Annotated in this window: 59 protein-coding genes, 1 pseudogene and 3 other annotated features; of the genes and pseudogenes, 46 read left to right on the forward strand and 14 right to left on the reverse strand. The window is 36.4% G+C overall.

All coding sequences use genetic code 11. From position 1 onward, the window contains the following. A pseudogene (locus BAQ44_RS01935) lies at positions 1 to 85 on the reverse strand (transposase); the annotation flags it as partial. 199 nt (positions 86 to 284) lie between these two features. On the opposite strand from BAQ44_RS01935, the gene BAQ44_RS01940 reads away from it, so the two are divergent. Both BAQ44_RS01940 and BAQ44_RS01945 read left to right on the forward strand, forming a co-directional pair. Beyond that, positions 285 to 659 carry a hypothetical protein gene (locus tag BAQ44_RS01940; RefSeq protein ID WP_071720467.1) on the forward strand — a complete coding sequence of 125 codons (375 nt, stop codon included), beginning with the start codon at positions 285 to 287 and terminating at the stop codon, positions 657 to 659. A gap of 20 nt (positions 660 to 679) precedes the next feature. Further along, the gene (locus BAQ44_RS01945) at positions 680 to 1,084 is read left to right on the forward strand and encodes a DUF3221 domain-containing protein (RefSeq protein ID WP_071720469.1); all 405 of its coding nucleotides are present in this window, start codon (positions 680 to 682) and stop codon (positions 1,082 to 1,084) included. Here the strand turns inward: BAQ44_RS01945 and pepQ are convergent. Continuing rightward, the gene (pepQ, locus tag BAQ44_RS01950) at positions 1,067 to 2,164 is read right to left on the reverse strand and encodes a Xaa-Pro dipeptidase (protein WP_000994028.1); all 1,098 of its coding nucleotides are present in this window, start codon (positions 2,162 to 2,164) and stop codon (positions 1,067 to 1,069) included. The genes BAQ44_RS01945 and pepQ overlap by 18 nt on opposite strands. Positions 2,165 to 2,313: 149 nt before the next feature. Here pepQ and BAQ44_RS01955 point away from each other — a divergent pair, with 149 nt between their 5' ends. Further along, on the forward strand, positions 2,314 to 2,997 hold the full coding sequence (locus BAQ44_RS01955; protein WP_071720476.1) for a metal-dependent hydrolase: 684 nt from the start codon (positions 2,314 to 2,316) through the stop codon (positions 2,995 to 2,997). Positions 2,998 to 3,037: 40 nt separating this feature from the next. Here the strand turns inward: BAQ44_RS01955 and BAQ44_RS30950 are convergent, their stop codons facing one another. Then, on the reverse strand, positions 3,038 to 3,199 hold the full coding sequence (locus tag BAQ44_RS30950; protein WP_071720478.1) for a hypothetical protein: 162 nt from the start codon (positions 3,197 to 3,199) through the stop codon (positions 3,038 to 3,040). Between the two features lie 244 nt (positions 3,200 to 3,443). Between BAQ44_RS30950 and BAQ44_RS01965 the strand changes: the two genes are divergently transcribed. From BAQ44_RS01965 to BAQ44_RS01980, 4 genes are all read left to right on the forward strand, one after another. Further along, entirely contained in the window at positions 3,444 to 4,757 is a 1,314-nt protein-coding gene (locus tag BAQ44_RS01965) for a CBS domain-containing protein (protein ID WP_071720480.1), read from the forward strand. Positions 4,758 to 4,903: 146 nt separating this feature from the next. Continuing rightward, entirely contained in the window at positions 4,904 to 5,227 is a 324-nt protein-coding gene (locus BAQ44_RS01970) for a hypothetical protein (RefSeq protein WP_063262643.1), read from the forward strand. Between the two features lie 126 nt (positions 5,228 to 5,353). After that, positions 5,354 to 6,295: a phosphotransferase enzyme family protein gene (locus tag BAQ44_RS01975; protein WP_071720482.1), complete on the forward strand. Its 942-nt coding sequence runs from the start codon at positions 5,354 to 5,356 to the stop codon at positions 6,293 to 6,295. Positions 6,296 to 6,382: 87 nt separating this feature from the next. Beyond that, positions 6,383 to 6,646 (forward strand): DUF3949 domain-containing protein, encoded by a 264-nt coding sequence (locus tag BAQ44_RS01980; RefSeq protein WP_061677033.1) that lies wholly within the window; start codon positions 6,383 to 6,385, stop codon positions 6,644 to 6,646. Between the two features lie 18 nt (positions 6,647 to 6,664). On the opposite strand, the gene BAQ44_RS01985 is transcribed toward BAQ44_RS01980, so the two are convergent. Beyond that, complete coding sequence (locus tag BAQ44_RS01985; RefSeq protein WP_001144772.1) at positions 6,665 to 6,961, reverse strand: YtpI family protein; 297 nt, start codon at positions 6,959 to 6,961, stop codon at positions 6,665 to 6,667. A gap of 159 nt (positions 6,962 to 7,120) precedes the next feature. On the opposite strand from BAQ44_RS01985, the gene BAQ44_RS01990 reads away from it, so the two are divergent. After that, complete coding sequence (locus tag BAQ44_RS01990; RefSeq protein ID WP_071720484.1) at positions 7,121 to 8,053, forward strand: DHH family phosphoesterase; 933 nt, start codon at positions 7,121 to 7,123, stop codon at positions 8,051 to 8,053. Between the two features lie 51 nt (positions 8,054 to 8,104). Here BAQ44_RS01990 and ytrI read toward each other — a convergent pair whose 3' ends face one another. Together ytrI and ytrH are read right to left on the reverse strand one after the other, a co-directional pair. Next, positions 8,105 to 8,608 carry a sporulation membrane protein YtrI gene (ytrI, locus tag BAQ44_RS01995; protein WP_061677035.1) on the reverse strand — a complete coding sequence of 168 codons (504 nt, stop codon included), beginning with the start codon at positions 8,606 to 8,608 and terminating at the stop codon, positions 8,105 to 8,107. Next, positions 8,605 to 9,018, reverse strand: a complete 414-nt coding sequence (gene ytrH, locus BAQ44_RS02000) for a sporulation membrane protein YtrH (protein ID WP_073516695.1) — start codon at positions 9,016 to 9,018, stop codon at positions 8,605 to 8,607. Before ytrH ends, ytrI begins: the two co-directional genes overlap by 4 nt. A gap of 42 nt (positions 9,019 to 9,060) precedes the next feature. On the opposite strand from ytrH, the gene dnaE reads away from it, so the two are divergent. The 8 genes from dnaE to BAQ44_RS02040 all read left to right on the forward strand — a co-directional run bounded on the left by dnaE (position 9,061) and on the right by BAQ44_RS02040 (position 19,891). Then, complete coding sequence (dnaE, locus tag BAQ44_RS02005) at positions 9,061 to 12,387, forward strand: DNA polymerase III subunit alpha (RefSeq protein ID WP_063262646.1); 3,327 nt, start codon at positions 9,061 to 9,063, stop codon at positions 12,385 to 12,387. A 133-nt stretch (positions 12,388 to 12,520) separates the two neighbouring features. Then, positions 12,521 to 13,729: an NADP-dependent malic enzyme gene (gene ystJ, locus BAQ44_RS02010; protein ID WP_168216092.1), complete on the forward strand. Its 1,209-nt coding sequence runs from the start codon at positions 12,521 to 12,523 to the stop codon at positions 13,727 to 13,729. Positions 13,730 to 13,743: 14 nt separating this feature from the next. Next, positions 13,744 to 14,388: a FadR/GntR family transcriptional regulator gene (locus BAQ44_RS02015; RefSeq protein WP_061677038.1), complete on the forward strand. Its 645-nt coding sequence runs from the start codon at positions 13,744 to 13,746 to the stop codon at positions 14,386 to 14,388. 185 nt (positions 14,389 to 14,573) lie between these two features. Next, positions 14,574 to 15,443, forward strand: a complete 870-nt coding sequence (gene accD, locus BAQ44_RS02020) for an acetyl-CoA carboxylase, carboxyltransferase subunit beta (RefSeq protein WP_000942872.1) — start codon at positions 14,574 to 14,576, stop codon at positions 15,441 to 15,443. After that, entirely contained in the window at positions 15,431 to 16,405 is a 975-nt protein-coding gene (gene accA, locus BAQ44_RS02025; RefSeq protein ID WP_000818786.1) for an acetyl-CoA carboxylase carboxyl transferase subunit alpha, read from the forward strand. The genes accD and accA overlap by 13 nt, the downstream gene beginning before the upstream one ends. 128 nt (positions 16,406 to 16,533) lie before the next feature. After that, the gene (gene pfkA, locus BAQ44_RS02030) at positions 16,534 to 17,493 is read left to right on the forward strand and encodes a 6-phosphofructokinase (protein WP_000821161.1); all 960 of its coding nucleotides are present in this window, start codon (positions 16,534 to 16,536) and stop codon (positions 17,491 to 17,493) included. 53 nt (positions 17,494 to 17,546) lie between these two features. After that, positions 17,547 to 19,304, forward strand: coding sequence for a pyruvate kinase (gene pyk / locus BAQ44_RS02035; RefSeq protein WP_063262648.1), 1,758 nt, complete (start codon positions 17,547 to 17,549; stop codon positions 19,302 to 19,304). 197 nt (positions 19,305 to 19,501) lie between these two features. Continuing rightward, complete coding sequence (locus BAQ44_RS02040) at positions 19,502 to 19,891, forward strand: FxsA family protein (RefSeq protein WP_061677040.1); 390 nt, start codon at positions 19,502 to 19,504, stop codon at positions 19,889 to 19,891. Between the two features lie 628 nt (positions 19,892 to 20,519). On the opposite strand, the gene ytvI is transcribed toward BAQ44_RS02040, so the two are convergent. Further along, positions 20,520 to 21,638, reverse strand: coding sequence for a sporulation integral membrane protein YtvI (ytvI, locus tag BAQ44_RS02045; protein WP_001081377.1), 1,119 nt, complete (start codon positions 21,636 to 21,638; stop codon positions 20,520 to 20,522). A 421-nt stretch (positions 21,639 to 22,059) separates the two neighbouring features. Between ytvI and BAQ44_RS02050 the strand changes: the two genes are divergently transcribed. The 5 genes from BAQ44_RS02050 to BAQ44_RS02075 all read left to right on the forward strand — a co-directional run bounded on the left by BAQ44_RS02050 (position 22,060) and on the right by BAQ44_RS02075 (position 27,157). Further along, the gene (locus BAQ44_RS02050) at positions 22,060 to 22,521 is read left to right on the forward strand and encodes a DUF441 domain-containing protein (RefSeq protein ID WP_000625507.1); all 462 of its coding nucleotides are present in this window, start codon (positions 22,060 to 22,062) and stop codon (positions 22,519 to 22,521) included. Positions 22,522 to 22,907: 386 nt separating this feature from the next. Then, positions 22,908 to 24,056, forward strand: a complete 1,149-nt coding sequence (gene citZ / locus BAQ44_RS02060; RefSeq protein ID WP_175562471.1) for a citrate synthase — start codon at positions 22,908 to 22,910, stop codon at positions 24,054 to 24,056. Between the two features lie 160 nt (positions 24,057 to 24,216). Next, positions 24,217 to 25,509: an NADP-dependent isocitrate dehydrogenase gene (icd, locus tag BAQ44_RS02065; RefSeq protein ID WP_000206899.1), complete on the forward strand. Its 1,293-nt coding sequence runs from the start codon at positions 24,217 to 24,219 to the stop codon at positions 25,507 to 25,509. A gap of 19 nt (positions 25,510 to 25,528) precedes the next feature. Next, the gene (gene mdh / locus BAQ44_RS02070) at positions 25,529 to 26,467 is read left to right on the forward strand and encodes a malate dehydrogenase (protein ID WP_063262650.1); all 939 of its coding nucleotides are present in this window, start codon (positions 25,529 to 25,531) and stop codon (positions 26,465 to 26,467) included. 216 nt (positions 26,468 to 26,683) lie between these two features. After that, a complete protein-coding gene (locus BAQ44_RS02075; RefSeq protein WP_000914190.1) occupies positions 26,684 to 27,157 on the forward strand; it encodes a MaoC family dehydratase in 474 nt (157 codons plus the stop codon). A gap of 56 nt (positions 27,158 to 27,213) precedes the next feature. Here BAQ44_RS02075 and BAQ44_RS31540 read toward each other — a convergent pair whose 3' ends face one another. Then, on the reverse strand, positions 27,214 to 27,345 hold the full coding sequence (locus tag BAQ44_RS31540; protein WP_081110167.1) for a hypothetical protein: 132 nt from the start codon (positions 27,343 to 27,345) through the stop codon (positions 27,214 to 27,216). 91 nt (positions 27,346 to 27,436) lie between these two features. On the opposite strand from BAQ44_RS31540, the gene BAQ44_RS02080 reads away from it, so the two are divergent. The 19 genes from BAQ44_RS02080 (at position 27,437) to BAQ44_RS02170 (ending at position 47,657) form a co-directional block, all read left to right on the forward strand. Next, complete coding sequence (locus tag BAQ44_RS02080) at positions 27,437 to 27,673, forward strand: hypothetical protein (RefSeq protein ID WP_071720488.1); 237 nt, start codon at positions 27,437 to 27,439, stop codon at positions 27,671 to 27,673. Positions 27,674 to 27,832: 159 nt separating this feature from the next. After that, complete coding sequence (gene phoP, locus BAQ44_RS02085) at positions 27,833 to 28,552, forward strand: two-component system response regulator PhoP (protein ID WP_061677044.1); 720 nt, start codon at positions 27,833 to 27,835, stop codon at positions 28,550 to 28,552. Further along, positions 28,545 to 30,308, forward strand: coding sequence for a sensory box histidine kinase PhoR (gene phoR, locus BAQ44_RS02090; protein ID WP_063262652.1), 1,764 nt, complete (start codon positions 28,545 to 28,547; stop codon positions 30,306 to 30,308). The genes phoP and phoR overlap by 8 nt, the downstream gene beginning before the upstream one ends. A gap of 283 nt (positions 30,309 to 30,591) precedes the next feature. Beyond that, complete coding sequence (gene polA, locus BAQ44_RS02095; protein WP_071720490.1) at positions 30,592 to 33,225, forward strand: DNA polymerase I; 2,634 nt, start codon at positions 30,592 to 30,594, stop codon at positions 33,223 to 33,225. A 12-nt stretch (positions 33,226 to 33,237) separates the two neighbouring features. Then, complete coding sequence (gene mutM / locus BAQ44_RS02100) at positions 33,238 to 34,068, forward strand: DNA-formamidopyrimidine glycosylase (protein WP_061677047.1); 831 nt, start codon at positions 33,238 to 33,240, stop codon at positions 34,066 to 34,068. Positions 34,069 to 34,140: 72 nt separating this feature from the next. After that, entirely contained in the window at positions 34,141 to 34,773 is a 633-nt protein-coding gene (ytaF, locus tag BAQ44_RS02105; RefSeq protein WP_061677048.1) for a sporulation membrane protein YtaF, read from the forward strand. 53 nt (positions 34,774 to 34,826) lie between these two features. Further along, complete coding sequence (gene coaE, locus BAQ44_RS02110) at positions 34,827 to 35,429, forward strand: dephospho-CoA kinase (protein ID WP_071720491.1); 603 nt, start codon at positions 34,827 to 34,829, stop codon at positions 35,427 to 35,429. A 109-nt stretch (positions 35,430 to 35,538) separates the two neighbouring features. Then, complete coding sequence (locus tag BAQ44_RS02115; protein WP_061677050.1) at positions 35,539 to 36,567, forward strand: glyceraldehyde-3-phosphate dehydrogenase; 1,029 nt, start codon at positions 35,539 to 35,541, stop codon at positions 36,565 to 36,567. Between the two features lie 387 nt (positions 36,568 to 36,954). Beyond that, on the forward strand, positions 36,955 to 37,338 hold the full coding sequence (gene speD / locus BAQ44_RS02120; protein WP_002003660.1) for an adenosylmethionine decarboxylase: 384 nt from the start codon (positions 36,955 to 36,957) through the stop codon (positions 37,336 to 37,338). Between the two features lie 285 nt (positions 37,339 to 37,623). Continuing rightward, positions 37,624 to 38,085, forward strand: coding sequence for a transcriptional regulator NrdR (gene nrdR, locus BAQ44_RS02125; protein WP_001203687.1), 462 nt, complete (start codon positions 37,624 to 37,626; stop codon positions 38,083 to 38,085). Positions 38,086 to 38,237: 152 nt separating this feature from the next. After that, positions 38,238 to 39,650, forward strand: a complete 1,413-nt coding sequence (locus tag BAQ44_RS02130) for a replication initiation and membrane attachment family protein (RefSeq protein ID WP_071720492.1) — start codon at positions 38,238 to 38,240, stop codon at positions 39,648 to 39,650. 33 nt (positions 39,651 to 39,683) lie between these two features. Next, positions 39,684 to 40,622 carry a primosomal protein DnaI gene (gene dnaI / locus BAQ44_RS02135; RefSeq protein ID WP_071720494.1) on the forward strand — a complete coding sequence of 313 codons (939 nt, stop codon included), beginning with the start codon at positions 39,684 to 39,686 and terminating at the stop codon, positions 40,620 to 40,622. Positions 40,623 to 40,899: 277 nt separating this feature from the next. Further along, complete coding sequence (gene ytxC / locus BAQ44_RS02140) at positions 40,900 to 41,781, forward strand: putative sporulation protein YtxC (RefSeq protein ID WP_063262656.1); 882 nt, start codon at positions 40,900 to 40,902, stop codon at positions 41,779 to 41,781. A gap of 31 nt (positions 41,782 to 41,812) precedes the next feature. Beyond that, positions 41,813 to 42,041 (forward strand) — a binding site (T-box leader). Positions 42,042 to 42,088: 47 nt separating this feature from the next. Beyond that, positions 42,089 to 44,026 carry a threonine--tRNA ligase gene (thrS, locus tag BAQ44_RS02145; protein ID WP_000786073.1) on the forward strand — a complete coding sequence of 646 codons (1,938 nt, stop codon included), beginning with the start codon at positions 42,089 to 42,091 and terminating at the stop codon, positions 44,024 to 44,026. A gap of 210 nt (positions 44,027 to 44,236) precedes the next feature. Then, positions 44,237 to 44,357, forward strand: a sequence feature (ribosomal protein L20 leader region). Positions 44,358 to 44,419: 62 nt separating this feature from the next. After that, positions 44,420 to 44,923, forward strand: coding sequence for a translation initiation factor IF-3 (infC, locus tag BAQ44_RS02150; RefSeq protein ID WP_000973214.1), 504 nt, complete (start codon positions 44,420 to 44,422; stop codon positions 44,921 to 44,923). Between the two features lie 21 nt (positions 44,924 to 44,944). Beyond that, complete coding sequence (gene rpmI / locus BAQ44_RS02155) at positions 44,945 to 45,145, forward strand: 50S ribosomal protein L35 (RefSeq protein ID WP_001125946.1); 201 nt, start codon at positions 44,945 to 44,947, stop codon at positions 45,143 to 45,145. Positions 45,146 to 45,182: 37 nt separating this feature from the next. Then, positions 45,183 to 45,539 (forward strand): 50S ribosomal protein L20, encoded by a 357-nt coding sequence (gene rplT, locus BAQ44_RS02160; protein ID WP_001138364.1) that lies wholly within the window; start codon positions 45,183 to 45,185, stop codon positions 45,537 to 45,539. Positions 45,540 to 46,010: 471 nt separating this feature from the next. Next, positions 46,011 to 46,502, forward strand: a complete 492-nt coding sequence (locus BAQ44_RS02165) for a dUTP diphosphatase (protein WP_061677053.1) — start codon at positions 46,011 to 46,013, stop codon at positions 46,500 to 46,502. Positions 46,503 to 46,571: 69 nt separating this feature from the next. After that, a complete protein-coding gene (locus BAQ44_RS02170; RefSeq protein WP_000163547.1) occupies positions 46,572 to 47,657 on the forward strand; it encodes a M42 family metallopeptidase in 1,086 nt (361 codons plus the stop codon). Between the two features lie 40 nt (positions 47,658 to 47,697). On the opposite strand, the gene BAQ44_RS02175 is transcribed toward BAQ44_RS02170, so the two are convergent. After that, complete coding sequence (locus BAQ44_RS02175) at positions 47,698 to 48,315, reverse strand: TetR/AcrR family transcriptional regulator (RefSeq protein WP_000023656.1); 618 nt, start codon at positions 48,313 to 48,315, stop codon at positions 47,698 to 47,700. A 297-nt stretch (positions 48,316 to 48,612) separates the two neighbouring features. Between BAQ44_RS02175 and BAQ44_RS02180 the strand changes: the two genes are divergently transcribed. Then, positions 48,613 to 49,266, forward strand: coding sequence for an HlyD family secretion protein (locus BAQ44_RS02180; protein WP_016080108.1), 654 nt, complete (start codon positions 48,613 to 48,615; stop codon positions 49,264 to 49,266). 12 nt (positions 49,267 to 49,278) lie between these two features. Then, positions 49,279 to 51,078, forward strand: coding sequence for a DHA2 family efflux MFS transporter permease subunit (locus BAQ44_RS02185; protein ID WP_063262657.1), 1,800 nt, complete (start codon positions 49,279 to 49,281; stop codon positions 51,076 to 51,078). 21 nt (positions 51,079 to 51,099) lie between these two features. Here the strand turns inward: BAQ44_RS02185 and BAQ44_RS02190 are convergent, their stop codons facing one another. Further along, positions 51,100 to 51,456: an ammonia permease gene (locus BAQ44_RS02190; RefSeq protein WP_071720496.1), complete on the reverse strand. Its 357-nt coding sequence runs from the start codon at positions 51,454 to 51,456 to the stop codon at positions 51,100 to 51,102. A 38-nt stretch (positions 51,457 to 51,494) separates the two neighbouring features. Next, positions 51,495 to 51,866 carry a DNA-binding protein gene (locus BAQ44_RS02195; protein ID WP_071720498.1) on the reverse strand — a complete coding sequence of 124 codons (372 nt, stop codon included), beginning with the start codon at positions 51,864 to 51,866 and terminating at the stop codon, positions 51,495 to 51,497. Positions 51,867 to 52,011: 145 nt separating this feature from the next. Here BAQ44_RS02195 and BAQ44_RS02200 point away from each other — a divergent pair, with 145 nt between their 5' ends. Both BAQ44_RS02200 and BAQ44_RS02205 read left to right on the forward strand, forming a co-directional pair. Then, the gene (locus BAQ44_RS02200; protein WP_071720500.1) at positions 52,012 to 52,554 is read left to right on the forward strand and encodes a sigma-70 family RNA polymerase sigma factor; all 543 of its coding nucleotides are present in this window, start codon (positions 52,012 to 52,014) and stop codon (positions 52,552 to 52,554) included. 21 nt (positions 52,555 to 52,575) lie between these two features. Then, positions 52,576 to 53,604: a DUF4179 domain-containing protein gene (locus tag BAQ44_RS02205; protein ID WP_071720502.1), complete on the forward strand. Its 1,029-nt coding sequence runs from the start codon at positions 52,576 to 52,578 to the stop codon at positions 53,602 to 53,604. A gap of 27 nt (positions 53,605 to 53,631) precedes the next feature. Here BAQ44_RS02205 and BAQ44_RS02210 read toward each other — a convergent pair whose 3' ends face one another. The 3 genes from BAQ44_RS02210 to sspI form a co-directional block, all read right to left on the reverse strand. Beyond that, on the reverse strand, positions 53,632 to 54,345 hold the full coding sequence (locus BAQ44_RS02210; RefSeq protein ID WP_071720504.1) for a CPBP family intramembrane glutamic endopeptidase: 714 nt from the start codon (positions 54,343 to 54,345) through the stop codon (positions 53,632 to 53,634). A gap of 139 nt (positions 54,346 to 54,484) precedes the next feature. Beyond that, positions 54,485 to 55,042, reverse strand: coding sequence for an HD domain-containing protein (locus BAQ44_RS02215; protein WP_061677062.1), 558 nt, complete (start codon positions 55,040 to 55,042; stop codon positions 54,485 to 54,487). Positions 55,043 to 55,219: 177 nt separating this feature from the next. Continuing rightward, the gene (sspI, locus tag BAQ44_RS02220; protein ID WP_000009509.1) at positions 55,220 to 55,429 is read right to left on the reverse strand and encodes a small acid-soluble spore protein SspI; all 210 of its coding nucleotides are present in this window, start codon (positions 55,427 to 55,429) and stop codon (positions 55,220 to 55,222) included. 82 nt (positions 55,430 to 55,511) lie between these two features. Between sspI and BAQ44_RS02225 the strand changes: the two genes are divergently transcribed. Both BAQ44_RS02225 and pheS read left to right on the forward strand, forming a co-directional pair. Continuing rightward, complete coding sequence (locus BAQ44_RS02225; RefSeq protein ID WP_071720506.1) at positions 55,512 to 56,309, forward strand: TrmH family RNA methyltransferase; 798 nt, start codon at positions 55,512 to 55,514, stop codon at positions 56,307 to 56,309. 48 nt (positions 56,310 to 56,357) lie between these two features. Beyond that, positions 56,358 to 56,586 (forward strand) — a binding site (T-box leader). Positions 56,587 to 56,629: 43 nt separating this feature from the next. Then, positions 56,630 to 57,664: a phenylalanine--tRNA ligase subunit alpha gene (gene pheS / locus BAQ44_RS02230; protein ID WP_000388217.1), complete on the forward strand. Its 1,035-nt coding sequence runs from the start codon at positions 56,630 to 56,632 to the stop codon at positions 57,662 to 57,664. The last annotated feature ends 7 nt before the right edge of the window (positions 57,665 to 57,671 follow it).

Consider the following 57,671-nt stretch of genomic DNA (forward strand, 5'->3'; position numbering starts at 1 on the left):
TTTCGAACGTACGGATCAAAGTAATTAAAGCTTCCGTTTGTTCTTTTGTAATAGAATTGATTTTACAACTACGTGTTGTTTTCATCCTTTTCCCCCTTTTCATCACCTGAAAATATTATAGGTTGAATTCTGTAAAATATAAAACCTGTAATTGTAAATTTTTATAGTTTTTTATAGATTCTTATTTACTGTTATTGCATCATATTTTAGAAAATTCTGTATTTTAATAGTATAATAAGAGGAAGAAATAGACAATAAATAAATGCTTTTGAATGGGGGGCATTATGAAGAGAGTGTTATTCTTTTTCATCAGTATTTTCTTTTTAGGAAGCTGTTCACTTTCGTATGTTACTTTTTCTAGCGAGAGCAAAAGTTGGACGGGGCAATATAAAGGGTATATTAAGGATGACAGTGAAGATGGAATGTTTACGTTTCAATATAAGGGCGGAGATGGAAATACAGAATTTAAAAATTTAGAGATTGCTATTACTGAAACCTTTCGTACAATGACACAAACTTCAGAAGTTCATAAAGGAGCAAGAATTGAAATGAAGTCTTCTTGCGTAAGTTGTTCACCTCTTTCTAAAGATGAACCGATAGAAATTGTGATTAAATGGGATGATAAGTATGAAGAGAAGATGGTGTTAAATTTGAAATAGCCTAGAATAAGGAGTTAAAAATGAATAGGCATATGAAAAAATTAATGTTTTTAAGTGTATTTCTAATCATATTATCAGCGTGCACTACAAAACAAGTAGAGGTAAAAAAAGTAACTGAAGAAGGGTATGTCATAGTAAGAAATGACACGGTATTTTTCGTCAATGATAAAAAGTATGAAACAAAAATAGAGTTACAAAATTATATAGAACAACAAATGAATAAAGAGTATCCATCACATATAGTTTTGAGCTTTAAAGATAAAGGTGCATATAAACAGTTAAAAACAGGGGATAAAATAAAAGTATGGACTTCTCAAACACTTGAAAGCTATCCAGCAAAAATGATTGTAGAGAAGTTTGAAATATTAGAGAAACAGAAAAAGGCAGCAATTATGCTGCCTTTTTTCTTATTTTACAAATTGTAATTCTTTCGGGAATTTCGTTAAAATTTCTGATCCGTCTTTTGTGATGTAAATATCATCTTCAATACGAACGCCACCTACGTTTGGTACGTAAATACCTGGCTCGATTGTGAAGACCATACCTTCTTTTAATGGAGACTCGTTACCAGCTTTCACATCTGGATATTCGTGTACGCTAATTCCAAGTCCGTGACCAAGGCGGTGCGGGAAGAAGTCGCCGTAACCTGCATCTGCGATCACAGAACGAGCAGCGTTGTCGATTGCGCCAAGTGTAACACCTGGTTTACATGCTTCAACTGCTTGTAGTTGTCCAGCAAGTACAGTGTTATAAATGCGAGTTTGTTCTTCAGAAATGTCACCGAATGCTACTGTACGTGTAATGTCAGAGCAATAACCTTCAATGATTACACCTAAATCAAATAGTACGAAATCGCCGCGTTTCATTTTGTTTGCACCTGGAATACCGTGTGGAAGAGCAGAATTTGCACCTGCTAATACCATCGTATCAAATGACATTTTATGTATGCCTTTTGTTTTTAATTCGTGTTCAATAATTGCTAGTACTTCTAGCTCGCTACGATCTTCTTTAATTGCATTTACACCAACTTCAACAGCGTAGTCCGCCATTTTAGCTGCTTCGCGTAAAATAGAAAGTTCTTTTTCATCTTTAATTAAACGAAGTTCACGAACTTTTTCTTCAGCTGATTTGAACGCTGCATTTGGGAATAGTTTTGTTAATTCTTCGTAACGTTCTACGTTTAAATGTTCTTTTTCAATCGCAACTGCGTTTGCATTGATACCACGGTCTTTAATTGCTTTTGCAATCATATCCCATGGTCTGTCAGTATCAGTAAATCCGATAATTTCATGTGCCCAGCCAGCGTTACGTGCTTGACCTTCTTCCATTTTAGGACAAATTAAAATAGGTTCTTTTTCTTGGAATACAAACATACCAAGCAGTCTTTCGTGTGGCTCACAGTGGAAGTTTGTCATGTAGAAAACGTTTGGTGTAGAAGTTAAGAACGCAGCTTCTACGTTTTTTTCTTTTAGCCATTGCATTAAATTTTCTAATCTAGCATTCATCGATTGGCACCCCCGAGATATTTAATTACAAATATAACTTTACATCGGAGGAAAGCGTTATGACAAGTAAATAGATGTTAGAAAAGACAGGGAATTGAAAAATCATGTAGAATAAAAAGTGAGAATGTGAATAGGGGAGGAATGTAATAATGAAAGTATCTTATCATGGACATTCAGTTGTAAAGATTGAAACGAATGGAAAAGTGATTTTAATTGACCCATTTTTAACTGGAAATCCGACAACGGATTTAAAGGCTGAAGATGTAAAAGTAGATGCGATTCTTTTATCGCATGGACATGGAGATCATGTTGGAGATACAGTAGAGCTTGCGAAGAAAAATAATGCGGTTGTTGTGGCACCATTTGAACTAGCGACCTTTTTAAGTTGGCAAGGTGTGAATACACATCCGATGCATATTGGTGGTTCGCATGAATTTGACTTCGGAAAAGTGAAGTTTACACAAGCATTCCACGGTTCTAGTTATATTGATGAAGAAAATAAGACGATTACATATACAGGTATGCCAGCAGGAATTTTATTTACAGCAGAAGAGAAAACTGTGTACCATGCAGGAGATACCGCTCTATTCTCTGATATGAAATTAATTGGGGAACTGAACAACGTTGATATAGCATTTTTACCAATTGGTGATAATTTCACAATGGGACCAGAAGATGCTGTTTTAGCAGCGAAATGGGTTCAAGCGAAAACTGTTGTACCGATGCATTACAATACGTTCCCAGTAATTGAACAAGACCCATATCAATTTGTAGAAAAGCTACAAAATTGTACAGGGGAAGTATTAGAAGCTGGAGAAAGTATTACACTATAGAAAAGAAACCCTTCATTTGAAAAGACAAGTGAAGGGTTTTTTACGTGTGTAGGACAGCTTTTAAAGTTTGTACTTGTTTTGGTGATTCTTTTCTTTTTGGAAGTGGCTGTTCAGGTGTTTCATTCAATGCCATTGCAACTTTTTTCCCGTCTACGAAAGCTAAAAATACAGCACCTACAACTTCTAATAATTTTTTCATCATGTATCCGCTCCTTTGTTTCATTTCTTGTCTTCATTGTATATTGAAGCAGCTGGACAAACTATCGAACGAGATGACAATACCATTACATTGTTGTAATAGAAGAAGTAGTATAATGTAAGGCGTATTTTGTTATAAAAAAAATAGTACAGACATACAAAGAGAGAGTGTAACAGTTTTGAAAATATAGTATACTGAAAATACAACACATGAAGAATTTAGGGAAAAGAAAGTATGGTGAAACCATTTGGCTACCAAGCATAACCAAATTTTAGAACATATTAATGGCCTGCCAGTAGGGCATAAAATTTCTGTAAGGCAAATTGCGAAAGATTTGAGTGTAAGTGAAGGGACAGCTTACCGTGCAATTAAAGATGCAGAAAATAAAGGATATGTTAGTACAATTGAACGTGTCGGAACAATTCGAATTGAACAAAAGAAGAAAGAGAATATTGAAAAGCTGACATATGCAGAAGTCGTTAACATTGTCGATGGTCAAGTACTTGGGGGCAGAGAAGGACTACATAAAACGTTAAATAAGTTCGTAATTGGGGCAATGAAATTAGAAGCGATGATGCGCTATACAGAAGCTGGGAACTTACTTATTATCGGTAACCGTACGAACGCACATCAATTAGCGTTAGAAGCCGGAGCTGCGGTATTGATTACGGGTGGATTTGATACGGAAGATCATGTGAAGAAATTAGCAGATGAATTAAAGCTGCCGATTATTTCAAGTAGTTACGATACATTTACAGTTGCGACGTTAATTAACCGCGCAATTTACGATCAGCTTATTAAGAAAGAAATAGTACTCGTTGAAGATATTTTAACACCAATTGAAGAGACGCTATATTTAAAACCAGGTGATACAGTACAGCAATGGCATGCGTATAACGAAGAGACGATGCACGGAAGATATCCAATTGTTGATGAAAATAAAAAGGTATTAGGTATTGTAACTTCAAAAGATATGATTGGTGTAGCGAAAGAAACACCAATTGATAAAGTGATGACAAAACATCCAATTACGGTAAATGGAAAAATGTCTGTCGCGGCTGCGGCACGTATGATGGTGTGGGAAGGTATTGAGTTACTTCCTGTTGTGGATGAAGGAAATAAACTGCAAGGTATTATTAGCCGTCAAGATGTACTTCAGGCGTTGCAAATGATTCAGCGTCAACCACAAGTCGGGGAAACAATCGATGATATTGTAACGAATCAATTCATGACACCGAAAGAAGCAAAAAATGAACATCTATATCAATTTTCAGTGACGCCGCAAATGACCAATTCAATCGGAACGTTATCTTACGGTGTATTCACAACGATTGTGACGGAAGCAACGAACCGTGTTATTCGTGCGCAAAAGAAAAGTGATTTAATTGTTGAGAACTTAACAATTTATTTCGTAAAACCAGTTCAAATTGACAATGTTGTATCGGTTCATCCGAAAGTATTAGAAATTGGACGTAAATTTGGTAAGGTGGATGTAGAAGTACATCATGAAGGTAATGTTGTCGGGAAAGCATTACTTATGGTGCAGTTGATCGATAAATAAAAAGATGGAGCAAGCCGCTTTGGTTTGTTCCATTTTTTTATTTAAAAGGATAGAAACAAAAATAAATAGCGTATCATTTCATATTTATAATAAAAGACTAAAAAATTTGAAGATGTGGAAATGGAATAGCGATAAGGAGGAAGCGAATGGACGGAATCATTTTCTTTTTAGTGGTCGTATGTTTCATCATTATGCATGTGTTAACGCATAGAAGAATGAATGCTATTAAAAAGAGGCTGTATTTTGTAAGTTTAACTCTTGCTAGTGTGGGCGCCTTTATTCCTATATCAGGAGAAAATGAGCCGGACTTTCTTTACTTTGGTATACCAGCTGAAACGTTTGTTTATTATGGTGGATGGGAAATTTCGTTTAATCCATTAGGCTTTTTCTTTAACTTTATTTTGTTTTATTGGGTTTTGAAGTTAATGCTTAAGCTATGTAAGAGTTCGGATAGAGAAGTGAAAAAATAGAAGGATATGTATCAATGTGGATAGAAAATTGGTTGTTAGTCGATTACGCTACTAATCGTTAAAAGATAACAATCGTGGAGTTGGATAGGGAAATGATTCTTCACTATATGAACTAGGGGGAAAAGAATGGATTTTCACACTAAAGAGCAGTTATGTAAGCAATATAATTTAAATAGTCTTACGGAAGTTTCATTGTTGCATGGGGGAGAAAATCAAACATATATATTCGAATCGGGCAAAAATAAATTTGTAGTTAGGCAGTATAGAGAAGGACGTTATATAGCAGAGCAAATAGAGGCTGAAATACATTGGTTATTAGCGATGCAAAAACAAATGCTAGTACCAGAAGTAGTTGCAAATAAAAATGGTGATTGGATCACATCTGTTATGAAAGATGAGGGAAGTATTCGGTATTTTGTTGTCTTTAGGTTTATAAACGGAAGTGAAATTTTAGAACCAAGGGATAAGGACTATGAAAAACTGGGGTCACTAATGCGAATGTTTCATGAAAAAACAAATGAAGTGCTCAAAAGAGTGCCGCAAACTTGGAGAGGTTACGAAAGGCCAATATATAGTGAGCAAAAGCTAATTCACGAGCCTTTACAGCGATTACTAAATGTTTCATTTCTATCGCATGCTGATAAGCATAAATGCATGAAAATTGCAGAAAGAATACAAGAGCTCACAAATTCAACTCAACTAGGAGAAAAACAATTTGTTCATGGTGATATGCATTTTGGTAATGTTCTTGTAGACAAAGAGGATTGGTATGTACTTGATTTTGATGAATGTGGATTTGGGTATAAAGAGTTTGATATTGGTGTTCCGAGATTACATTTAATTGCTTCGGGACAGTTAGAAGACGTATGGGGGAATTTCATGATGGGATATGGGGAAAATATTTCGGAAGCAGCCATTCGACTTGGGACTGCCTCAAGAATTTTTTATATGGCGGGAAAGATTCCGTTAAGGCTTGATATCGAGCCTATTAGAAAAGATCCCGGTGCTTTTACTCGGCGATATGTTCAGTATGCTGAAAAAGAGTTATGTGGAGAGACGGTTATATAAAGAAGACAGAATAGTGATTTAATTAGGCTATATATTATGTTATAATTGTATTGTAAGAAAATGGATTCCGGGAAGGTGGTATGCAATATGTCATCAGAAGTGCTCTTTTTTGGTGGAATCGCACTATTTTACTTTCTTGTGATGATCCCGTTTCAATATTTATACTTACAAGGATTGCATGAAAAGAAGAAACGAACGGGATTATCTCAGCGAGAACTGTATGAAAAAATGTCTTTTGAGGAAGAACAATTACATTTTCACGTACAAGGAAATCCCTTTAATATACCATCTGCGTTTGTCGCATATATGATTTTAAAAGTTAGGGGACGTAAAAAAGCATCACAATATTGATGCTTTTTTTACGTTGCTTCAGACAGATTCAGCTTCTTCAACGGCTAATGGTAAGAAATGTTTGTATTGGCGAAATCCATTAAATACACTTGCACTACCAAATAGAACAAATAAAACACCAACGATAATACGAGCGGTTGAAAGTTCTAAAAAGAATTGGTTTATCCCGAAGAATAAGACGAATGAACCGAGTGCCATTGCGGATTTTCCTGAGAGCCAACCTTTCTCCATTGGGCGGTTTGTACGAAAGTATTTTGTTTTGTAGAAGAGGTACAACATAAATGAGACGATAATACAGAAGACTAATACTGGCATAATGCACACTCCCATCGCTTTGTAAAAATAATAGTGGCGAAAAAAGAAATATCTAAACTTTCTAACTTTTATTATAAAGCAATTGTTCGCATGTATGAAATACTTTCCGTTATAATGGAAGATAAAGTGAAGAAGTTGAGTAAAAAGGAGATTATACATATGCATGAGCAAATTTTAGGAGCAATTAAAGAGTTTGATACAATTATTATTCATCGCCATGTGCGTCCAGATCCAGATGCGTTAGGTTCACAGGGCGGTCTTGGTACCATTCTACAAGAATCGTTTCCAGAGAAAAATATTTATACGGTTGGGTACAATGAACCGTCACTAGCATATTTACGAGTAATGGATGATATTGAAGATAGTGTATATGAAAATGCACTTGTTATCGTATGCGATACTGCGAACCAAGAACGTGTTGACGATCAACGCTATGCAAAAGGGAAGATGTTAATTAAAATTGACCATCATCCAAATGAAGATCCGTACGGAGATATTACGTGGGTAGATACGACAGCAAGTTCTACAAGTGAAATGATTTATGAGTTTTACAGTTATGGAAAAGATAAAGGATTACAGATAACAAAAGAAGCAGCGCGTCTTATTTTAGCGGGTATTGTTGGGGATACAGGTCGTTTCTTATTCCCGAATACAACAGCGAAAACACTTCGTTATGTAAGTGAGCTTGTTGATATGGATGTGAAATTCACAGATTTATACAATGAAATGTATAAGACGAAAGAAAAGATTGCTCGTTTAAACGGCTATATTTTACAAAACTTTACGATGGTAGAAGAAGGAGCAGCTTACATTAAATTAACGAAAGAAGTATTAGAAAAGTTTGATGTACTTCCTTCTGAGGCATCTGGCGTTGTTGGAGCACTTGGTAATATTGATGGATTAAAGTCGTGGGTTCTATTTTTAGAGGAAGACGATGTGATTCGTGTTCGTCTTCGTTCAAAAGGACCAGTGATAAATAAATTAGCAATGCAATATAATGGCGGAGGGCATCCGATGGCTTCCGGTGCAAAAGCATCTTCTTGGGAAGAAGCGGATCGTCTTTTTGCTGATTTACGTGAGCTGTGTAGATAAGAGATTATATATGAAAACGAAAAGAAGGAGCGGCGCTAAAGTCCTCCTTCTTTATTTTTCTTTCTCTATAGTAATGCTAATTTCAAGCACGGTATCAAAAGATATTGTATCGACTTTAAAGCGGTATAGACGATCGTAATGTTTATACGTTTTATTTTCGATTGCTTTTTTGAGCAGGTCTTTATTTTTTGCGATACTTTGTATGTTTTTCGTTAAAAGGTGCTGGAGGTCATTATGAATAGAAGTGGTCATATTTTCGAGTGTAAGATTGTCTAAATCGTATTTTTCTCGATTAATTATTTTTATTTTAATCTCTTGAATAGTTAAGAGTCGTTTATTTTCTGTATTCAATTTTTCTTGATCTTCGAGAAGGACGTGGAGCTTTGCTTCTTGTTTTTCTATAATTTCTCGTTGCTCTGCTATTTTACTAGCTTGTTCTTCTTGAAAAACACCGTATATGTACAAAAAAATAAACCAGCTCAACACGCCTCCAACAGCAGCACCAGCTAAAACTAAATACCATTTTTTTGCTGTATTGGCACTTGGTACTCTCATACATGTTCCTGCGTTAGCCATTTAATAATAGTAAGACCTGTTTGCATACCACCCGTTGCGAAAAAAATAAGGAGAATTTGTTTTACGATATCTTTCATATCTCCGCCAAAGAAACTTCTTTCAAAGCTGTAAAAAGTATCAAATGTTCCGCCAATTGCTGCAACGAGTGCCCAAATCCTTAAATTTTGGGCGAATTGATTAATGTAGGTTAGAGTTGGTTTTCCGATAAGAAATGCACCAAAGCCGCCAATTAATGAACCACCGAGTATAACTCCAAAGGCAATAAAATAACTAATAATAAGCAGAGAGAAAAAAGTGTGTTCTCTTACATCCATCGTCATTCCCCTTTCTTCTTCATATATATGGACAAAGTATAAGAAGTATGTTTTGATTTCCGCTTTCCTCATCACCTATAATAAAAGTAGTCAAATTGGTAAAGAGAGGGTACAACAGTGAAGTTTGTGCATTTACAATGTCAAACCGTTTTTAGTTTATTAAAAAGTGCTTGTAAAATTGATGAGCTAGTAGTCAGGGCAAAAGAACTTGGTTTTTCATCACTGGCTATTACGGATGAAAATGTTATGTATGGCGTTATTCCGTTTTATAAAGCATGTAAGAAACATGGTATACAGCCTATTATCGGCTTAACAGCTTCTATTTTTAGTGAAGAAGATGAAAAATCTTATCCGCTTGTTTTACTTGCTGAAAATGAAATAGGCTATCAAAATTTATTAAAGATTTCTAGTAGCATTATGACGAAGTCAAAAGAAGGTATTCCGAAAAAGTGGCTTGCCCATTATGCGAAAGGATTAATTGCAATTTCTCCAGGTAAAGATGGAGAAATTGAACAATTATTATTAGAAGACAAAGAGAGTGAAGCTGAAGAAGTAGCTCGCATGTACCAAAGTATGTTCGGTAATTTTTATATGAGTTTGCAGCATCATGCGATTCAAGATGAACTGCTTCTGCAAGAGAAATTACCTGCATTTATGAGTAGGATAAATGTTCCAGTTGTTGCAACAAACGATGTACGCTACATCAATCAAAGTGACGCACTTGTTCATGAGTGCTTATTATCTGTTGAAAGTGGATCGAAAATGACGGATCCAGATAGACCGAGGCTGAAAACAGATCAATATTATTTAAAATCATCAGATGAAATGGAAGCACTATTTTCTCACGTAGAAGAGGCGATTTACAATACAGTAGAAATTGCAGAACGTTGCAGAGTAGAAATACCGTTTCATGTAAATCAATTACCGAAATTTCCTGTTCCAGCTAACGAGACGAATGATATGTATTTACGCCGTGTTTGTGAAGAAGGGTTGCAGAAACGTTATGGTACGCCGAAGGAAGTACATATCCAGCGTTTAAATCATGAATTAAACGTTATTTCTAGTATGGGGTTTAGTGATTATTTCCTCATCGTATGGGATTTTATGAAGTATGCGCATGAAAATCATATTTTAACAGGACCAGGACGTGGATCGGCAGCTGGCTCACTCGTTTCTTACGTATTAGAAATTACAGATATCGATCCAATTGAATATGATCTATTATTTGAAAGGTTTTTAAACCCCGAACGTGTGACACTTCCAGATATTGATATCGATTTTCCAGATATAAGACGTGATGAGATGATTCGATATGTGAAAGATAAATATGGTCAGCTTCGTGTTGCACAAATCGTAACGTTTGGGACGCTTGCAGCAAAAGCAGCAATTAGAGATATTGCGCGTGTAATGGGGCTTCCGCCGCGAGATATTGACATATTCTCAAAGCTTATCCCATCAAAGCTTGGTATAACGTTAAAAGATGCATATGAGGAATCGCAATCACTCCGTGAGTTCATACAAGGGAATCTTCTTCATGAGCGTGTGTTTGAAATTGCAAAACGTGTAGAAGGCTTACCCCGTCATACGTCTATTCATGCAGCTGGCGTTATTATGAGCCAAGAGCCGTTAACAGGAAGTGTTGCAATTCAAGAAGGGCATAACGATGTGTATGTGACGCAATATCCAGCTGATGCATTAGAAGAACTTGGTTTGTTAAAGATGGACTTTTTAGGATTACGTAATTTAACGTTACTTGAAAATATTATAAAGTTTATCGTGAAAAAAACGGGGACACAAATTGATATAAGAAATTTACCACTTCAAGATGAAAAAACGTTCCAATTGTTAGGTAGAGGGGATACAACAGGTGTATTCCAGCTTGAATCAGGTGGTATGCGAAATGTACTTCGTGGGTTAAAACCGAATGAATTTGAAGATATTGTCGCTGTTAACTCGTTATATAGACCAGGCCCAATGGAACAAATTCCGACCTTTATTGAATCAAAGCATGGAAAAAGAAAAATTGAATATTTACATCCGGACTTAAAGCCAATTTTAGAAAGAACGTACGGTGTAATTGTATATCAAGAACAAATTATGCAAATTGCGTCGAAATTAGCAGGATTCTCGCTCGGAGAAGCAGATTTATTACGCCGTGCAGTGAGTAAAAAAAATCGTGATATTTTAGATCAGGAACGTAAGCATTTTGTGCAAGGTTGTTTACAAAATGGTTATGACGAGACATCTGCAGAGAAAATTTACGATTTAATTGTAAGATTTGCGAATTACGGTTTTAACAGAAGTCACGCAGTTGCCTACAGTATGATTGGATATCAGCTTGCCTACTTAAAAGCGAATTATACGCTGGAATTTATGACAGCACTATTATCAAGTGCAATTGGAAATGAAGATAAGATTGTGCAGTATATACGAGAAACGAAGCGGAAAGGTTTTCACGTTTTGCCGCCGTCTCTTCAGAGGAGTGGTTATAATTTCCAAATAGAAGGCAATGCGATACGTTACAGCTTACTTTCCATTCGAAACATCGGAATGGCTACAGTGACAGCATTACTCGAGGAACGAGAGAAAAAAATGTTTGAAGATTTATTTGAATTTTGTCTTCGCATGCCATCAAAGTTTGTAACAGAGCGAAATTTAGAGGCGTTTGTCTGGTCTGGATGTTTTGATGATTTTGGTGTTTCGAGAACGAATTTATCGAAAAGTCTTAAAGGAGCGTTAGAGTATGCAAATCTTGCACGTGATCTAGGAGATGCTGTTCCGAAATCGAAATACGTACAAGGAGAAGAGCTCTCTTTTATTGAACAGTTAAATAAAGAAAAGGAAGCATTAGGTTTTTATTTATCAAGCTATCCGACAGCGCAGTATGTAAAGTTAGCGAAAGAATTAGAAATTCCATCTCTCGCTCAAGCGATGCGGCATAAGAAAAAAGTACAAAGAGCGATCGTGTATATAACAAGCGTGAGAGTAATTCGTACGAAAAAGTTGCAAAAGATGGCGTTTATTACATTTTGTGATCAAAATGATGAAATGGAAGCAGTTCTTTTCCCAGAAACGTATATACATTTCTCAGATAAGTTACAAGAAGGCGCAATTGTATTAGTTGACGGCATGATTGAGCTTAGAAATCATAAGTTGCAATGGATTGTAAATGGGCTATATCCGTTAGAAGAAATGGATGTGTATGAAGAAAAGAAAGACGCATCTGTTTACGTGAAATTGCCGTCTCAGTATGAGAAAAAGTTGTTAAATCAGGTTACTAAAATATTGTTTGACTATTCGGGTTTTGCGAAAGTACTAATTTATTATGAAAAGGAACATAAAATGGTACAATTATCACGAAGTTTATCGATTCATCCAAGTGAAGAATGTTTAGGAGCACTTCGTGAAATTGTCGGGGAAGAAAATGTGGTTGTGAAAATATAATGGACAATTTCCCTACACTTCGATTATTATAGTAGTAGTGTTCGTGGTCAGACCACTTGGAGAAATTGATATCAGCTAGAATAATTTGAGGAGAGTGGATAGTTTGTCAACACTTCGTGAAGAAGCACTTCACATGCATAAAGTGCATCAAGGAAAATTAGAAACTGTATCAAAAGTAAAAGTAGAAAATGCAAAAGATTTAAGTCTTGCATATTCTCCAGGGGTTGCAGAGCCTTGTAAAGAAATTTATGACGATAAAAGTAAGGTATATGAATATACGATGAAGGGAAATATGGTAGCAGTTGTGACTGATGGAACGGCTGTACTTGGTCTTGGTAACATTGGACCTGAAGCATCTCTTCCAGTAATGGAAGGTAAAGCTGTATTATTCAAGAGCTTTGCTGGTGTAGATGCATTCCCGATTGCCTTAAATACAAACGATGTAGATAAAATTGTTGAAACTGTAAAATTAATGGAGCCAACTTTTGGCGGCGTTAACTTAGAGGATATCGCAGCACCAAACTGCTTCATTATTGAAGAACGTTTGAAAAAAGAAACAAATATTCCTATCTTCCATGATGATCAACACGGAACAGCTATCGTAACAGTAGCAGGTCTTGTGAACGCGCTAAAATTAGTTGGAAAGAAAATGTCTGACATTAAAGTTGTCGCAAATGGCGCAGGTGCAGCAGGTATTGCAATTATTAAACTTTTATATCGCTATGGTGTACGCGACATTATTATGTGTGACCGTAAAGGTGCGATCTATGAGGGTCGTCCTACAGGTATGAATCCTGTGAAGGATGAAGTTGCAAAATATACAAATAAGAATCGTATCGAAGGTTCTTTAGCTGATGTTGTACAAGGTGCGGACGTATTCATTGGTGTATCTGCAGAAGGTGCATTAACAGAAGAGATGGTTCGTACAATGAATGACGATGCAATTATTTTTGCAATGGCGAATCCAGTTCCAGAAATTATGCCAGAATTGGCAAAAGCAGCGGGCGCAGCTGTTGTTGGAACGGGTCGTTCTGACTTCGCAAACCAAGTAAATAATGTACTAGCGTTCCCTGGTATTTTCCGTGGTGCACTTGACGTACATGCGACACAAATTAACGAAGAAATGAAGATGGCAGCTGTACAGGCTATTGCTGAGCTTGTAGCAGAAGATGAGTTGAATGCAGACTATATCATTCCTGCACCGTTTGACGCGCGTGTAGCGCCTCAAGTGGCAGCTTACGTTGCGAAAGCTGCAATGGAGACAGGAGTAGCTCGCCGTCAAGTAGATCCAAATGAGATTGCTGAGAAAACAAAACAATTAGCGCTGATTGGTAAAGAATAAGCGAGGAATTTCCATTGACATCATCAAATACAAAAGTATATCTCGAAATTGTAAAAAAAATCCGTTCCATTATGGAAGAAGATGGATTGGTGGCGGGGGATCGTTTGCCGTCTGAACGTGAGTTAAGTTCACGTTTAAACGTAGGGCGTTCCTCTGTAAGAGAAGCATTGCGTGCTTTAGAACTGGTAGGATTGATTGAAACGAGACGTGGTGAAGGGACGTTTATTCGAAACTTTTACGATAACGGTCTTGTACAATTGATTGCGCCGTTCTTACTGCAAGATGAGAAAACAATTCGTGATTTATTACAAACAAAACGATTGCTTGAGAAAGATATGATTCGAATTGTATGTAATTTACCGAAAGAAACGTTTTCTAAAGTGCTAAGTAAATTACACAAAGTACTTGAAGAAAATGAAAACTCAATTCCAATGCTTCATCAAACGTTCTTTAAAACACTTATTGAACAAGTCGATAATTATTTACTTTATCGCATTTGGATGATCGTAAATGATTACGTATCAACTCTTTCTTGTAAAGTTTCAGGAGATTCTATCGATATGTATAGAAAGCTTTATGCTACTTTGGAAGAAAAGCAAGAAAATGATGCGCTAAAAATTTACGATGAATTAGTAGAGAATATACAGTTTCACTCGTAATGTATAAAATTTGTCGAAATGACCATGACACGTTATGACAAACATTCTATCGCGTAGCGGTTAAAGTTAAACGTAAAGAGTGAGGTTATTAGACAGATTGAGAAGATAAGGCTAACATCAAACTTTGGTGTTAGCCCAATTTTCTTCTTGCGCTAACCTTAGCTCTCAACGAAGGGGGTCAAATTGTGCTAAGAGATTTATTCGTGAAAAAGAAAAAGTACGCTGCAATACCTTCAGAACAAGTACGAAAAGATGTACCGGATGGCGTTATGACAAAATGTCCGAAATGTAAAAAAATCATGTATACGAAAGAGGTTCTAAAAAATTTAAAAGTATGTGTGAATTGTGGATATCATCATCCTATGAATGCATGGGAACGTCTTGATAGTATATTGGACGAAGGGTCATTCCGTGAGTATGACAAAGAAATGGTTTCATTAAATCCACTCGAGTTTCCAGGATACGAAGAGAAACTAGAGAGCGATCGTAAGAAGACTGAATTGAACGAAGCGGTTGTAACTGGTGAAGGAACAATTGATGACATGCTTGTTGTTGTTGCAGTAATGGATTCTCGTTTTCGAATGGGCAGCATGGGCTCTGTTGTAGGAGAGAAAATTGCCCGTGCAGTTGAAAAAGCATACGACTTACAAGTTCCATTTATTATCTTTACTGCGTCGGGTGGTGCCCGTATGCAAGAAGGGATATTAAGTTTAATGCAAATGGCAAAAACAAGCGTAGCTTTGAAAAAGCATAGTAATGCAGGAGGGTTATTTATTTCTGTTATGACTCACCCAACGACGGGCGGGGTTTCAGCGAGTTTCGCTTCACTTGGTGATTACAATCTTGCAGAGCCAGGTGCACTTATCGGATTTGCTGGTAGACGTGTAATTGAACAAACAGTGCGTGAGAAACTACCGGAAGATTTCCAAACGGCAGAATTTTTATTAGAGCACGGTCAATTAGATGCGGTGGTGCATCGTGATGATATGAGAGAATCGCTCCGTAAGATTTTAGAAGTTCATCAAGGAGGGGAAATGGCTGTATGGCAGAGCTAGAATTTGAGAAACCAGTTGTTGAGCTAAGAAATAAGATTCGTGAACTGAAAGACTATACGAAAAACAGCCAGATGGACTTCAGTGAGGAGATTCGTATTTTGGAAGACAAGTTAGAAAAATTAGAGGAAGATATATACGGCAATATGAAAGTATGGGACCGTGTTCAAATTGCTCGTCATGCAGAACGACCGACAACGCTCGATTATATTGAGCACTTATTTACTAATTTTTTTGAATGTCATGGAGATCGCCTATTTGGCGACGATGCAGCGATTGTCGGCGGCATTGCGAAATATAAGGGGATGCCAGTAACTGTAATTGGGCATCAACGCGGAAAAGATACGAAAGAAAATATTCGTCGTAATTTTGGGATGCCTCATCCAGAAGGATATCGAAAAGCACTGCGTCTAATGAAACAAGCGGAAAAGTTTAATCGTCCTATTATTTGTTTCATTGATACGAAGGGAGCTTATCCTGGTAAAGCAGCTGAAGAACGTGGACAAAGTGAAGCGATCGCCCGTAATTTATTTGAAATGGCGGGTTTAACTGTACCTGTTATTTGTATTGTTATCGGTGAAGGTGGTAGTGGTGGTGCGTTAGGTCTTGGAGTAGGAGATTACATTCATATGCTGGAAAATTCCACGTATTCTGTTATTACACCAGAGGGTGCGGCGGCAATTCTTTGGAAAGATGCTGGTAAAGCAAAAGAAGCTGCAGAAGCGATGAAAATTACAGCATTAGATTTGAAAGAATTAGGTGTAATTGACGAAATTATTCCAGAGGCAAAAGGCGGAGCACATCGTAATATTTTAAAACAATCAGAAAATATAGATTTAATGCTTAAGAAAACTTTTGAACAATTAAGCGGAATTTCGAAAGATGAATTAATCGAAAAACGTTATGAAAAATATATGAAAATTGGGCAAGTTTCGTTTTCAAACGCTTCCATTGGGATAAAATAATAAAAGCGTGCGTTCCTCTTCGCGAATGCACGTTTTTATTATGAAAAGACACATCTTCTCCATTGTGTTTTTATATTTTTTCGTGTTATTTTATTATAAGGCAAATAATCTTTATGAGGTGAGTACAAATGAAACGTATTGGTGTATTAACAAGTGGTGGAGATTCACCTGGTATGAATGCTGCCATTCGTGCAGTTGTTCGTAAAGCGATTTTCCATGATATTGAAGTATATGGTATTTACCATGGATACGCTGGTTTAATTTCTGGTCATATTGAAAAATTAGAACTTGGTTCTGTTGGCGATATTATCCACCGTGGTGGTACAAAATTATATACAGCAAGATGTCCTGAGTTTAAAGATCCAGAAGTACGACTAAAAGGTATCGAGCAATTAAAGAAACACGGTATCGAAGGACTTGTTGTTATTGGTGGAGATGGTTCTTACCAAGGTGCTAAAAAATTAACTGAACAAGGATTCCCATGTGTTGGTGTACCAGGTACAATCGACAATGATATTCCTGGAACAGACTTCACAATTGGTTTCGATACAGCTTTAAATACTGTTATTGATGCAATTGATAAAATTCGTGACACAGCTACATCTCATGAACGTACATATGTTATCGAAGTAATGGGACGTCATGCTGGAGATATCGCATTATGGGCTGGTTTAGCTGATGGTGCTGAAACAATTTTAATTCCAGAAGAAGAGTATGACATGGAAGATGTTATTGCTCGTCTGAAGCGTGGTAGTGAACGTGGTAAAAAACACAGTATTATCATTGTGGCTGAAGGTGTTGGAAGTGCAATTGACATCGGTAAGCATATTGAAGAAGCAACAAACTTTGATACTCGTGTAACTGTGTTAGGTCACGTACAACGTGGTGGATCACCAAGTGCACAAGACCGTGTATTAGCAAGTCGTCTTGGCGCAAGAGCAGTTGAATTATTGATTGCTGGTAAAGGTGGACGTTGTGTAGGTATTCAAGATAATAAACTTGTTGATCATGACATTATCGAAGCGTTAGCTCAAAAGCATACAATCGATAAAGATATGTATCAATTATCTAAAGAATTATCCATCTAATCGGCTTAATGTCGGATATTTGGGAACGGTTTCATAATTTTCGGAGGTGCAATATGCGTAAAACTAAAATTGTATGTACTATAGGTCCTGCTAGTGAAAGTATTGAGAAATTAGAACAATTAATCGAAGCGGGTATGAACGTTGCTCGTTTAAACTTCTCTCATGGTAGCCATGAAGAGCACGGCGCTCGTATTAAAAATATTCGTGAAGCTTCAAAGAAAACTGGTAAAACAGTTGGTATCTTACTTGATACAAAAGGTCCAGAAATCCGTACTCACGACTTCGTAGACGGACAAGCTGAGCTTGTAACAGGTGCAGAAGTAGTTCTTTCTACTGAGCAAGTATTAGGTACTGCAGAGAAGTTCTCTGTATCTTATGCTGGTCTTTATGACGATGTAGACCCAGGTTCTCGTATTCTAATCGATGACGGTCTTATCGAACTAGAAGTAATCGAAAAAGCTGATGGAAACATCCGTACAAAAGTTCTTAACAGCGGAACTGTAAAAAATAAAAAAGGTGTTAACGTACCAAACGTAAGCATTAAGCTTCCTGGTATCACTGAAAAAGACGTAAAAGATATCATTTTCGGTATCGAGCAAAAAGTTGATTTCATCGCAGCTTCATTCGTACGTAAAGCATCTGACGTATTAGAAATCCGTGAATTATTAGAAGAGCATAAAGCTCAATATATCCAAATCGTACCAAAAATCGAAAACCAAGAGGGTATCGATAACATCGATTCAATCTTAGAAGTTTCTGACGGTTTAATGGTAGCTCGTGGTGATATGGGTGTAGAAATTCCACCAGAAGAAGTACCATTAGTACAAAAACGTCTAATCAAAAAATGTAACGTGTTAGGTAAACCAGTTATTACTGCGACACAAATGTTAGATTCTATGCAACGTAACCCACGTCCAACTCGTGCGGAAGCAAGTGACGTAGCTAACGCAATCTTCGACGGTACAGATGCAATCATGCTTTCAGGTGAAACAGCTGCTGGTCAATACCCAGTAGAAGCAGTAACTATGATGGCTAACATTGCGGTACGTGTTGAAAAATCATTACAGTATGAAGATATGTTCAAAAAACGTATTAAAGAGTTCACTCCAACAATTACAGATGCAATTAGCCAATCTGTTGCGCATACAGCACTTGCTCTTGATGTAGCTGCAATCGTAGCTCCAACAGAAAGTGGATATACTGCGAAAATGATCTCTAAATACCGTCCAAAATCTCCAATCGTAGCTGTAACATCTGACGAGCAAGTAGGACGTCGTCTTGCACTTGTTTGGGGTGTACAAGCATTTATGGCTGGAAAACGTGCAGCGTCTACTGACGAAATGTTAGATACTGCAATTCAAACAGGTATGGATGCAGGTCTAATTGGACTTGGAGACACTGTAGTAATCACTGCTGGTGTACCAGTTGCTGAAACGGGTACAACAAACTTAATGAAAATCCACGTTGTTGGTGAAGAAGTTGCAAAAGGACAAGGAATCGGTCGTAAAGCTGCAAAAGGTAAAGTAGTTGTAGCGAAAACAGCTGCTGAAGCTGTAGCGAACGTAAACAAAGGTGATATCCTTGTTACAACAAGCACTGATAAAGATATGATTCCTGCAATTGAAAAAGCTGCTGCTCTAGTTGTAGAAGAAGGCGGCCTAACAAGCCACGCGGCTGTTGTAGGTGTATCAATCGGTATTCCTGTTATCGTTGGTGTAAACGGCGTAACAGCAACTTTAAAAAATGGCCAAGAAGTAACAGTTGATGCGGCACGCGGAATTGTTTATAATGGACATGCGGAAGTGCTATAAGTAATACGGAGAGAAGGATCGGAGTCCTTCTCTTTTTTTTACACAAAAATGAGTTGTAACTAGCTTGAGACGTCTGAAATTGCTTTTAAAAGCTATTTATTATGAGGTTTGATAAGAAATGTATTCGGCTTTTATATGGTGTATATGAGCGTTGTGAGGGCGTTTAAAGCGATGGTATATGAGAGGGGTGTAGAACTATGAAGTGGTTACTATTCTTGTTTATTTTAATACCGGCGATTGAGATTACAGTCTTAATTGGATCGAGTCATGTAATAGGTTTATGGTCTACGTTCGCTATGATTGTATTTACGGGTGTTGTAGGTGTCTATTTGGCGAAAAGGCAAGGATTTAAAGTACTTGGAGAGATTCAATCTAAGTTGAATAGAGGAGAAATGCCAGGAGCGGCAGTACTCGATGGTATTTTTATCTTTGTAGGAGGTATCCTTTTGGTACTTCCTGGATATGTAACGGATATAATAGGCTTTATCTTTGTTCTTCCTGTGACGAGGGCTTTATTGAAGCCGTTTGTTATGAAATGGATGGAATGGAAGTTTAGAAAGAACTCTACTATTATCGTTCAGAAATAGTGCTTAGATTATAGCGATCTAAGCACTATTTTTTTTGCCCGCAAAAGGATGGGGGTGGATGAAGCTCTGTTAATTAAAGTTTTGTTATATCATGCTTTAAAATTTGGCGAGTGCGAAGGAGTTAAGTAGAAGTCGGATTGCCCATGAAAGTTAATAATCGGTGGTGGAAAAAATCCGTATTAATCGTTATCTTACTTTAGTATATTTGCTGTGTGTTTTGTGATTGGATATGTGATTTGGGGAGTTGGTAGCTCTTAATGAGTGTGCTGTAAGAAAAAAATGTGAACTCAAACTTGTTTTTGTATATAAAAAGAATCAATTGTCATCGAAAAAAGTTAGATACGAGCAGGAAAGTTATTAGTTTAAGTCTCATTCTAAGTTGTTTTGTATATTTATTCATTTACATAAAAAGTAATAAATGTAAGTAATAATTATGAAAATGATAGAATAAATATGTAAAAAGGCATCAAAATATGCGTTTTTTATACAAAAAAACAAGAGAATGATCCTTTTTGGGTGCAATTCTCTTGTTGGATGTAATGAGTATGAAAAATAAGTACAAGGAATAATCAGTGGGATTTTCCCACTGATTACATGTAAGTTTTTGTTGTATATGAATTAGAAACTATTATTTTGAAGGTGAGCCTTTAATATATTTCCACAAATCATGGAATACACGAGCTTTGTGCAATGTATTAAGTAGTACTAAGGTGACTGGACCGATGATTAATCCTAAAAAGCCAAAGAGTTTAAAGCCGACAAATAGAGCAATCAGTGTTGCTAATGGATCGAGGCCGATATTAGAAGAAAGTACTTTAGGCTCCATAATTTGTCTTTGGACAATCACGACGATGTATAAGATGAGAAGACCGATGGCGAAAGCAGTGTCGCCAGTGAAAAATACGTATATAACCCAAGGAACGAAGACGGCGCCTGTTCCTAGATACGGGAGTAAATCTACAACCCCTGTAATAATCGCGATAGTAATGGCGTATGGTACGCGTAATATTAACAGTCCGATTAGTACAATAACAGTTGTCATAGATACGAGTGTAAGTTGAGCTTTAACAAAACCAAATAAAGCTTTTCTTAAATCAACAAAAATAGTTTTTCCATAGCCATGAACACGATTTGGCAAAAATTTTCTTACTTTCTGAGCAAGACGGTGCCAATCGTAACTAATGAAGAAAGTGGCTAATAAAACGAATACAAGAACAGTTAAAGTTGTTGGTAATGCACTAATGAAATTTGTTAACCCGCTGATAATAGCAGTTAAAAGTTCTTTCATTTGCGTCGTTGCTTCGGTTCCTAAGTTTTGAATGTTTTGTGTAATCGTATAGCGCTGTGGTTCCCCAAGATGATTAAATTTAGAAATTAAATCATCATAGAGAGGCATAATATGATTAAGTGCAAATTGTTGCGCGAATGCAACGATATCTGGAAACTTTACTGTAACAAGTTGTAGTAAGTATGTTGTGGCAGATATTGCTTCTGTTACAAGATATGTAACGAGTCCGACGATAGCTCCGAATACGAGAATTAAGCTAACGAGTACTGCTAGTGCGCGAGGAAATTGTAGTTTTTGATTAAGGAAATTGACGACAGGATTAATCAAATAAGCAAATGCGAAAGCGATAATAAAAGGGTAGATAAGTCCTGACATATATAGTAATGCATAGAACCCGGCTACCGTTGCTACAATGACAAATATGAGTCGCAATATCATATATAGTAAGTTTCGGTTCAAAGATGTATACCTCCCATTCCAATTTGGATTATCCTAATTCGTTCAACTTATAACGAGTGTGTCGCCACTGATTAAAGTTTCACTTTATGTTATAGTGGAATGATGGATTTTTCCTGCTTTTTCAGTATATGGGTGACCGGAAAAGCTTGGTGTTGATGCTTCTACTATATGGTAAAAACTTCATTTTCTCTTCTTTTTATTTTACCTGTTTCTTATTAGAAAAGAAAGGAGAGACGACCGTTTTTAAAAATGTATATATGCTTAAATTTTTGATGGTTAGCGTTTCGATTTGTCATTTTAAAATATGTAAAAAATGAAGTGGTTATTGTTGCATATACATCGATATAGCATGTATAACGATAGGTTTAAAAGTATTTTTGTTTGGAAATGAGTTCATTATTTTCAGAAAGGAAGTGCAAACATGATTAGTCAGTCAACGTTATTTTTATTCATACTACTTATTATAGGACTTATTGCGAAAAACCAATCGCTTACTGTAGCCATTGGTGTGTTATTTTTATTGAAATTTACGTTTTTAGGAGATAAAGTCTTTCCTTATCTACAAACGAAAGGGATTAACCTCGGTGTTACGGTTATTACAATAGCAGTACTCGTACCGATTGCGACAGGGGAAATAGGTTTTAAACAACTTGGAGAAGCGGCGAAATCGTATTATGCATGGATTGCTTTAGCTTCAGGGGTAGCGGTGGCTTTGTTAGCGAAAGGCGGCGTACAATTATTGACGACGGATCCTCATATTACAACTGCGCTCGTTTTCGGTACAATTATAGCGGTTGCTTTATTTAATGGGGTTGCTGTAGGTCCATTAATTGGGGCTGGAATTGCCTATGCAGTTATGAGTATTATACAGATGTTTAAATAAGGAATTTTATAGTAATATAAAATTTTTGAATTCTTTCTGTTCACAAAAGTCAGATAATTGTTTATAATAGGATTAGAAACTTTGAAAAGTTACATAACAGCAGAGACTTTACACCAGATAAAATAAAAACAACATAAAACAATTTTATAATGATATTGTTTTATGTTGTTTTTATCATAAAACTCTTCGGAATTAATTTTCCTCACTAACTTGTTGTTTTGAGCGTGAGGATTCGGGGAGACATTCACGCTCATGCTTTCCATGTAAACAATGGACATAAGAGGGGAACATCGCAACAAATTTGCATGATCGTGCATTTTGCTTGCCTAAAGAGTGAACGGGCGTTCATAATTCAAAAGGGGAGCAAATAGATATAAGGAGCAAGGTTGGGAGAATTTTCAGGAAAAGGAGAGAATGTCATGACTGTTATTCGAGGTTTAGAAGGGGTAGTAGCAACAACATCATCTGTGAGCTCTATTATTGATGATACATTAACGTATGTTGGGTATAATATTGATGATTTAGCTGAGAATGCTACATTTGAAGAAGTAGTGTACTTATTATGGCATCGCAAGCTTCCTAATGAACAAGAACTAGCGAAATTTAAAGAAACTGTATCGGAATACTATAAAGTTCCAGGTGAGATTTTAACATATTTGAAACAAGTAGATTTAAAAATTGCACATCCGATGTCTGTTTTACGAACTGCAATTTCCATGCTATCATTATACGATGAGAGCGCTGAAATTATGGATGAAAACTCCAATTATTTGAAAGCGGTTAAATTGCAGGCTCAAGTGGGAACTTTAGTTGCTGCTTATGCAAGAATTCGTAAAGGTTTAGATATTGTTGAGCCTAGAAACGATTTATCATTAGCTGCAAACTTCTTGTATATGTTAAATGATCGCGAGCCAAATGAAGTTGAAATTGAAGCTTTTGATAAGGCGCTTGTACTTCATGCAGATCATGAGTTAAACGCTTCTACATTTACTGCACGTGTTTGTGTAGCTACACTTTCAGATGTATATTCTGGTATTACGGCAGCAATCGGTGCGTTAAAAGGTCCTCTTCACGGCGGGGCAAATGAAAATGTAATGAAGATGTTAACTGAAATTGGCGAAGAAGAAAATGTAGAATCATATATTCATAATGCTCTTCAAAATAAAGTGAAAATCATGGGCTTTGGCCACCGTGTATATGAGCAGGGTGATCCGCGTGCGAAACATTTACGCGAAATGTCCAAGAGATTATGCGTGCTTTTAGGAGAAGACAAATGGTATAATATGTCTATCAAAATTGAAGACATTGTAACAAAAGAAAAAGGTCTTCCACCAAATGTTGATTTCTATTCAGCTTCTGTATACCATTGTTTAGGAATTGACCATGACTTATTTACACCTATTTTTGCAATTAGCCGTATGTCAGGCTGGTTAGCTCATATTCTAGAACAATATGAAAACAACCGTTTAATCCGTCCACGTGCTGATTATAATGGACCAACACATCAAGTGTATGTTCCAATTGCACAACGATAAGCGAAAAACACTATTTTGATAGTGAAAATACGCTTTCAAAAGTCTGATTTTTTCGGAAAGACGTAATGATTAGAATATTTTAATTTGAATAACGGTTTGAACTGAGGGGTTATTCCCTCAGTTTCATACATATGAAATTTCAAACATGGGGGTTATCACATTGACGACAGGTGAAAAAATTACTGTAACTAACGGTGTTATGAATGTACCAAACAATCCGATTATTCCATTTATCGAAGGAGATGGAATTGGTCCTGATATTTGGGCAGCTGCATCTCGTGTACTAGAAGCAGCAGTTGAAAAAGCTTATGATGGTGAGAAGAAAATCGTTTGGAAAGAAGTGCTTGCAGGGGAAAAAGCATTCAACCAAACAGGCGAGTGGTTACCAGAAGAAACTTTAAATTTAATCCGTGAATATTTAATCGCGATTAAAGGTCCACTTACAACTCCAGTTGGCGGTGGTATTCGTTCTCTAAACGTAGCACTTCGTCAAGAGTTAGATTTATATGTATGTCTACGTCCAGTTCGTTATTTTGAAGGTGTTCCTTCACCTGTAAAACGTCCGGAAGATACTGATATGGTTATTTTCCGTGAGAATACAGAAGACATTTATGCTGGAATTGAATATGCACAAGGATCTCCAGAAGCAGAAAAAGTTCTTGCTTTCTTAAAAGAAGCAATGGGCGTTAATAAAATCCGCTTCCCAGAAACATCTGGTATTGGTATTAAACCAATCTCAGAAGAAGGGACAAAGCGTCTTGTTCGTGCTGCAATTCAATATGCAATTAACGAAAAACGTTCTTCTGTTACATTAGTTCATAAAGGAAACATTATGAAATTTACAGAAGGTGCTTTCAAAAACTGGGGTTACGAAGTAGCGGAACAAGAATTCGGCGATAAAGTATTTACTTGGGCTGAATATGACCGTATCGTTGAGAAAGATGGTAAAGATGCAGCGAATAAAGCGATGGCAGATGCTGAAGTGGCTGGAAAAATCATCGTAAAAGATTCTATTGCAGACATCTTCTTACAACAAATTTTAACTCGTCCACGTGAGTTCGATGTTGTTGCAACAATGAACTTAAACGGAGACTATATCTCTGATGCACTTGCTGCACAAGTAGGTGGAATTGGTATTGCACCTGGTGCAAACATTAACTATGTGACTGGACATGCTATCTTTGAAGCTACACACGGTACAGCTCCAAAATATGCAGGTTTAGACAAAGTAAACCCATCTTCAGTTCTTCTTTCAGGTGTATTATTATTAGAGCACTTAGGATGGAACGAAGCTGCGAAATTAGTAACTGCTTCTGTTGAGAACACAATTGCTTCAAAAGTAGTAACTTATGATTTCGCACGCTTAATGGAAGGTGCAACAGAAGTGAAATGTTCTGAGTTCGCTAATGAACTTATTAAAAACATGGATGTAGCGATAATCAAAAACGCATAATTAAAGCGGGGGGTAAATTATGACAATCAAACGCAAGAAAGTTTCAGTCATCGGTGCAGGATTTACAGGAGCAACAACAGCATTCTTATTAGCACAAAAAGAACTTGCAGATGTTGTATTAGTGGACATTCCACAACTGGAAAATCCAACAAAAGGGAAAGCGTTAGATATGTTAGAAGCGAGCCCAGTACAAGGTTTTGATGCTAACATTATTGGAACATCTGATTACGCAGATACTGCTGATTCTGACGTTATCGTTATTACAGCAGGTATTGCACGTAAGCCTGGTATGAGCCGTGATGACTTAGTAGCAACAAACTCTAAAATTATGAAAAGTATTACGCGCGACATTGCAAAACATTCACCAAATGCGATTATTCTTGTATTAACAAATCCAGTTGATGCAATGACATATTCTGTATTTAAAGAAGCAGGATTCCCGAAAGAGCGTGTTATCGGTCAATCGGGCGTATTAGATACAGCTCGTTTCCGTACATTTATTGCACAAGAATTAAATCTTTCTGTGAAAGACATTACAGGATTTGTTCTTGGTGGCCACGGTGACGATATGGTACCTCTTGTGCGTTATTCTTATGCAGGTGGCATTCCGTTAGAAACGTTAATTCCGAAAGAGCGTTTAGAAGCAATCGTAGAACGTACCCGTAAAGGTGGCGGCGAAATTGTAGGCTTATTAGGAAACGGTAGTGCATATTACGCACCAGCTGCTTCTTTAGTTGAAATGACAGAAGCAATCTTAAAAGATCAACGCCGTGTATTACCGGCTATTGCGTACCTTGAAGGTGAATATGGTTATAGCGACCTTTACTTAGGGGTACCAGTAATTCTAGGTGGTAACGGAATTGAAAAAATTATTGAGTTAGAACTTCTTGCAGATGAAAGAGAAGCGTTAGATCGCTCTGTAGAATCTGTACGTAATGTTATGAAGGTTCTTGTTTAATAATTAAATATAAGTGGAAAAAGATTCGGGGCCCCGAATCTTTTTCTACTATTTATTCAAATGTTTTTTTGAAATAATATGAAAACGCTATCATTTGGTGTATCCTATAATGAAACTATAGATTTATACTATACATTGCCCTCATCATAGTAAATTTCGGATCAGGTATCGCTATTAGTAGGATAATAAGGTGAAAAAATCGGAGGGGGTTGTAACATGTTAAAGAAAAAAGTTCAAATTGGTCGTAGAATGGATGAAATTACAGTAGGAGAGAAATTATCTATCACTGAAAAAATTGAGGATAAAGATTTGTTATTGTACTTAGGGTTAACGAATGATGCCAATCCATTATATATTCAGCATGATTACGCATCCCAAACTCCGTATGAAAAGCCGATTGTACCAAGCATTATGCTAACGGGAATGATTACAACGGCAGTTACGAAATATTTACCAGGTCCAGGTAGTCATATTACAAGGAAGGACCTTACGTTCGTGAAGCATGTTCACCATTATGAAACGTTACAAATCCACTTTGAAGTTGTGGCTGTTTCCGAGGAGGAACATACAATTGATATGCTTGTATCTGCCCATGATGAAAAAGGAGAAACGGTTGTAAAGGGCTCTTTAACAGTAACGCCGCCTTTTAAATCAGTTTCTATTATGGAAAAAGCATTAGATAATTTTTAAAACATAAAAATATGAATAGCGCTAGCATACCTTAATATAAGGGGCTAGCGCTATTTTTAGTTGAGGAATCCTTCTTTGAACCCTTCAGCAAATTCTGAACAACCTGTTTTAATCGTATCCCAGCTCGGTACGTTAAAGGTAAGGAAACATGTAACTACTAAAGTTAAAATAGGTAGTAATATTCGCATAATAGACCTCTCTGCATACTGTTTATTTATATATTTAAATTAATAATATATTTATTGGTAATTGAAGTCAATGAAAGGTGTGATTTTTAAGGTGAAGTGGAAAAAAGAAGACGTTATCTTTGAAACGATGAGAGAAGCTGAAGTGTGGGCAGACGCGGTCGCGAATGAAATGTACGGAAGAGTATTTGATGGATATGAAACGCTAGACTATAAAATAGCGTATGCTCTTACGTTTTTTTTAGCGCAAAATCGAGAATTTAATATTTATACGAATGTGGAGTTTAATAACGATATAAAAGTGTATAAAGTATGGATAATAACAAATTAATTAAGCCGAGTGTAATTGTTTTTAGGAATAATGATAGTACAAATGAGCTCCATGTATAGACAATTATATTGAGAGGGACCTTGTTTTCTAGTATGATGAGAATAACGGGGAAAATACTAGGATGAAGAAGGTTTCAAGTCTATAACTTGGAGGAAAAGAATGAACAATCGTATTTTAGTAGTTGATGATGAGGAGTTTATCTTAACTTTAATTGAATTTAATCTACAACAAGCTGGGTTTGAAGTGATAACAGCGATGGATGGAGAAATGGCGCTTCAAAAAGCGACAACAGAACGCCCAGATTTAATTATATTAGATTTAATGCTTCCAAAAATGGATGGTATGGAAGTGTGTAAAGAATTACGATTGCAGCGCGTTATGACGCCGATTTTAATGTTAACAGCAAAAGATGATGAATTTGATAAGGTGCTAGGTCTTGAACTTGGGGCAGATGATTATATGACGAAGCCGTTTAGCCCGAGGGAAGTTGTTGCGCGTGTGAAGGCAATTTTGCGCCGTACGAAATTGCAACAAGAAGAACAAGTTAAAGAAACATCAGATGAAGAGAGCATTACAATTGCTGAACTTAAAATTTTGCCGGAATTTTATGAGGCTTATTTCCAAGGAAGAAAGCTTGAATTAACACCAAAAGAATTTGAACTACTTGTTTATCTTGCGAAAAATAAAAGTCGCGTGTTGACACGTGATCAATTATTAAGTGCTGTATGGAACTATGATTTTGCTGGTGATACACGAATTGTTGACGTTCATATTAGCCATTTGCGCGATAAAATTGAACAAAATACGAAAAAACCGACGTACATTAAAACGATACGTGGTTTAGGATATAAATTAGAGGAGCCAAAAGGGGATGAATAAATTTCGTTCCAGGCTTCTTTTTACATTTGTTTCTCTTATTGTTTTTATTTTAGTTGGACTAGGTTTATTGCTGGAAACTGTGTTTGAAAACTACTATATAGAACATGCAAAAGAGAGAATGGTAAAAGAGACAGAGTATGTTGCAGTATTAGCAGAAGAACAAGGTTTTGATGATGTCTTAAAAAATCCATATGTATTTGAAAAGTTAGAAGAAAAAATACAGGCTTCTATTGCATTTGTAGATGAAAAAAAGAAAGTGCAATATAGCGGCGGAGAACAGTCTGCGTTTAGCCAAGGGATAATGAAAGAACTTACTTCTGAAACAACGAAACAAAGAAATAAAGTCATTACGAAAGAAACAGATCAGAATAATGAATTTTACCATGCGGTGTTCGTTCAAGATGTGGCAGGGAAACAAGGGTATATTTTGGTAAAAAGTACAATTGAGCCTTTGAAAGCTGTTCATCAAAAAACGTGGGGATTATTAATTATCGGATTTGTTATCGCTTGTCTCGTAGTCGTATTTTTAGGTATGAAAATTACAGGGCAATATATTAGGCCGATTGAATCCGTTACGAAAGTGGCTATTGAATTAGCGAAGGGAAATTATAAAGCACGCGCTTATGAAAGTCATTCAGATGAAACAGGAATGCTGAGTAAAGCGATTAATATTTTAGCCCGTAATTTACAAGAGATGACACTTGAGCAAGAAATGCAACAAGATCGTCTGCATACGTTAATTGAAAATATGGGCAGCGGAATGATTTTAATTGATAGCCGCGGTTATATAAACCTTGTAAACCGTTCGTATAAGGAGACTTTCCACGTAACAGATGAAGAATATTTAGATCGTTTATATTATGAATCGTTTCATCATACAGAAATTATAGAGCTCGTGGAAGAAATCTTTATGACAGAAGTGAAAGTGCGTAAACAAATGTTATTGCCGCTTGGAATTGAGCGAAAGCATTTCGAAGTATATGGAGCACCAATTATTGGGACGAACCATGAATGGAAAGGGATTGTCCTTGTATTCCATGACATTACTGAGCTAAAGAAATTAGAACAAATGAGAAAAGACTTTTTAGCGAATGTTTCTCATGAACTAAAGACACCGATTACTTCTATTAAAGGTTTTTCAGAAACGCTCTTGGACGGTGCGATGGATAATAAAAAATTCTGCGAACATTTCTTGCACATTATTTTAAAAGAAAGTGAACGCATGCAAGGGTTAATTGAAGATTTATTAGATTTATCAAAGATTGAGCAACAAGGATTTAAATTGAGTATGGGGACCGTTGATATGAAGGGACTTCTTGAAGACATTCATATGGTGCTTGATAACAAAGCAGGAGAAAAAGAAATTTCTTTACAAGTAAATGCGCTAAAAGGAGTCTCGGTCATTGGAGATCCGAGTCGTTTGAAGCAAATCTTTATTAATTTAATAAATAACGCAATCGTATACACGCCGGCTGGAGGCGTTGTTTCTGTAGAATTAGCAGAAGATAAATATAATGCTTATATAAAAGTATCGGATACGGGAATTGGTATTAGTAAAGATGAAATTCCGCGTATTTTTGAACGCTTTTACCGAGTGGATAAAGCGAGAAGTAGAAATACTGGTGGTACAGGCCTTGGGTTATCAATTGTAAAGCATTTAGTTGAGGCGCATCACGGTACGATTACAGTGGATAGTGAAGTTGGGGAAGGGACAACATTTACAGTTGTTTTACCAAAATCAGCAACCGAAAAATAGGATGAAGGATGTTTACAATATATTAACAATGGCTTAATTAAATATTAATAAAGCTCTGTTAATATAATACATGAAAACCCCTTCATCCAAGGAGTAATTTTGGACGAGAATAGTTATGCTGTTCTCGTCACTTCCCTTTTATATTAGTAAACGTTTGTATATATAATAGAAAATAGCCGTTATTTTTCTTCTCTCTATTAGTCATGTTAATATAGAGAGAGGAAAGGAACGGTTTTTTTCTGTGAAAAAAATCATTTCAAATTTGTATGGGGAGGTTTCTGTTTTGGAAAAAAAGGTCGTATTAGTAGATGGTAATAATATCGCGTATCGTGCTTTCTTTGCACTACCGCTTTTAAATAACGACAAAGGTATACATACGAACGCAATTTACGGTTTTACAATGATGTTAATGAGAATATTAGAGGAAGAAAAACCGACGCATATGTTAGTAGCGTTTGATGCGGGTAAAACAACGTTCCGTCATAAAACGTATAGTGATTATAAAGGAGGACGTCAAAAGACTCCACCTGAATTGTCAGAGCAATTCCCGTTTATTCGTGAGATGCTGGATGCATTCAACGTACCGCGTTATGAATTAGAAAATTATGAAGCGGATGACATTATGGGAACGCTAGCGAAAGAAGCAAGTGAACAAGGAGCAAATGTAAAAGTTATTTCAGGAGATAAAGATTTACTTCAGCTTGTTTCTGATAACACGCTTGTATGCATTCCTCGAAAAGGGATTACGGAAGTAGATGAATATACGAAAGAAGCTTTATTTGAGAAATACAGCTTATCACCAAAGCAAATTATCGATATGAAAGGTTTAATGGGAGACCAATCAGATAATATTCCAGGGGTACCAGGAGTTGGTGAAAAAACTGCGATTAAATTGTTAACACAGTTTGGAACGGTTGAAGAAGTTTATGAAAATATAGAGCAAGTAAGCGGGAAAAAATTAAAAGAAAAGCTAGAAGCAAATAAAGACCAAGCTCTTATGAGTAAAGATCTTGCAACTATTATTACAGATGCGCCGATTACGGTGCATGTGGATGATATGGAGTATAAAGGATATGAAGCAAGTGATGTCATTCCAATGTTCGAGAATTTAGGATTTACATCTCTTTTAAATAAACTAGGTGTCACGCCAGAAGAAACGGCTCCAGCTGAATTAGATGATATTACATTTGATATTGTGGAAGAAGTTACAGAAGAAATGCTTCAGCAAGATAGTGCGCTTATTGTTGAAGTGCAAGAAGATAACTATCATAAAGCGGACATTCAAGGTTTTGGTATTCAAAATGAAAATGGTTGTTACTTTATTCAGAAGGACATTGCATTTGCATCGGATGCTTTCAAAGCATGGCTTGCAGATGGAGAAATGAGAAAGCGTACATTTGATGCGAAGCGTGCGATCGTGGCACTTAAATGGAATGATATGGATATGCAAGGGATTGATTTTGATCTATTAATCGCTGCTTATTTACTTGACCCAGCTGATACGGATAAAGATTTCCGTACTGTGGCGAAAATGAAAGAAACGCATGCCGTGAAATCCGATGAAGAAGTTTACGGAAAAGGTGCAAAGCGTGCGGTTCCAGAGCTAGAAGTAGTAGCGGAGCATGTAGCTCGTAAAGTGCACGTATTATATGATGTAAAGCAAACATTCGTAGAAGAGTTACAAAAGAATGAGCAATATGAACTGTTTACAGAGTTAGAATTACCACTTGCGCGTGTATTAGCTGATATGGAAGTAAAAGGTGTAAAAGTTGATACGGAGCGTCTTCGTAATATGGGAGAAGAACTTGCGGGTAGATTAAAGGAAATGGAACAGGAAATTTATAAGCGTGCGGGAACAGAATTTAATATTAATTCACCGAAGCAGCTTGGTGTTATTCTGTTTGAGAACTTAAACTTACCGGTTATTAAAAAGACGAAAACAGGTTATTCTACGTCAGCTGATGTACTAGAAAAGCTTATGGATCGCCATGAAATCATTCCAAACATTTTACATTATCGTCAATTAGGGAAACTAAATTCAACTTATATCGAAGGTTTATTAAAAGTTGTACATGAAGATTCATCTAAAATCCATACTCGTTTCAATCAAGTATTAACACAAACAGGTCGATTAAGTTCAACGGATCCGAACTTGCAAAATATCCCGATTCGATTAGAAGAAGGAAGAAAGATTCGTCAGGCATTTGTTCCATCAGAAGAAGGATGGATTATGTACGCGGCAGATTATTCGCAAATTGAACTTCGTGTATTAGCTCATATTGCAAATGATAAAGGGCTAGTTGACGCGTTCCAACATGACATGGATATTCATACGAAAACAGCTATGGATGTATTTGGCGTTGAAAAAGATGAAGTAACTTCAAATATGAGACGACAAGCGAAAGCTGTTAACTTCGGAATTGTGTATGGTATTAGTGACTACGGTCTTTCACAAAACTTAGGAATTACAAGAAAAGCAGCAGCGGAATTTATTGAAAAGTATTTAGAAAGCTTCCCTGGTGTACAAGAATACATGGACGACATCGTAAAAGATGCGAAACAAAAAGGATATGTGGCTACATTATTAAATCGCCGCCGTTATATTCCGGAAATTACGAGTCGTAATTTCAATTTACGTAGCTTTGCTGAGCGTACAGCTATGAATACACCAATTCAAGGTACTGCAGCAGATATTATTAAAAAAGCGATGATTATTATGGCAGATCGTTTAGAAGAAGAAGGATTACAAGCGCGTCTTCTTCTGCAAGTACACGATGAATTGATATTTGAAGCACCACAAGAAGAAATTGAAAAATTAGAGAAGCTTGTACCAGAAGTAATGGAGCATGCAATTGAACTTGCAGTTCCGCTGAAAGTTGATTATTCTTACGGTCCAACTTGGTACGACGCAAAATAAGGAAGTGATGAGATGCCTGAATTACCAGAGGTTGAAAACGTCAGACGGACACTTGAAAATCTTGTAACAGGAAAAACGATTGAAGATGTTATTGTTACGTATCCGAAAATAGTCAAACGACCGGATGATGCAGAAATTTTTAAAGAAATGCTAAGAGGCGAAAAGATTGAAAATATAAAGCGAAGAGGGAAGTTTTTGCTTTTATATGTAACGAATTATGTTATTGTTTCACACTTGCGTATGGAAGGTAAGTTTTTACTGCATCAAGAGGGTGAACCAATTGATAAGCATACACACGTCCGTTTCTTATTTACAGATGGAACTGAATTACATTATAAAGATGTGAGAAAGTTTGGTACGATGCATCTCTTTAAGAAAGGTGAGGAGTTGAATCAAATGCCTCTTGCTGACCTAGGTCCGGAGCCATTTGATGCTGAATTGACACCGCAGTATTTACAAGAAAGATTGCAAAAGACCAATCGTAAAATAAAAGTTGTATTATTAGACCAGCGTCTTTTAGTAGGGCTTGGAAATATATATGTAGATGAAGTTTTATTCCGCTCTCAAATTCATCCGGAACGAGAAGCGTCGTCTTTAACAGCAGAAGAAATTGAACGAATTTACGAGGCGACTGTTACAACGCTAGGCGAAGCAGTGAAGCGTGGCGGAAGTACAATTCGAACGTATATCAACTCGCAAGGGCAAATTGGTTCGTTCCAAGAACTTCTAAATGTATACGGAAAAAAGGGAGAACCGTGTGTAACTTGCGGTACGATATTAGAAAAAACAGTTGTTGGCGGAAGAGGAACGCATTACTGCCCAATTTGTCAGCCGAGAATATAGAAAAGAGATAACATCGGATAGGCATTTGTCATATACATACAGCAGAGCTATGTATAAGGGAGGAGCTTACCGATGTACCTTTATTTATCTCTTATTTTATTAGCTTTTACATTAAGCTTAGATAGCTGTAGTGTAGGGCTAACATATGGTTTAAGAAGCGTAAGAATTCCACTAAGATCAATTATAATTATCGGAATGTGTTCAGCGGCTGTTATGCTTGTTTCAATGGGAATTGGACATATGATCGCGAAAGTATTTTCACCTGTTATCGCAACGCGTATCGGTGGGCTTGTTCTTATTGGAATAGGAATTTGGGTATTATACCAATTTTTTCGAAGTGAGAAGAAAGAAGAACCGAAGCAAGAGGAGAAGGTATGGAAATTAGAAATTGCTTCGCTCGGGCTAGTGATTCAAATTTTACGGAAACCGACTGTTGCAGATTTTGATAAATCAGGCACCATTTCTGCAGGAGAAGCGTTACTTCTTGGTATCGCTCTTTCTATAGATTCGTTCGGTGCTGGAATTGGTGCATCTTTATTAGGGTATGCACCTGCTATGATGGCGATGTTAGTTGCGGTTATGAGTTCTTTGTTTTTATTTATTGGAATGAAACTTGGAACGGTTTTATCAAATATGAAATGGTTACAAAAATTTACATTCCTGCCTGGGGTATTACTCATTATTATTGGAATTTGGAAAATGTAAGTATGGGCGTGGAACATTAGTTTCGCGCCTTTTATATTGTGAGGAGGATTATTATGACAGTAGTAATTGGATTAACGGGAGGCATTGCAAGCGGGAAAAGTACGGTATCAGACATGTTTCGTGAACTGAGTATACCAGTTATTGATGCGGATATTATTGCGAGAGAAGTTGTAGAGCGGGGAAAACCAGCATATAACAAAATAGTAGAAGTGTTTGGAACGGAAGTATTACAAGATGATGGAGAACTGGACCGGCCGAAATTAGGAAGTATCGTTTTCCATAATGAAGAAAAACGATTGCAGTTAAATAAAATTGTTCATCCTGCAGTGCGTGAGGAAATGAATATGCAAAAGGAAATGTACATAAAGGAAGGCATGCAAGCGGTTGTGTTAGATATTCCTCTTCTGTTTGAAGGGAAATTAACAAGCCTTGTTGATCGTGTTTTAGTTGTAGCAGTTAAGCCACATACGCAATTAGAACGTTTAATGAAACGAAATAATTTTTCAGAAGAAGAAGCAACGGCGCGTATTCAATCTCAAATGCCATTAGAAGAAAAAGTGAAGAATGCAGATGAAGTGATAAATAATGATGGCACAATTATGGGAACGAAAACACAATTACAGGTGATTTTAAAGAATTGGAACATTATTGACTAAAAAATTGTGAAATTAATGAAAATGCTTAGTGACATATCCCCTTTTTGTGTTATACTATTATTGGGATTGGAGATAAATAGTATAACGCATTCAAGGGGGATAACATATTATGACTCGTGTGGCAATTAATGGATTTGGACGTATTGGGAGAATGGTATTTCGTCAGGCAATAAAAGAAAGCGCATTCGAAATTGTAGCAATCAATGCAAGCTATCCATCTGAAACGTTAGCACATTTAATTAAATATGATACAGTTCACGGTAAGTTTGACGGAACAGTAGAAGCATTTGAAGATCACTTATTAGTTGATGGGAAAATGATTCGCCTTTTAAACAACCGCGATCCAAAGGAATTGCCTTGGACAGATTTAGGTGTTGAAGTTGTAATTGAAGCAACTGGTAAATTTAATTCAAAAGAAAAAGCAATTCTTCATGTTGAAGCTGGAGCGAAAAAAGTTATTTTAACAGCGCCTGGTAAAAATGAAGATGTAACAATTGTAGTTGGTGTGAACGAAGACCAATTAGATATTACAAAACATACTGTTATTTCAAATGCATCTTGCACAACAAACTGTTTAGCGCCTGTTGTTAAGGTGTTAGATGAGCAGTTTGGAATTGAAAACGGTTTAATGACAACCGTTCACGCTTATACAAATGACCAAAAAAATATTGATAACCCACATAAAGATTTAAGAAGAGCGCGTGCTTGCGGACAATCAATCATTCCGACAACGACAGGTGCTGCGAAAGCGCTTGCAAAAGTTCTTCCACACTTAAACGGAAAACTTCATGGTATGGCACTTCGTGTACCAACACCAAACGTGTCTCTTGTTGACTTAGTAGTAGATGTAAAACGTGATGTGACAGTTGAAGCTATTAATGAAGCATTCAAAACTGTTGCAAACGGTGCATTAAAAGGTATTGTAGAGTTCAGCGAAGAGCCTTTAGTATCTATTGACTTCAATACAAATACACACTCAGCTATTATTGATGGTTTATCTACAATGGTAATGGGTGATCGTAAAGTAAAAGTACTTGCTTGGTATGATAACGAGTGGGGCTACTCTCGTCGTGTTGTAGATCTTGTAACGTTAGTTGTTGACGAATTAGCGAAGCAAGAAAATGTGCAACATATTTAAGTGAATAAGGGAGAGGGCAAGTGAATATTTGCCCTCTTTTTTTTAATTTTTTCTGAAAAGGAAAAAAATTATAGGAGTATATTTTGAAAGTGGACATACCACGAAACGTTGTGATTACTGTATTTGTGAATCATTTATTTTTTTTAGGGAAAAGTAAAGAGGAAAATATGACAGAAAATCGAAAAAACTGTTGTTGCAAAATGAAAATAAACAAAGTATACTAACACTCGTAAACTTAAGAGCTGAGGTACGTAGTCACTACTTAAAGGGTTAGGACCTCTCTGGACTAACTTTCCCCCGTGGTAGTGGAGCAAGCCAAATTGCAAATTAGTTTTCAATTCGAACAGTTAGAATAAATTTACAAGGGGGAACTGTAGAATGGATACTATGGATACGATGGGTCGTCACGTGATCGCTGAACTTTGGGATTGCGATTTCGACAAGCTTAATGACATGCCGTATATTGAACAATTATTTGTGGATGCAGCACTGAGAGCTGGTGCTGAAGTGCGTGAGGTGGCTTTCCATAAATTTGCACCACAAGGTGTAAGTGGAGTAGTAATTATCTCGGAATCACATTTAACAATTCATAGCTTTCCGGAGCACGGTTACGCAAGTATCGATGTTTATACTTGTGGGGATCGTATTGATCCAAATGTTGCTGCAGAATATATTGCAGAAGGTTTAAACGCGAAAACGCGTGAGAGCATCGAGCTTCCTCGAGGCACTGGTAGCTTCGAAATTAAGCAGAGAGAAACAAAAGCTCTTTAAAAAAGAACATAATTGATTTAAAATGTAAAGAGGTGTATAATGCACCTCTTTTTTAGTTTATAAAAAAGGAAAAATATAACGTACTCGTTAGTTAGATAAATTGAGCTCTTATGAATAAGTTAACGCCGCGTCTATCATCTTATTTTTGAAAACGAGATGATAAAATAATGTGCGTAAACTTAAAGTGGTAAGAGAGTTAGAATGAGTTATATAATATTGTATATATATTGTCAGATGAAGTAAGTAGAGGAAAAATAAAGAGTATAGTGTAAAGGAGTGAATATATTGCGTTGTCCATCCTGTTCTCATAATGGTACAAGAGTGTTAGATTCGCGTCCGGTAGACGAGGGGCGCTCTATTCGAAGAAGGAGAGAGTGTGAAAGTTGTTTAAGTCGCTTTACGACATTTGAAAGAGTAGAAGAGTCACCTCTTATCGTTGTAAAAAAAGAAGGAACACGTGAAGAGTTTAATAAAGAAAAGATTTTGCGCGGTTTAATTAAAGCGTGCGAAAAAAGACCAGTATCTTTAAGGCAATTAGAAGAAGTAACTCAAAGTGTGGAACGTGAACTTCGTAATTTAGGTATATCAGAAGTGAAAAGTGATATGATTGGTGAAATTGTTATGGAAGAACTGCGTGATATTGATGATGTTGCTTACGTGCGTTTTGCTTCTGTATATCGCCAATTCAAAGATTTAAATGTATTTATTGAAGAATTAAAAGATATACTGCAAAAAGAAAGAGAGTAGAAGTTCTATTTTATTCTCTTTACATACCGTAAGGAATGAGATAAGAGAGCTAGAAGCGAAAGCTAATAGCTCTTTTTCGCTAAGAAATTATATAATGAAGATAGAATGAATGAAGTAGAGGATAGATTGGATGAGAGAAAGGAAAAGCAAGAATGGAAAAACAGTCATGGATGGAGCTATTGCCAATTGATCGTTACAAAGTAAGTGCGAAAGGGTTACTGCATAATTACGACCGAAAAGTGTTAACGATGTTGTATCAGCCGTTAATAGGTAGTAGAGCTTTTAGCTTGTATATGACGCTATGGGGAGAGTTAGAGCAAGATCGTGTGTTTGGAAAAGAGAATACACATCATTCCCTTATGGTGACCATGCAAATGCAGCTTCCTGAAGTATATGAGGAACGAGTAAAGTTAGAGGCAATTGGGCTTTTGAAGGTATATATTAAGAAAGAAAAAGATATTCGAATGTTTATATACGAATTGCAACCACCTTTATCTCCGAAACAGTTTTTTGATGATATTGTGTTAAGCATCTTTTTATACAATCGATTGAGTCGGACAAAATATAATCAAGTAAAGCAATATTTCTTAGAAGAAGAATTTGATTTTGTTTCTTATGAAAATGTTACGCGTTCTTTCAATGATGTGTTTGGTTCGTTTAATCCAGGACAGCTTGAGCATGCGCAAGAAGATCTTCGTATTCCAAAAACGACAGCTATGCCAAGTAACGAGAAGGGAGACGCTCCAAAAGTTTGGAATGATTTCTTTGATTTCTCCTTATTTGTAGATGGCTTGTCCGCGCTTGTCCCTAAAAAGGCGATAACAGATCAAGTGCGAGAATGTGTCATTACACTTGCTTACGTGTATGATGTAGATGTGTTATCGATGCAAAATATCGTTCTTGGTACGGTGACAGAGATGCAGACAATTGATATCGAAAGGCTTAGAAAAGGAGCACGTGATTGGTATCAGTTCGAAAACGGTCAAGCGTTACCTGTATTAAGTGAAAGAGTACAACCTCACGCTGCACGTATGATGGAAGGGAAAGAGCCTTCTACGCAAGAAGAGATGTTAATAAAACAGTTAGAGGAAATCTCACCAAAACAACTATTGAAAGAAATCTCTGGTGGTGCAGAGGCGACAAAGGCTGACTTGCAGATTGTTGAAGATGTAATGATCAACCAAAAATTAACGCCAGGTGTTGTGAATGTACTTATTTATTACGTTATGCTACGCTCAGATATGAAACTTGCGAAAACGTATGTGGAGAAAATTGCTGGGCATTGGGCACGTAAAAAGGTCGGTACAGTAGCGGAAGCGATGGCGTTAGCGAAAGAAGAAAATCGTCAATATCAAGAATGGGCTGAGACGAAGAAAAAAGGCCGTACGTCGAAGAAAACGATTAGAAAAGAAATGGTACCAGATTGGCTGAAAGAAGAGCCGAAAGAACAAGAGAAAGAAACAGAAACAGTGAAGAAAGATGTAAGTAAGAAAAAAGATGCAAGTACGTTAGATGATGAACGAAAACGACTAGAAGAAGTGTTAAAAAAATATAAGCGTGATTAATAGAAGAGAATGAACGCTCTTTGAGGTGAGAAAATGGAGCATATTCAAAATTCATTTGCAAAGTTAATGGAAAATAAAAATTTTAAAAATAGATATGAAGTATTAAAGGCGGAAGTGATGGCACATCCGCGTGTGAAAGAATTTATAGACGAACATCAAGGTGAAGTAACGACTTCTATGATTGAGCGCAGCCTTGTGAAGTTATACGAATATATCGGACAAAGTGTAGGTTGCGCAGATTGTCCGGATCTAGGTTCTTGTAAAAACATGCTGCAAGGATATGAGCCAAAGCTCGTTATCCAAGGGAAGATGATTGATATTCAATACGATCGTTGCGTTAGAAAAGTAGCATATGACGAGAGAAAGAAATATGAAAAACTCGTTCAAAGTGTATATATGCCAACTGACATTTTACAGGCAACGATGGAAAACTTAGATCCTTCAGATTTAGATGCGCGTATTGATGCCATTGGTGCAGCCAATGAATTTTTAAGTAAATATGAACCTGGTAAAAAAGTACAAGGTTTATATTTGTACGGTAAATTTGGTGTAGGGAAAACGTATTTGTTAGGAGCAATGGCGAATGAGCTTGCTCAAAAGAAAATAAGTTCGATGCTCGTATACTTCCCTGAATTTCTACGTGAAATTAAAAGTTCGATTCAAGATAATTCGATTGGGGAAAAGATTGATGCGGTGAAACGCGTACAAGTTTTAATGCTAGATGATATCGGAGCAGAAGCGATGTCAAGCTTTGTACGTGACGATGTGCTTGGGGCAATTTTGCAATTCCGTATGTTAGAAAACTTACCGACGTTCTTTACGTCTAACTTTGATTTCAAGGAATTGGAACATCATTTAACGTATACACAGCGTGGAGAAGCAGAACAAATGAAAGCAGCACGTATTATGGAACGAATTAAATATTTAGCGAAGCCAATTCCAATTGGCGGGAAAAACCGACGTCATAAGTAAAGAGTAAGCTGAAAAGCTTGCTCTTTTTTCGTTTTGAACACTTTTTAGACTAGGTGAATTGTAAAACGAAAAGTTCTTATGGAAAATTCATTGTAGCTTGTATCATTTTTTTCTCCCTCCCTTAATATATATAAAATTAGCAAGCCATATCGAGTGGATCTTCTAGCGATAGGAAATGTAATTCTACTAAGAGTGAACTTCACGCGGGACGGACTCTTATAGGATTTGTAACGTATAGATACAATCCTTTAGAGCAGGGATAAAAGGGGGGACAAAAGTGATTGAAATTTGCTTCGAAGAAAAAAATGATGCTATGCATGTATATAGACAACTATTGAAAAGGGCTGAACTGTTATATAAGGAAACGAGTGTGTATTTACAGGAACAAAAAGTGGTGATTCATATACCAGTATGTGAATCGAATTATATTGAAAAGATTTTATTGCCAGTCATGGTATATTTCATTGTGAATGTAAAGCAAAATGAGTGGATTTATACGATCTTAAAAGAAAAGTTTTTTTATGAAGAAGAGGAAGAGTGTCATCAAATATTGCATATGGCACAAGAGATTTTAAAGGGAAGAAGAAAAGGGATTGCTCATGAATTAACACGTCATACATTTGAATCGTATATTAAATCTTCTTTAAATAATTGGCTTTGTGATCCACTTTCGTTCTCGTTTTCATCATATGTTCGTTTTCGCCTTCGTACATATAGGGAAATGGTAGCTAAGCTTGCTGAAGTGTCGATTGATGAGTATAAGTTGGAACAAGAATATCAAATGTTTATTGAGACGCTAAGGCAACAAGTGCGTAGCCGAAAATCACGTTTGTCCTGTGTGCATCTTATTTTTGATGAAAGCTTTATTTTCTATGATGATAAAGGTAGGCGTTTAAAACAGGAGAAATTGGTCCAATATATAGATGAGGAATTATTAAAGCAAAAGGATGTATATATTGATACGAAAGTAATTGCACCACTGCTTTCTATTTCGCCGAAAAAAATTTATTTATATACGAAAGAACAAGACCATAATATGATTATTACTTTGCGAAATGTATTTCAAGAACGGGTCCAATTACATGGATTACATGAGTTTGAGCGCAATGTGAAAAATTTAAAAAATAAAGGTAACGCCCTTGATTTTCTAAGTTTTTGAGCATATAATTACCTACATAAATGAAATATATTGAAATGTCATGATGAGGACATGAGTAGTTTTCTACGATTTTCAGAGAGGGAAGCCTTAGGGTGTGAGCTTCCTAGTACGGGATTATTACTTACCACCTCTAAACTTTAGCAGTGAACGGTTTTTCTAGTAATTGCTAACGGACAACACCGTTATGTTGAACTTGAGCAATTAACAATAAGGTTAATTGGAACAAGGGTGGAACCACGAATTCAACACTCGTCCCTTTTTACGGGATGAGTGTTTTTTATTTTGAAAAAAAGAGGAGTGACCAGTGATGGCAGATGTAGTTAAAATTACTTTCCCTGATGGAGCTGTGAAGGAGTTTCCAAAAGGCGTAACAACTGAAGAAATCGCAGCTTCTATTAGCCCAGGCTTAAAGAAAAAAGCTGTGGCTGGAAAATTAAACGATGAGATGATCGATCTTGTTACACCAATCGAAGAAGATGGTGCAGTTTCTATTATTACATTAGATTCTGAAGATGGCTTATACATTTTACGCCATTCAACAGCCCACCTTTTAGCGCAAGCGTTAAAACGTTTATATAAAGATGCTAAGCTTGAGCTTGGTATTGGTCCAGTAATCGAAAATGGCTTCTACTACGATATTGATATGGAAGAAGCAATTACAGTTGAAGACTTCAAGAAAATTGAAAAAGAAATGCAAAAAATCGTGAACGAGAACTTAGAAATCGTTCGTCATGAAGTACCACGTGCAGAAGCACTTCGTCGCTTTGAAGAAATCGGCGATGAGTTAAAATTAGATTTAATTAACGATCTTCCAGAAGATGCGGTTATTTCAATCTATGAGCAAGGCGAATTCTTCGACCTTTGCCGTGGTGTTCACCTTCCATCTACAGGGAAAATTAAAGTATTTAAATTATTAAGCGTTGCAGGTGCTTACTGGCGCGGCGACAGCAATAATAAAATGTTACAACGTATTTACGGTACTGCATTCGTTAAGAAAGCAGAATTAGATGAGCACTTACGTATGCTTGAAGAAGCGAAAGAGCGCGATCACCGTAAATTAGGTAAAGAATTAAAACTATTTACTAATAGCCAAAAAGTAGGACAAGGTTTACCACTTTGGTTACCAAAAGGTGCAACTATTCGCCGTATTATCGAGCGTTACATCGTTGATAAAGAAGCAAGCTTAGGCTATGATCACGTATACACTCCAGTACTAGGAAGCAGAGAGCTTTATGAAACTTCTGGTCACTGGAATCACTACCGTGATGGTATGTTCCCATCAATGGAAATGGATAATGAAGAGTTAGTTCTTCGTCCAATGAACTGCCCTCACCACATGATGGTTTATAAAAATGATATTCACAGCTACCGTGAATTACCAATCCGTATTGCGGAACTTGGAACAATGCACCGCTATGAAATGTCAGGTGCGTTATCTGGATTACAACGTGTACGCGGAATGACTTTAAACGATGCGCACATTTTCGTTCGCCCAGATCAAATTAAAGAAGAGTTAAAACGTGTTGTAAACTTAACGCTAGAAGTGTACAAAGATTTCGGTTTAGAGAACTATTCATTCCGCCTATCTTACCGTGACCCAGCTGATACTAAAAAGTACTATGCTGATGACGAGATGTGGGAAAAAGCGCAAGGTATGTTAAAAGAAGCTATGGATGAAATGGGTCTTGATTACTATGAAGCTGAAGGTGAAGCGGCATTCTACGGTCCAAAACTTGACGTTCAAGTTCGTACTGCTCTTGGAAAAGACGAAACACTTTCAACTGTACAATTAGACTTCTTACTTCCAGAACGCTTTGAATTAGCTTACGTTGGTGAAGACGGTAAACAACATCGTCCAGTTGTAATTCACCGTGGTGTTGTATCAACTATGGAACGTTTCGTAGCCTTCTTAATTGAAGAATACAAAGGTGCATTCCCAACTTGGTTAGCTCCAGTTCAAGCACAAGTAATTCCAGTTTCTCCGCAAGTACATTTAGACTATGCGAAGAAAGTACAAGATGAATTACGTCGTGCTGGCATCCGTGTTGAATTAGATACTCGTGAAGAGAAGATCGGTTACAAAATCCGTGAAGCACAAATGCAAAAAATTCCGTACATGCTTGTAGTAGGTGACAATGAAGTAACTGAAAACGGCGTAAACGTACGTAAATACGGTGAACAAAAATCAGAAACAATCGCATTAGATGCTTTTGTTGATATGATTAAAGTAGAAGGAAAACGATAAGACAGAGCCGCGGTATACCGCGGCTTTCGTATGTATTATAAAAAAGAAAAACTAGAAAAAATAACCAAACAATACTTATCATAAAAAAGTATTGCAAGTATGTTAGTTGTTTGTTACAATATTTCTTGTTGTTAGTAAAACACATCGCGTCTTCTTGACAGACGTCATGTCCTATGATAAACTCATCAAGGATAATAGAATATTGTTTTGTGGAACAAGTAGAAGCACCCGCTTCTCACCTGATGGACGCATTCGCAGTTTACAGGTAAATGTATTTCTTACTTAAGAATTTACAAGTGTGGGTGTCGTATGCCCGCACTTTTTTTGTCGGGTTCTATGACTACAAAATATGTTCTGAGAAAACCTTGGAGGTGGCTTACTATTAGCAAGGATATGATGATTAACGAGCAAATTCGTGCACGTGAAGTACGTTTAGTTGGTGCCAATGGCGATCAACTTGGAATCAAGTCTCGTAATGACGCTTTAGACTTAGCTGCAAATCTTAATCTTGATTTAGTATTAGTTGCTCCAAATGCGAAACCGCCAGTATGCCGCATTATGGACTACGGTAAATTCCGCTTTGAGCAACAGAAGAAAGAAAAAGAACAGCGCAAAAATCAAAAAGTAATTAGCATGAAAGAAGTTCGTTTAAGTCCAACAATTGATGAACACGACTTTAACACAAAACTTCGTAATGCTATCAAGTTTTTAGAGAAAGGCGACAAGGTTAAAGCGTCAATTCGCTTTAAAGGACGTGCCATTACTCATAAAGAAATCGGTCAACGTGTTTTAGATCGCTTCTCAGAAGCTTGTGCTGAAGTTAGTACAATTGAATCTAAGCCTAAAATGGAAGGACGTAGTATGTTCTTAGTTTTAGCACCGAAAAACGATAAGTAATAGATAGAGGAGGAAATACCTATGCCTAAACAAAAAACTCATCGCGGCTCTGCAAAGCGTTTCAAAAAGACTGGATCAGGTAAACTGAAACGTTCTCACGCTTACACAAGCCATTTATTCGCTAACAAATCTACAAAAGCTAAACGTAAACTACGTAAAGCTGGTGTAGTAAGCGCTGGTGACTTCAAACGCATTCGTCAAATGCTTGACAACTTAAAATAAGTTCGGCTGATATATAGAACAATTAGGAGGTAATATTATGCCAAGAGTAAAAGGTGGTACAGTTACTCGTCAACGTCGTAAAAAAGTTATAAAATTAGCAAAAGGTTACTACGGTTCTAAGAGTACATTATTCAAGGTTGCTAACCAACAGGTTATGAAATCTCTAATGTATGCATTCCGTGACCGTCGTCAAAAGAAACGTGACTTCCGTAAATTATGGATTACACGTATCAACGCGGCAGCTCGTATGAATGGTCTTTCTTACAGCCGCTTAATGCACGGTCTTAAAAATGCTGGCATCGAAGTTAACCGCAAGATGCTTGCTGACTTAGCTGTTCATGACGAAAAAGCTTTCGCTGAATTAGCAACAGTTGCAAAAAACAACATTAACTAATTAATTAGTTGAAACCTTAGAAGATTTTTCTTCTAAGGTTTTTTTATTTGTATGCAAAGAGAAGTATGTCGTTATCGATATGACAAAATCAATATAAAAGCTATAGCGATATAGAAGAATATATATATAAAGCCAGGAGAATTCTCCTGGCTTTTTTCAATTATCTCCCTTTGGAAAGAAGAGTATCTTTCCTACCTGAAACGACACTGCTATAATGGAAAGATGATATGGAACTTTCATCAGATAAAATAAATTTTTTTATCAGTGGACAATCCCCGGATAATGATTAACTATCACCAATCGGAGTGAACAATCTAATCGTGATGATTGAAACGTATTTGTAAATTAAGGACAAGCTATTTTGTAAAGAGATAAATGGCTGACTTATTAATAAGAAACGAAAAATAATAATGAACTTTGAGATGAAACAACATTGTTGCGTAAAATGCGATGTTGGAGGAGGACAATAGAATGGACTTACTACAACTATTTAAATTACAGAAAGAATTAGATGACCGTATTGTGAAAGAGCATGGCTTACAACCGAAAAAATTGTTAAAAGAAAAAATGTTAGCTCTTCTTGTAGAAATTGGAGAACTTGCAAATGAAACACGTTGTTTTAAATATTGGAGCAACAAACCAGCATCAGAACGTGAAGTAATATTAGAAGAATACGTAGATGGTTTGCATTTTATTTTATCAATCGGAATTGATTTAGGTATTGATAAAAACTTCCTATTCTATAAGTGTGCACAAACGAATAAAACACAAGTAGAAATTTTCTTAGACACATATGCGAAGGTGATTCGCTTTACAGATCAACCATCTATTACGAACTATATTGAATTATTTACAAGCTACCTTCGTCTTGGACAAGCGCTAGAGTTTGAACAAGAAGAGATTGAAAAGGCATATTTAGATAAAAACGAAGTAAATCATGAGCGTCAAACACAAGGATACTAATTTAATTTTTGAATATTTCAATTTCCTTTTGTATAATGAAGTGACTGAAGAAAAAGGAGGGTGTTGGCAATGACAAAATTAGACGCGACATTGACAATGCTAAAAGAATTAACAGATGCACGTGGTATTGCGGGTAACGAGCGTGAACCACGCGAAGTAATGAAGAAATATATTGAGCCGTTTGCGGACGAACTTTCTACTGATAATTTAGGAAGCTTAGTTGCGAAAAAAGTAGGGGAAGAAAACGGCCCGAAAATTATGGTTGCAGGTCATTTAGATGAAGTTGGCTTTATGATTACGCAAATTGATGACAAAGGCTTCCTTCGTTTCCAAACAGTTGGTGGCTGGTGGTCACAAGTTATGCTTGCACAGCGTGTGACAATTGTAACGCGTAAAGGAGATGTAACAGGTGTAATTGGTTCAAAACCACCGCACATCTTACCTCCAGAAGCGCGTAAAAAACCAGTAGATATTAAAGACATGTTCATCGATATTGGTGCTTCTAGCCAAGAAGAGGCAATGGAGTGGGGCGTACGACCAGGAGATCAAGTTGTACCTTACTTTGAATTCCAAGTGATGAAGAATGAAAAAATGTTACTTGCAAAAGCATGGGATAACCGAATTGGTTGTGCAATTGCAATTGACGTATTAAAACAATTAAAAGATGAAAAGCATCCAAACGTTGTATATGGCGTAGGGACTGTACAAGAAGAAGTCGGTCTTCGTGGTGCGAAAACATCTGCAAACTATATTAAACCAGATATCGCGTTCGCAGTAGATGTTGGTATCGCTGGTGACACGCCTGGTGTAACGGCAAAAGAAGCGCAAAGTAAAATGGGTGATGGACCACAGATTATTTTATATGATGCGTCTGTTATTGGTCATACTGGTTTACGTGACTTTGTAGTTGATGTTGCTGACGAATTAGAAATTCCATATCAATATGATTCAGTAGCGGGCGGTGGAACGGATGCAGGTGCAATTCACATTGCTGTAAATGGTATCCCGTCTATGGCAATTACGATTGCAACGCGCTACATTCATTCTCATGCGGCAATGTTACACCGTGATGACTATGAAAATGCAGTGAAGTTAATTGTAGAAGTTATTAAACGTCTTGATAAAGAGGCTGTACATAACATTACATTTAATTAATAGAAAAAGCGAAGGAGCCTCTCCTTCGCTTTTTTATGTTTTAAAAAGGTCGCTCTAATCCAGCGGCAGTATGAGCTCCTAAAATAATTAAACGAGTTAATTGCATGGCCATAAAATGCGGAGTGTATATCATCCCTCTTTTTAACCATGACATAATCATCCCGATATGAGCTCCTGTCACATAGCTAATCAAAATGTCACGAGGAACCATAAGATCTTTATCATCTGGCTGTGAAATCGATAAGCTTAACGTTAAATGAGTTTGTATTGTTTTCATCATTTTATAAGAGTAGTTTCCAGCGGCTTTATCACCAAGCATAACGTTATAGAAGTTCACATTTTCTGCAATATGTTCGAACAAAGCTAAAAAGGTTGGATTTGGTGAATCAAATGTAAGTTGAAACTCTTCTTTATTTCTATTTTTTGGTTTAATAACTTCTGTTAATTTCTCTAACATTTCTTCGATGCTTTTGTCTAATAGGTCATACTTATCATGGTAATGGCTATAAAACGTAGCACGATTTACAGGAGCACGTTCTGCGATATGTTGAACAGTTACATCGTCAAATCCTTTTTCGCCTACTAAAGCGACAAAAGCATCCTGTATGAGTTGTCTCGTCCGCTTTACACGTGGATCATTTGTATTTTTAATAGACATTTTTACTTCTCCTCGTTTAATTTTATATACTTAAACAACATATTGTTATTATATTGTTGTTTAAGCAACATTTCATACGTAAATTGTCGGTTGTAGATTCGAAATAATTATTTATAATTATAAACGATAGTCCTTCAGAAATCAGCACCGCTCGCAGGTAGATAAATTTCGATTTACACCGCAGATGGTGTGATTTTTTTGTTTAAAAGTTAATATAATTAACAATTAAACAGTCTAAACAATAAGGACGTAAATAGTTTAGAAAAAAATTATATGCGATATAAGGAGAGGAATGCAATGAATCAGTTTCGAAGAATGGTAATTATCAACATTATCACATTAATTGTACTAGTTGGCGGCGGTATTGGCGGTTACTACTATTACAACCAAACGGAAAATTACTTAAAAACAGACAATGCAAAAATTGATGGAAAGGTAATTCCGGTTGCTTCACCAGTAGCAGGTAAATTAACGGACTGGAAAGCTGAAGTAGGTAAGAACTACAATGAAAACGATAAATTAGGTGCGGTTACTGTAGCGGCAGCAAATGGAGAACAAACAGTAGATGTAACAATTCCGCAAAATGCAACAGTTGTACAATCAAACGCAACGACAAATGCTTTCGTTGGAGCGGGTAGCCCAATTGCTTATGCATTTGATATGAACAATTTATGGGTAACAGCAAACATTGAAGAAACAGTGATTGACGATGTTCAAAAAGGTCAAACAGTAGATGTGTATGTAGATGCATACCCAGATACAACGTTAACAGGGAAAGTAGAACAAGTTGGATTAACAACAGCAAATACATTCTCAATGTTACCATCAAGTAACGCAACAGCGAACTATACAAAAGTAAAGCAAGTTGTACCAGTTAAAATTTCTTTAGACCATAGTAAATCAGTAAATATTGTTCCTGGAATGAATGTGTCAGTTCGTATTCATAAGTAAGGGGGAGATGAGATGTCCTCAATTGCAATTGTAGGATATGCACTATTTTGTATAATCGTCTTCTTCCTTGTAAATCGTCTTTTACGAAAGAAAAAAACGAACGTGGGAGAAGAACAAGTCCCAGCCGTAAGTAAAATAGAAGTAAGTAAAGTAGAAACAGAAGAGAAAGAAATAGAACAAAAGCAAGAAGTAGAAATTTCTAATGTAGTTGAATTAGAAACAGGCAAGCAAGAAGAAGTAAAACAAGAAAAAGAAATGCCGAAAAAACAAACGTCTATGCCTATAGAGAATGTAAATGTAAAAGCAGTTGTAACAGTATTAATTCTTGGTATGTTCGTTTCTATTTTAAACCAAACGATCATTAACGTTGCATTGCCTCCGTTAATGAACGAATTTAATGTGTCAACATCAACAGCGCAATGGTTAATTACAGGCTTCATGCTTGTAAATGGTATTTTAGTACCGATTAGTGCCTTTTTAGTTTCACGATTTACGTACCGTAAATTATTTGTAGCAGCCATGTTATTCTTCACGGTAGGATCTATTATTTGTGCTACATCAGGAAACTTCACAATGATGATGACAGGTCGTGTTATTCAAGCGGTCGGTGCAGGTATTTTAATGCCGGTTGGTATGAATATCTTTATGACATTATTCCCGCCTAATAAGCGCGGAGCAGCGATGGGATTACTAGGCGTTGCAATGATTTTAGCGCCAGCTATCGGACCAACTGTAACAGGCTGGGTTATTGAAAACTATAGCTGGAACTTAATGTTCTACGGAATGTTTGTAATTGGTTTAATTATTACGTTCCTATCTTTAAAATTCTTTACACTAGCTCAGCCGGTGTCTAATACGAAATTAGATGTATTTGGTGTAATTAGTTCAAGTATTGGACTAGGTAGCTTACTGTATGGATTTAGTGAAGCTGGAAATAATAGTTGGACTAGTGCCGAAGTTGTTATTTCACTTGTTATCGGTGTAATTGGTTTAGCGTTATTTATTTGGAGAGAGTTAACAACAGACAATAAAATGCTTGATTTACAAGTATTTAAATATCCGGTATTTACTTTTACTTTAGTAATTAACGCAATCGTTACAATGGCATTATTCGGAGGTATGTTATTACTTCCAGTATATCTGCAAAACATTCGCGGCTTTACGCCGATTGAATCAGGTTTATTATTACTACCAGGATCATTAATTATGGGTATCATGGGACCTATTGCAGGTAAACTATTTGATAAATATGGTATTCGTCCGTTAGCGATTGTTGGATTAGCCATTACAACGTTTGCGACATATAAATTCACAACGTTATCGATGGATACACCATATAGCGTTATTATGACGGATTATATTATACGTTCAATTGGTATGTCATTCATTATGATGCCAATTATGACAGCTGGTATGAATGCATTGCCAATGAAATTAATTTCTCACGGTACAGCAACGCAAAATACGTCAAGACAAGTAGCTGGTTCAATTGGAACAGCGATATTAATTACACTTATGACGCAACAAACGACTGCTCACGTAGCAGATTACGGCAACATGTTAACAACGTCAAATCCAATTTTAGTTGATAAAGTACACGGTATGGGGCAAAGTTTAGCAGCCTTAGCTGGATCGGCTCAAGCAGGAGATGCGATGAGCACGCAACTATTATTTGGACAAATTTCGAAGTTATCGGCAATTAACGGTATTAACGATGCCTTCTTAATTGCAACGATACTCGCAGGTATTGCTTGGGTATTATCGTTCTTCTTACCATCAGGCAATAAACCAAATAGAAAAGCAGGGAATTAATTTCCCTGCTTTTTTGTCTTTTTAAAGAGTGAGATATAAAAAATGATAACCAGTTACGGAGCACAGACCTGTTATAAACAAAATTGTTCCCATAGAACGAATACTTGATATTTGCCTTCCGCTTATAATAGCTAATAGTCCAGCTAAAGAGAAAAAACTCCAATATAAAGTTCCTGAAATTGGAACAATTCCCTCTAAATCCATTCCATAACCTATGCAAATGATAGGAACAAAGATAAGCGATATGCTAATCAAACCAGCTATAATAGTAAGTGATTTACGACATTTAATGCCAGCAATAATTAAAAAAATGCCAACGATGAAATGGCATATCATCAAAGTAAGAGCTAAAATCATCCAAGTTAATATTCCAAACACTTCTGTATTACCTCCGATTTATGCGTTTCTAAAAAATATTATATATAGTATGAATCACCTACAGTCATGAGTAACCAGAAGATAACCCCTAATATACCAGCGATAAAAATAATGAATCCCATATTACGTATACTTTTAATTTTTGTTTGTAATCCACTTAACCCTGCCAATAATCCAGTTAAAGAAAACAGAATCCAATATAAAGTAGTTGAAATAGGGATGATTGTATTGCTCTCCACTCCCATGCCCCAAAAAACAAAAGGTAGTGTGACAAAGGAAAAGCTAAGTAGCCCCATTAAACCGACAAATAATTTACGATGTTTCATGCTAGTAACAATTAAGAAAATACCACCGAAAAATCCACATAACACAAGGAGTGGCATATAAACAACCCAAAGTAAGCTCAACATATATAATCTCCTTCTATGTAATCAGTTATATTTTACTACATGAGGTTTATTTTGGATATTATTAATAAATATGTATAAATTGATAGAAATGAGAAGTGATGATACGAATTAATAGATATAGAGAACGTTAGAGAGGAGGGTGCATATGAAAATTACAGAAGAGAACGTTGCAATGCAGCTAAGGAAAAGGAATGAAAAAGCATTATACTTTATTATCGACCAGTACGGTGGACTTATAAAAAGTATTATTCAGAAGCATCTAGCTTCGTTTCAAGATGTACAAGAAGAATGTATGGATGATGTGTTATTGGCGATTTGGAATCATATTGAAAAGTATGATGAAGAGAAGAATACTTTAAAAAATTGGATCGCAGCTATTACAAAATATAAATCTATCGATTATGCGAGGAAATATGCGAAAACAGTAAATGAAAAAGGGTTAGATCAAATAGGTGAAATAGCGGTGCATACCGATACGACTAAAAATGAAATTAGTAATGATATGGATCATATATTAGATCATTTAAAGAAGAATGATAAAGAAATCTTTATGAAGCATTACGTGGAAGAAGACAGTGTAGAAAATATTGCAGAGAAAATGGGAGTGAAAACTTCTTTTATATACAATCGTCTATCGAGAGGACGGAAGAAGTTAAGGTCATTATTTTTACATAACCGGATGAAATAAATAAGAAAAGAGGTGAAGAAAATGAAAGATCCATATGAAATGTTAAATGATATAAAAATGGATGAGAATGAATATGAAGGGGTTAACTTAACTCACATAGAGAAACAGAAAATAAAAAAGCGAGTTCGTAAAAAAATAAACAAGAACAAAGTTCATACGAAACGGAATGTAGCGATTGTAACATCGGCTGCCGTATTATTTATGATGATGATGACTGTAGATATGAGAAGGATGATTGCGGATATACCGTTAATTGGAAGTAAAATGGAAGACTACGTAAACAGTAGAGGAGAACCTTTAAAAGAATATACAACGACAATAGGGCAAACAGTTTATGATAACGGTGTAGAAGTGCGGTTAGATGAAGTGATGATAGATGAAGGGCAGATTATTGTTAATAGTACGTTTAAGTCTAACAGTGTTAATCTAGGAGATATTTTTTTACCGCACCCAGATGTCTATATAAATGGAAAAGAGTTAAATGGTAGTGGTGGTGGAGGTAATCAAAAAGTAAACGATTATACATACACATTTTTTACTACTACAGATTTGAAAGATTCACAAATGAATCTAATGGAATTGGATGGGGAACTAGATATACAAATTGTATATAGAAGACTTATGCCGTTAAAAGGTAAAACCTCAATAAAAGGAGAATGGGGATTTTCTTTTAAAGCATCTGGAGATAAATTAAAAGCTGAAACGAAAACAATCCCAATCTATAAGCATTTTAAATTAGAAAATGGTCAAAAAATAGAAGTGGAAAATTTAAAAGTTTCCCCTATATCTATAAAATTGAACTATAAGATGTTGAATGGAACAAAGTTAGATGTAACATTTATCGGGAAAGATCAAGATGGGAAAGAGCTAAAACTGGTTTCAGGACATACACTATCGAAAAATAGTTATTGGCGTTTTGAAAAACTAGAAGACAGTGTAACGAAAATTGTACTGACACCTGTCCTAACTTCTGGTGAAGAAGGAGAAAGGAAAATGGATTATCGAAAAGTGTTAACGGAAGAAGAGTTTGAAGTTGTGATAAAAGAGTAGAAAGAGGTATCGCGATGATACCTCTTTTTAACTCAAGAATGCCAACACATTATTCATAATATGAAATAACATAGCTGGAATAATGGATTTTGTTTTTTTACACAAAATAGCCATTAATAATCCCATGAAGAAAGTAATGACCATTACGCCAAGTGAGTATGTATGAGCGATACCGAAGAAGAAACTTGTTATGATGGCTGCAATCCAAAATGGAAAGCGTTCTGAGAAGAAGCGAAGTATAAAGCCACGGAAAATAAGCTCTTCAAAAATTGGTGTAAGTATTGCGAAACCGAGAAGTAATAATATTTGATACTGCTTAAAAACGTCTAAGTTTAATGCGGAAGATTGCTGCTTTGTTGCGTCTTGGAACATATAATTTAACAAGATGTAGTTGAGTATAATGTTTATAGCGAAGAAAAGAAGTAAGTATACGTATGTACGCCATTCTTTAAGTGCTTTAAAGTTAAATGATTGTAGTAGTAATTTTTTTGCGGGTTGGAATTTAAAAATGAAGAATAACAACACGGCTAGTTGTAATACGATACTTGCAGTATTTACGATCGATTCATACAGGGCAATTTGTTTTTTATCTGTAAGCCCTGCTGTATAAATTGTTAAGGGCATTGCGAGGAACACAGTAATAAGTCCGGTTCCGAAAAAAGCGAATAAAACGGAGCTAATAAATTGTCCCCATGACATAGAGAATTTCTGTTCATTAGAAAGTTGTGTAGCGGATTGCATTTATAAAATCACCTCTTTATATTTATATATTTAATTATAAGGTATTTTGTTTTTGTATGTAATATTTAAATATTACATACAAAGGTGTATTTTCCATAAAATAATAAAAGAGGTATCACCCTATAGTGATGCCTCTTTCTTATTGATAACTATGTTCTGCTTTATTATTAGATTTTTGTTGCTCTATTTGCAATTCGCGTTCTACCAATCGGTCTAATTGCTGAATAGCTTTTAATGCTTTTTCATAAGAAATCGTTCTATAATGGTGCGCTCCGCCCGGTTCTTCATCTGCTTCGTCTGCCCATTTAATAATGTTTTGAAGAGATGTTCTTTCAATTTCTTGCTGTACTAAGAAAGAATCTGTATGAAGAAGAATCGCGATAGAAATTTCTTTTGCTAGTTTCGGATGTTCTCCTAATCTAATAAGTAATTTATGAGCTCTTTCTGCTCCTTTAATCGCATGGATATCATTCTTTTTATACAAGTCATAGTCCCATTCTCCCTCACTGTACCATGTGTGATGTCCGATATCATGAAGGAAACCAGCTTTTGTTGCAGCATCGACTGAGGCATGATGCTTTTTCGCTAAGTGAAACGCATGGTAAGCGACAGCAATCGCGTGGACCATTCCAGAACGGTTCACATATTTTTGTGTAATGTGGTGTTTAAAAACTTGTTCAAGCGTAATACGTTGCATAAAACATTCACTCCTTTTATCTAATGATGTATATGAAGAAAAATCGATCGGTTTAAATGTATTTTGAACATTGTACTCCATTGGGGTAGCGTTAGTAAAGTAGAAATGTTTAGGAGAAGAAAAAAATTTTTCGTGAAAAAATCACCTTAGCTTATGCGAAGGTGATTTTCAAATTGCTTATTTTTTTAGTCCTTGCTCTAATGTTTCTAACATTTCGTGCTTTTCATTTTCATCAGCATTTTTCCAAATGACTTCGAATAAAACACCAAGACCTGGAAGCATTTTTTCTTCACCGCTTTGAATCGCATCGACAATTGTTTCTTGCAATTGATCTTGTGAATTTCCAGATACATTTGCTAATACAGCACCACGTAAATTAAAACTCATTGCTTTCACCTCTTCTTCAGAATTGAAACTGACGTTAGTTTTTGTTCTTTTTTATGTAAATATGTATGAAAAATAGGCTATAATGATAAGACAAGAAGAGAGGGAAATACATATTATGAAAAACATTGATTCAGTACAAAACCCGCGTGTAAAGCAGTGGAAAAAGCTGCAGACGAAAAAAGAGCGCGATAAAAAAGGTTTATTTTTTGTAGAAGGATTCCACTTAGTCGAGGAAGCTTTAAAAGCAGGAGTTGTAACAGAACTTATCGTTTCTGATCAGACAGATCTTCCGAAAGATTGGACAGTTAATGATGTGGAAATGTATATCGTACCTGAAGCAATCGTAAAAATACTTCGCGAAACAGAAACGACGCAAGGCGTATTTGCTGTTTGTGAGAAACACGAGAGTGAAGTAGCTCTTGCTGATGGGAAGTTTCTTTTATTAGATGGCCTTCAAGACCCAGGTAACTTAGGGACAATTATTCGTACAGCTGATGCAGCTGGTATTCATGCCGTTGTGCTTGGAGAAGGATGCGTTGATGCATATAATAGTAAAGTGCTTCGCTCTACACAAGGTTCTATTTTCCATTTACCAGTTGTAAAAGGTAACTTAGAAGAATGGGTAGACAAGTTAAAAGAAAACAACGTTCCTGTATATGGAACAGCTCTTGAAAATGGAGTTCCGCACGTTGAAGTAACACCAGCTGGTAGTTTTGCATTAATTGTAGGAAATGAAGGAAGCGGCGTAAGCCAAGAAATTCTTGCGAAAACGGATCAAAACTTGTATATTCCGATTTACGGCGGGGCAGAATCATTAAATGTTGCGGTTGCAGCAGGGATTTTAACGTATTATTTGCAAAGCCCAGTTGCGAACAAATAAAAAACTTCTTATAATAAGTTGAAGTATATTATATTAAAAGTTAAATAACGAAAAACGTTGATAGAGAAGAGTAACTTACAAAATCGCCATATAGGGAGAGAATGCCTTAGACTGAAAGCATTCTTATGGTAGACGGAAGTGAATTCACCTCTGGAGTTGACGCCAGGACCATATATATGTAAAGGCGTTCCGGTCAGAATTGATCGTTATAACTAATGAGTGGGCAGACTTGTTCTGTCAATTTAGGGTGGTACCGCGAATTTACCTCGTCCCTTTTTGGGAGCGGGGTTTTTTTATTTTTAAAATTAGGAGGGTTCCAAATGGAAGCACGTTTAAAAGAGCTAAAGCAAAAAGCGTTAGAGCTTATTGAAGAAGCGAAAGAGCTAAAAGGCTTAAACGACGTACGCGTAGCGTACTTAGGAAAAAAAGGTCCAATTACAGAAGTGTTACGTGGCATGGGAAAATTATCAGCAGAAGAGCGTCCACGTATGGGAGCATTAGTAAATGAAGTACGTGAAGCGATTCAAACGCGTCTAGATGACAAAATTGGTAACTTAGAAAAAGCAGTCATTGAAGCGAAATTAGCTACTGAAACAATTGATGTTACACTACCAGGTCGTCCTGTTGAAACAGGTTGTCACCATCCGTTAACAGCTGTTGTTGAACAAATTGAAGATGTATTCATCGGTATGGGTTATGAAGTAGCTGAAGGAACAGAAGTAGAAAAAGACTACTACAACTTCGAAGCATTAAACTTACCGAAAGATCACCCAGCGCGTGATATGCAAGATACATTCTACATTACAGAAGAAACGTTACTACGTACACATACATCTTCTGTGCAAGCACGTACGATGGAAAATAATAAAGAAAAAGGCCCGATTAAAATTATTTGTCCTGGTAAAGTGTATCGCCGCGATGACGATGATGCGACGCATTCACACCAGTTCATGCAAATTGAAGGTCTTGTAATTGATAAAAACATTCGTATGAGTGACTTAAAAGGTACACTACAAGTATTCGTGAAAAAGATGTTCGGTGAAGACCGTGAAATCCGTCTTCGTCCAAGTTTCTTCCCATTCACAGAGCCATCTGTAGAGATGGATATTTCTTGTATGATGTGTCACGGCAAAGGTTGCGGCACTTGTAAAGGAACTGGCTGGATCGAAATTTTAGGCGCAGGTATGGTTCATCCGAACGTACTTGAAATGGCTGGTTATGATTCAAAAGAATATCAAGGTTTCGCATTCGGTATGGGCGCAGAGCGTATCGCAATGTTGAAATACGGCGTAGATGACATTCGTCATTTCTATACAAATGATGTACGTTTCTTACAACAATTCAAACGAGCGTAAGGGAAGG

The sequence above is a fragment of the Bacillus mobilis genome (assembly GCF_001884045.1).
Classification (GTDB): Bacteria; Bacillota; Bacilli; order Bacillales; family Bacillaceae_G; genus Bacillus_A; species Bacillus_A mobilis.

What these genes read in the sequence shown, in the direction of transcription:
- thrS (WP_000786073.1), top strand. Translation starts at nt 42,089, where the DNA reads ATGGCAGATGTAGTTAAAATTACTTTCCCTGATGGAGCTGTGAAGGAG.
- speD (WP_002003660.1), top strand. Translation starts at nt 36,955, where the DNA reads ATGGATACGATGGGTCGTCACGTGATCGCTGAACTTTGGGATTGCGAT.
- ytaF (WP_061677048.1), top strand. Translation starts at nt 34,141, where the DNA reads ATGTACCTTTATTTATCTCTTATTTTATTAGCTTTTACATTAAGCTTA.
- BAQ44_RS30950 (WP_071720478.1), bottom strand. Translation starts at nt 3,199, where the DNA reads ATGATGAAAAAATTATTAGAAGTTGTAGGTGCTGTATTTTTAGCTTTC.
- mutM (WP_061677047.1), top strand. Translation starts at nt 33,238, where the DNA reads ATGCCTGAATTACCAGAGGTTGAAAACGTCAGACGGACACTTGAAAAT.
- sspI (WP_000009509.1), bottom strand. Translation starts at nt 55,429, where the DNA reads ATGAGTTTTAATTTACGTGGTGCTGTATTAGCAAATGTATCTGGAAAT.
- BAQ44_RS02165 (WP_061677053.1), top strand. Translation starts at nt 46,011, where the DNA reads ATGGACTTACTACAACTATTTAAATTACAGAAAGAATTAGATGACCGT.
- pyk (WP_063262648.1), top strand. Translation starts at nt 17,547, where the DNA reads ATGCGTAAAACTAAAATTGTATGTACTATAGGTCCTGCTAGTGAAAGT.
- BAQ44_RS02130 (WP_071720492.1), top strand. Translation starts at nt 38,238, where the DNA reads ATGGAAAAACAGTCATGGATGGAGCTATTGCCAATTGATCGTTACAAA.
- pheS (WP_000388217.1), top strand. Translation starts at nt 56,630, where the DNA reads ATGGAAGCACGTTTAAAAGAGCTAAAGCAAAAAGCGTTAGAGCTTATT.
- BAQ44_RS02210 (WP_071720504.1), bottom strand. Translation starts at nt 54,345, where the DNA reads ATGCAATCCGCTACACAACTTTCTAATGAACAGAAATTCTCTATGTCA.
- BAQ44_RS02205 (WP_071720502.1), top strand. Translation starts at nt 52,576, where the DNA reads ATGAAAGATCCATATGAAATGTTAAATGATATAAAAATGGATGAGAAT.
- BAQ44_RS02185 (WP_063262657.1), top strand. Translation starts at nt 49,279, where the DNA reads ATGTCCTCAATTGCAATTGTAGGATATGCACTATTTTGTATAATCGTC.
- rplT (WP_001138364.1), top strand. Translation starts at nt 45,183, where the DNA reads ATGCCAAGAGTAAAAGGTGGTACAGTTACTCGTCAACGTCGTAAAAAA.
- BAQ44_RS02050 (WP_000625507.1), top strand. Translation starts at nt 22,060, where the DNA reads ATGATTAGTCAGTCAACGTTATTTTTATTCATACTACTTATTATAGGA.
- BAQ44_RS02175 (WP_000023656.1), bottom strand. Translation starts at nt 48,315, where the DNA reads ATGTCTATTAAAAATACAAATGATCCACGTGTAAAGCGGACGAGACAA.
- BAQ44_RS02075 (WP_000914190.1), top strand. Translation starts at nt 26,684, where the DNA reads ATGTTAAAGAAAAAAGTTCAAATTGGTCGTAGAATGGATGAAATTACA.
- BAQ44_RS02200 (WP_071720500.1), top strand. Translation starts at nt 52,012, where the DNA reads ATGAAAATTACAGAAGAGAACGTTGCAATGCAGCTAAGGAAAAGGAAT.
- BAQ44_RS02225 (WP_071720506.1), top strand. Translation starts at nt 55,512, where the DNA reads ATGATAAGACAAGAAGAGAGGGAAATACATATTATGAAAAACATTGAT.
- phoR (WP_063262652.1), top strand. Translation starts at nt 28,545, where the DNA reads ATGAATAAATTTCGTTCCAGGCTTCTTTTTACATTTGTTTCTCTTATT.
- BAQ44_RS01990 (WP_071720484.1), top strand. Translation starts at nt 7,121, where the DNA reads ATGCATGAGCAAATTTTAGGAGCAATTAAAGAGTTTGATACAATTATT.
- BAQ44_RS01970 (WP_063262643.1), top strand. Translation starts at nt 4,904, where the DNA reads ATGGACGGAATCATTTTCTTTTTAGTGGTCGTATGTTTCATCATTATG.
- BAQ44_RS01940 (WP_071720467.1), top strand. Translation starts at nt 285, where the DNA reads ATGAAGAGAGTGTTATTCTTTTTCATCAGTATTTTCTTTTTAGGAAGC.
- ystJ (WP_168216092.1), top strand. Translation starts at nt 12,521, where the DNA reads ATGCATAAAGTGCATCAAGGAAAATTAGAAACTGTATCAAAAGTAAAA.
- BAQ44_RS01980 (WP_061677033.1), top strand. Translation starts at nt 6,383, where the DNA reads ATGTCATCAGAAGTGCTCTTTTTTGGTGGAATCGCACTATTTTACTTT.
- BAQ44_RS01975 (WP_071720482.1), top strand. Translation starts at nt 5,354, where the DNA reads ATGGATTTTCACACTAAAGAGCAGTTATGTAAGCAATATAATTTAAAT.
- BAQ44_RS01985 (WP_001144772.1), bottom strand. Translation starts at nt 6,961, where the DNA reads ATGCCAGTATTAGTCTTCTGTATTATCGTCTCATTTATGTTGTACCTC.
- dnaI (WP_071720494.1), top strand. Translation starts at nt 39,684, where the DNA reads ATGGAGCATATTCAAAATTCATTTGCAAAGTTAATGGAAAATAAAAAT.
- infC (WP_000973214.1), top strand. Translation starts at nt 44,420, where the DNA reads ATGATGATTAACGAGCAAATTCGTGCACGTGAAGTACGTTTAGTTGGT.
- BAQ44_RS02215 (WP_061677062.1), bottom strand. Translation starts at nt 55,042, where the DNA reads ATGCAACGTATTACGCTTGAACAAGTTTTTAAACACCACATTACACAA.
- mdh (WP_063262650.1), top strand. Translation starts at nt 25,529, where the DNA reads ATGACAATCAAACGCAAGAAAGTTTCAGTCATCGGTGCAGGATTTACA.
- BAQ44_RS01945 (WP_071720469.1), top strand. Translation starts at nt 680, where the DNA reads ATGAATAGGCATATGAAAAAATTAATGTTTTTAAGTGTATTTCTAATC.
- pepQ (WP_000994028.1), bottom strand. Translation starts at nt 2,164, where the DNA reads ATGAATGCTAGATTAGAAAATTTAATGCAATGGCTAAAAGAAAAAAAC.
- BAQ44_RS02040 (WP_061677040.1), top strand. Translation starts at nt 19,502, where the DNA reads ATGAAGTGGTTACTATTCTTGTTTATTTTAATACCGGCGATTGAGATT.
- rpmI (WP_001125946.1), top strand. Translation starts at nt 44,945, where the DNA reads ATGCCTAAACAAAAAACTCATCGCGGCTCTGCAAAGCGTTTCAAAAAG.
- BAQ44_RS02180 (WP_016080108.1), top strand. Translation starts at nt 48,613, where the DNA reads ATGAATCAGTTTCGAAGAATGGTAATTATCAACATTATCACATTAATT.
- BAQ44_RS01955 (WP_071720476.1), top strand. Translation starts at nt 2,314, where the DNA reads ATGAAAGTATCTTATCATGGACATTCAGTTGTAAAGATTGAAACGAAT.
- accA (WP_000818786.1), top strand. Translation starts at nt 15,431, where the DNA reads ATGGCAGAGCTAGAATTTGAGAAACCAGTTGTTGAGCTAAGAAATAAG.
- BAQ44_RS02170 (WP_000163547.1), top strand. Translation starts at nt 46,572, where the DNA reads ATGACAAAATTAGACGCGACATTGACAATGCTAAAAGAATTAACAGAT.
- ytrI (WP_061677035.1), bottom strand. Translation starts at nt 8,608, where the DNA reads ATGAGAGTACCAAGTGCCAATACAGCAAAAAAATGGTATTTAGTTTTA.
- BAQ44_RS02115 (WP_061677050.1), top strand. Translation starts at nt 35,539, where the DNA reads ATGACTCGTGTGGCAATTAATGGATTTGGACGTATTGGGAGAATGGTA.
- coaE (WP_071720491.1), top strand. Translation starts at nt 34,827, where the DNA reads ATGACAGTAGTAATTGGATTAACGGGAGGCATTGCAAGCGGGAAAAGT.
- phoP (WP_061677044.1), top strand. Translation starts at nt 27,833, where the DNA reads ATGAACAATCGTATTTTAGTAGTTGATGATGAGGAGTTTATCTTAACT.
- pfkA (WP_000821161.1), top strand. Translation starts at nt 16,534, where the DNA reads ATGAAACGTATTGGTGTATTAACAAGTGGTGGAGATTCACCTGGTATG.
- BAQ44_RS02195 (WP_071720498.1), bottom strand. Translation starts at nt 51,866, where the DNA reads ATGTTGAGCTTACTTTGGGTTGTTTATATGCCACTCCTTGTGTTATGT.
- BAQ44_RS31540 (WP_081110167.1), bottom strand. Translation starts at nt 27,345, where the DNA reads ATGCGAATATTACTACCTATTTTAACTTTAGTAGTTACATGTTTCCTT.